We start from the raw sequence: 57,671 nt of genomic DNA, 5'->3' as shown, positions 1-57,671 counted from the left end.
GTGTCGGGTTTCAATACGCCCAGCAGCGGCGAGGTGCGGGTTGGCTCTAAGCGCATCACCCAACCAGGGCCAGACCGCATGGTAGTATTCCAGAATTACGCTTTGTTGCCTTGGCGGACTGCGTTTGAAAACATATACCTGGCGGTTAACGCAGTTTATCCTAATAAGCCGGAAGCTGAAAAAAGGGCGATTGTAAGAGATCATCTAGCGATGGTGGGACTCACAGAAGCTGCTGACAAAAAGCCGCCCCAACTATCCGGCGGGATGAAACAGCGGGTAAGTATTGCCCGTGCTTTGGCGATTCGTCCCCAAGTCTTAATTCTAGATGAGCCTTTTGGAGCGTTGGATGCAATTACCAAGGAAGAATTACAGGAAGAACTGCTGAAAATTTGGAACGACAACCGGGCGACGGTGTTGATGATCACTCACGATATTGATGAGGCTCTATTTCTAGCAGATCGATTGGTGATGATGACGAATGGGCCTCATGCTAAAATTGGCGAAGTGCTGGAAATTCCTTTTCCGCGTCCGCGCGATCGCGCTCGCATTATGGAAGATCCGCAATACTATAAGCTGCGGAATCACGCTCTGGATTTTCTCTACAACCGCTTCGCTCACGACGACGAATAAAGCAAAAGGCAAAAGGAAAAATAGCGCCTTTTTTTCCTTTTGCCTTTTAGCGCGTTAATTATAAAAAATACTAACGCTTTTAAAACAATCTCAATGGTGTGTCTATAAAAAGAGACTAGCAAAATGCGGATAGGTAAAAAGCTAACAAAACAACTCAGAGCAGCTTCCAAAGATGAAAACTTTCTGCACGGGCTGGAAAATATAGAAGGCATAGTTTCCAAGGTTCTTTCAGTTGCTATGATCTTAGTTATCCTAGTGTCAATTTGGAATCTAGGACTTTCTTTGGTACAAATGCTGATTGGTCAACCAGATGAGCCTTTTACTAAAACATTGTTCAAAATATTCGGATTATTTTTGAACGTTTTAATTGCTCTTGAAATTTTAGAGAATATCACTGCATATCTAAAAAAGCACGTTATTCAAGTTGAGTTAGTTATTGTTACTTCTATAATTGCCGTTGCTCGAAAAATTATTATTCTAGATTTGGAAAAAACATCAGGGGTTGACATAATTGGGTTGGGAATTGCCCTATTATCTCTTTCAATTAGTTATTGGATTATTCGTTACATGAACGCCAAATAGCATACGGAATAAGGCAGATTGGGGACTCGTGACTGGGGACTGGGAAGAGGAAACAGTTGCATTCGGGAGCATCCCAATGCTTGTAAAAACGCCGGATGACTAACGCCATACGCCTCAACCTATACAGGTTGAGGATTTTTCGCTTTAAGTGAACTTTATTTCCTAGCCCCCAGTCCCCAGTCCCTAGCCCCAGCCCCCACCATAAATCCCTACTTAGTGGGATCTGTTACCTTGACTACTATGTTAAAACTGAAAATAATGTACCTGGCACTGCTGCGAGATTTCTTGGATACCGGCTACAGACAAGGCTAACCGCCGTATCTAAAATTTGAAATTGCTACTGGCATCTGCTTGAGTGCTTTGATGTTTGTTTGGACTGAATGGGATAAAACTATTTATCGGCTGGTACAAGACAACCGCAGTAGGCACCCAACACCCAATACCTAACACCCAATGCGCCTGAGATTTTCTCAAGATATTAAGTCTCTGCTTGAGAGGTTAGCCAATCAGCCGCTAACCCTAGCAGACATTCTGGCAGAAACCTCTGAACGAGGGTTTAGCCTGGTTATCGGCTTACTCACTCTGCCGTTTCTGTTTCCAATGCCGCCTGGATTTACCGTAGTTTTAGGTAGCGGTAGCTTACTGTTAGCGCTACAAATGGCTTTTGGATGGCGTTCTCCTTGGCTACCGAAACGAATTCGTCAGTTCAAATTTCCTCGCTGGTTTATTCTGCAACTGTTGAAAAACCTGCAACGAGTCACAGGTATGCTAGAAAAATTGACTCGTCCCCGTTTTCGTCGGGTGGCAGAGAATCCCCAAGCGTGGCGATTGAATGGATTGTGTATTGCTTGGCTGACGGTGTTGTTGATGTCACCCATCCCGTTGACTAATCCGATTCCCGCAGTTGGCATTTTGTTGTTTGTCGTTGCCACTTTGGAAGCTGATGGTTTTTTGATGTGCGTCAGCTATGGGTTAACTGGGGCGATTACTTTGTTCTTTGTATTCATTGCAGGCACGTTTTGGCAAGCGTTTAGTCTGTTTATGCAACAATTTCTTCAGCAGTAGAAAATCAAAATAAATAAATATTGCTTTGTTAAAATGTATTAAGCAATGCTGGCAACAATCGGCTTTAAATGCGCTTATTCATGCAGAATCCTCCCTACACTCCGCCTTGGCTGCTAAGAAATGGTCTATCGATGACTCTCTACACTGCTTTGCAGGCAGGTAAGGAATGGGAAAAGACTACTGTAGACCCGGAACCACCTTATCGAGAAACAGTTTTTACAGGTGCGGGTAACGTGCCAATTTTTGGCTGGGTGGCGATTCCAGAAAAGGCGCACAGTACAATTGTTGGCACTTATGGCATTACGGGCAGTTTGGATAACCAGTGGTTTCTAAGACTGCTGGGACGCAAAGCATTTGCCCAAGGTTATGCAGTGGTACTTTTTGACTGGAGGGCGCACGGCAAAACAGCAGAGTTGTCTCCTACCTTAACTTCTGATGGTTTGTACGAGGGGGAAGATTTTGTCCGGATTGCGGCGACGGCGAAGGGAATGGGTTGTCCGGCACCGTTTTGGTTTACGGGGTATTCTTTAGGGGGACAACTGGCACTGTGGGCGGTAAAAGCTGCACAGGAGTTAACGAAGGAAGGTCAGGATTTAGGGTTGCAGGAAGAGGAAATTGGGGGCGCGGCAGTTATTTGTCCGAGTTTGGATTCTAACCGTTCGCTGTCTTATTTAGTGAAAGATCCCTTGGGCAGATATTTAGAACAAGCGATCGCACGAGAATTGAAAAAACTGGCGATTCGGATGTATGATGCTCATCCTGGGGCAATAGACCCCGCAGCAATAGAACGGGCTAATAGTATTTGGGGTTTTGATAACGAACTGGTAATCGGACGCTTGGGCTTTCCCTCGGTGGAGGCCTATTATGACGCTAGCAGTGCATTACACATATTGCCTCACCTGCAAAAACCAACTTTGATTTTATATGCTGCCGATGATCCAATGTTCGATCCGTCAATTGTGGCAGATTTGAAGAAGGAAAGCGATCGCAATCCTAACATCCACTTACTGCTAACTCAATACGGTGGTCATGTCGGCTACATCAGCAGTCGAGAATGTCAGCATCAAGCAAAAGATCCTGATCCTTGGTGGGCGTGGAATCGAATTTTAGAGTTTTTTAAGCTACGGTAAGTTACCAAACCGGGTAGCAAAGTTGGAATTTCGTGTTGGAGACAAAGCACGCGCCTTAAGAATTGCTGCTGTCAAAAAGGCATAGGATAGCACTCCCACGACTGCTAACAGCAAACCGCTGACAGATCCTGTAGCGTTCCAGAGGGCATGGAGTCCAGATGCGGTGAAATAGCCTACTACTAAAATTGTCCAACGCTTACTAGGTTTGAGCGCACTTAATCCAATGAAATACCCAAAATAGCCACTATAAGCCATGTGTCCTGCCACTGAGCCTAAAATACGGGGAATTAGAAGTTGCAATCCTACCAATTCTCCCGCCCCTTCCCCAGCTTGCAGCGTGATGTTTTGAATAATATTGGGAACGTACTGTCCCAGGGTTTCCAACAGGGTGAAGCCGACTGCGGAAGCCGTTCCTAGCAGAATACCATCCAGGGGTTCCCAAACTCCGATGCGATCGCGCCACTTCTTAGAAGGAAGCCTGCGTCCAATTAAATACAATGCCAGCACTGGCAACGCCTTCAGCAATTCTTCCATCAACCCTGCGCCGAAAAACATTCGCACAAGTAGACTGGGAAATTCGCTAAAGCTTACCTGTTCGGCACCTCTAAGTATTGTATCCACGTCCCCAGGCAGGATAACGCGAAAAACATAGATAAATCCTAGTAACAGCGGACTGACGAGAATTAAGGCGGTAGTTGAAGCTGAAAACAGTAGCACCCACCACGGCTTATGTTTGCCGCAAAGTTGGTAGACAAAATAATAAGCCGCCCCAGCCAGATAAGATGCCAGCACCAGATTAAATACTATTGGTGTCCCTACGGCGGCGAACAGCAAGATTACAAATGCGACTGTGAGAATGCCTGGTACCAAGTAAGCTTTTTTAGTTAAATCTCTTCCTGTGGAAAGGATGGGAAATAACTGGGTAAAAGTTACCCCCTCTGGCTGAGGTGGCGGTGGCGTTACTGACACAATTACTGCCTTGGTCTGAAGTTGCGGCGGCGGCGTTACTGGTGGCGAGGACAGTTGAGTTTTGACAGAGGCAACTTGGTACTCAAACATGAATTCGGCACCGTTTTGCCCTAACATAATGCGATCGCCTGACAGCAATTTTTGCCATCCCTGCAAGCGTGTCCCATTTACATAAGTGCCATTGGCACTATTCATGTCGCATATTTCCCAGCCTACTGATGCGCCTCCCGACTGCGAGAGAGGACGAATAGTGGCGTGCCGACGGGATACAATACCGTGCTGGGTCGAATCTAAGACAATTTGACAACTTGGTTCGCGCCCTATCGTTACTTCCCGATTTCCAGGTAGCGCGTAAGGCGGCAAAGGCGTAGTAGTGGCACCGCTGGACAGTAGCCGGAGAAACCCATTTGCGTAACTCTGACCAGTCATTTTTTAGAGATTGGGAGAAAGCGTTAGCGATTAGCTTAGCAATTACCGCTGATTATCGAGTAGGGTTCTGGCAAAAATTACAAGGCGACTAAAGTTGCGGCTAACGATAAAAACGATAAAAAGGTGTGGAGACGCTGGATACAACATCTCCACACCTTTATCATGAATTTTGGTTTGCATCTCGAACGGCGGCATAGAATAGAAATCCCACTAAGGGAATGCTGGCAGCCAGAATAATTCCCGTAGTCAGACTACCCAGCCGGGGGTCTCCAGAAGCAAGTTCAAAGACGGAACCAACAGCTGCTATCCCTGCTACGCACGAACCAAGCAAAAATACACCACTTTTCGGAGTCATCATGACGGAATACTACCATCCCTTGGGTGCGGGATTGACAGCTTGAGCCGAGAAGCCGTGCTTTTTCAACTCTTCATTCAACACCAAAGCATTGTCTACGCGGTCAACAAATAGCACCCCATTCAGGTGATCCATCTCGTGCTGAATGGCGCGGGAAAGCAGCCCAGTTGCTTTCATACTACGCGGACGGCCCTGTTCGTCTTTGTAAGTGACTTCAACCATTTCCGGGCGCTTCACGTCGATATAAACGCCAGGAATAGAAAGACAGCCTTCTTGAAACATACACAAGTCGCGCCCGAATTTCTTGATAGTCGGGTTAATCAACACTAAAGGCTGATTAGCGGCGTTATCTGGTTCGGTGTCAATGACAATCAGCTGTTTGTGCACTGCTACTTGGGGGGCTGCCAAACCGATGCCATCTGCGCTGTACATGGTTTGCAGCATTTCCCGCACGAGTTGCCGAATTTCGTTGTCTACCTTGGCAATACGTTTGGCAGGGTGACGCAGGACGCGATCGCCCATATAGTGAATCTCTAAAGGCGGTTTTTCTAACTTTTTCTTTTCGACGGCAACTTCACTCGTCATGGTCATAGTATTGTGACTCGCAAGACAGCTAAATTTTAAACATTGCGGTTTTCTTATATCTTAACAGTTCTCAGTTGTTCGCTCCCTTGCTACTTAACTCCTTTACTTTCCTCCCCCAACACGTACTTTCATCAACAACGCGCCGAACGCGGTAGCATAAATTTTTCCCCCTCTGCTGCAAATTTACCCCTCACCATCAGCACCGTCTCATCAAATAGGTGGGGAAATGCCCTGATATCTCCCGCATCCAAAAGTTCAGGACTAAAGTATATCGTCACCTCTTCAATGGTTTGAGGTATTCTGTCAATAATTTCTTTCAACGAGCATATCTGCGTTGCCACTATATCAAAAAGGTGGAGTTTGGTATCTTCTATCTCCATGCAAGCGATTAAATCCAAATCTTCTGCATAGTATAAAGGGCGACTTCCTTCGTTGAAGCAAAATACGGCTTTTTCTTTCACAACTCCAACAATATTAGAAACAGGTGTCCGCGTTTCCAACAGTCTGTGTAGCAATTTTAAATCTTTGGCATCATCAAAATTCAGTATTCTAAAACCATCCCTGCTACTCTGGGAATCCCATCTGATTTTAAACACGTATTCTTCTAGTTTGCGAAAGCCAAAAGGCGTATAAAAATCCGGGTTTGGGGTTGTCAATACCAGCGTTTGATAGCGTTTATCGCAATATTGGAGTACCTCTTCAATTACTTCGCGGTAGTAGCCACGCCTACGAAATTCCGACCGCGTGCATACTCCATGTACTCCCCCCACCGTCACCGCTTGTCCCATAATCTGCATAGGAATTTCTAACACTCCTACATGGGTAACAGCTATGTCATCGTGAAAGCGAATAAACGGAGTTGAAGCATCTTCCCACGATGCGCCTAATTTTCTGCCGCATTCTGTTAATTCCCCCAGTCCAGGAAACACGACTTCAACCAAGTCAAACAACTTATTACTTAAATTAGAGTCAGCAGAGAATGACCGTTTAAAGCGATACTGATTCATAACTTCACCATAATTATTGCCACCGCTTCAGATACCCGACTTCTTAAAGAAGTTGGGTATCTCGCCTTTACGAATCATTTAGCAATGCGATACATACTACAAATACTACAACATATTAGAGGTAATGGGGAGCGGTTCGGGAGAGTAGAATCTAATGCAGCTCTAAAATCTACTCTTCAAAGAATCGAACGCCCGTGCTATAAACTCTCTGATGATGGCTGTGGTTGAGGAGGAAATTTGTGTTTAAATTCCTGAGTAAATTAGATTACCTACTGCGCGAAACCTTGCGGGGCTTGCGTCGGGGCGGTTGGATGAACTGGGCGGCGGTTAGTACAGTCACCGTGTTGCTGTTTCTATTTGGTATGAGTCTCCAAGCATCCTGGCAAATGGAACGCCTGCTAACTCAATTTGGCAGCCAACTGGAAGTATCTGTATATTTAGATCCTGGGGCGCGAGTGGAAATGGTCGCCCCGGCTGTGAAAAAAATACCAGAAGTGGTTGAGATAAAAACGATTTCCAAAGAGCAAGCTTGGAAATCTCTAGTTAAAGAACTCTTAATTTCCGATATCGACGGTGCTACCCAGCAGCTAGAGGGAAATCCCCTCGTGGATGAGCTAAAAGTCAAGGTGCATAACTCTGAGATAGTGCCAGTTTTAGCCCAAAAGTTGGTAAAAATCCCAGGTGTGGATGGGGTACAGTATATGGATGAAGCTTTGCAACGATTAGCTCAGCTGAATAAAGGTCTGAGCTACGTTAGCCTTACCATCACCACCCTACTTACTTTGACGGCAGTTGCAGTAATTACAACAACAATTCGTCTGATTGTGATGGCACGACGACGGGAAATTGAGATAATGCAGCTGGTGGGAGCAACTACGGTATGGATTTACCTGCCGTTTATTTTACAGGGAATTACCTTTGGTTTGGTTGGGGCTGCGATCGCTTGGCTTCTCATCAGCACCGTTGGACGTACTTTGAATAACTTGCTTACTTCTCAACCGAATTTTATCCAATTTCTGGTCAACGGTTTGCAACTTAGTCCAATACAAATTTTTATGTTACCTGTGATTCTCCTGTGTCTCGGCGGTTCGGTAGGCTTAATCGGGAGTTTGTTTGCTGTCCGTCGCTTTGCTGTACGATAATCAATCCAAAATCTAAAATCAAATTATGCGATCGCAATGGGAATCTCTACTACAAAATTTAGGGGAATGGCAAGGCTCATTTACCCGACTTTCGCCCCAAGGAGAGTTACTGGAAGACACTCCTACAGTTGTCTCCCTAGAAGGTTTAAACAATAACCAAACCATTCGCCAAATTATCCGCCGCTTGCCACCCGGTCAACAGGCAGAAGAGAAAGTTTTAGAATATAGTTCTCTAGGAAAAAGCGTTTTATTTTTTGAGAATGGGGCATTTTCTCAAGGCTCGATTCAACAAGCTCCTTTCTCGGAATTTGGAGCAGAATTAGGCTTGATTGATGGCACCAGAAGGATGCGTTTGGTGCAGCTATTTAACCGTGAAGGTAAGTTAGATAGAATTACCTTAATTAGGGAAAAATTAGCCGCGACAGACTCCCCAGAACGCCCACCCTTAACTGTTAATGATTTGGTGGGAGAATGGCAGGGAGAAGCGGTAACAATTTATCCAGACAATCAAAATTCTGATACTTATTCTAGCACGCTGAAGGTAGAACAAAAAGAAAGCGATCGCTTGTTTCAGCAGTTGACTTTTGGCGACAGAACCATTACTTCAACCGCTAAAATTAACGGTTCCATTCTTCACTTTGACCAAAATAACCAGCCAATTCAAGTATTATTATTACCAGATGGTGCCTCTTCCAACTGTCCCCTACAAGTGAAAGTTGGTGAAGCCTTTTTTCTAGAAGCAGGATGGTTATTGCAACGCGATTTGCGCCAGCGGATGATTCGCAGCTATAACAATAAAGGAGAATGGGTTAGCCTCACCTTAGTTACAGAACGTAAAAGGTGACATGATAAGTTTAAAAACTCACCTTTCCATCACTTGAAACCGTCTGTTCAAACACGAACCCGCCAGCTTCTACCCGCATTTTACCTTGTTTCCAGCCTAGAGAAATAGGGTTATTTTCTTCAGTTACTTTGTATAAATCATAATTTTTAAACCAGTCATACTTGACACCATTGCGAACAATAGTTGGCAGCTCATTTTGAGAATTATGAGTTATTTTAAGATTATTGCCATTAACTCCTTTTAGCTGTACTGTACCAGATACTATCTGGCTCACGTCCAACTTACTTTTTTTCTTCACAGATTCTTTAAAACTAGCATAACTGCTTGTAATTTTATCTCCCACCTCCAGCGTAAATCCAGCATATTGATGAGCTTTGGGTGTTGCTTTCAGCATTACTTCATCGCGGTATAGTTCCTCAAGCTTTTTTCCTTTAATAGCAATTTTTGTATAATTATTTAGGTTTATGGGATGAACAGCCAGCCAAGTCTTTTCAAACTTAAAGAACCAAATTCCATCTTCAATTTCTGATACAGCAGTTTTAGGGATCTGAAAATAAAAGGGTTGGTTTGAGGCTGCCCGTAGCCAAATCAAAAGATTGCGGTATTGTCCTATTTGATCGCCTTTATTTTTTCCAGGCTTTAGCCTGTCGCCACCAGTATTGGCTACAAAATAATCCATCCCACGCTGAGAATTTTCAGCCATCAATTTGAAAGTTCCAACATCACCATCACTAAACTCTGCAACAACACTACCCAGTTGATAACTATTCCCGAAAAATGTTGTTTCCCAATAACCAGGTTTATCTTCACCTCCAGGTTTCCAATTTTCATAAACTGGCTTGGTACTAAGTAATTCAATCGGCTTTTTAAACTGTTTTCTGGCTAATGCTACAACTGCCAATGGAGGACGGTAACTGCTAGTAACTACGTGAATTGAATCGCGTTCAGGTTTAGGATTAGGTAGCGAATTATCCCCAAAATATAGCCATAGTAAACGTGCGGCAGATGAACCATAAACTACATTACTATTACCATAATCTCGTTTAGATGGCCCCCCGAAACCACCGTGGTAATACTTCAATGCCCCCGCAGCACAAAGCCAATCTAAAGCTGCTTTACCTAACATTTCCACTTCTGGATCTTTAGCGAAATCGTAAAGATTAAGATACGCAGCTAGGGTATGACCGTGATAATTTTCCGAATCCCACTCGCCCATACCAATATGATAAAGCGCCCAAACATACCGCTGAATTCTCTTTTTATATAGCTGTCGCACATCTTCATTTCCAGTTTCCTCCGCCATTAGATAAACGGATATCTCTCGCATCGCCCTGAGATTATCTGTATTGCGTCCATCCACCCAGCTACCGCGCACTTCTGGCCCCCAACCGTCACCGCCACGGCCTTTCCCATAAATCGGGTGAGGACGACCATTGGGATCTTGCTGTGTCCACTTTTTTGCACCTAAAAACATTCGTTGTTTGTAGGTAGGATCTAGGAATTTACCGAAGAAAAAGTATTTGCGAATTTGTCCTTTGAGAGTGAAAGAATAGTAATAGTCAATCCCTTCGGTGTGGGCGTTATCTTTGGCTTGGTTATCTTCATTTTCAAGAAATGCGATCGCTTTCTCCCGATTTCCATCCAAAAAGTCAAACATGGCATTAGGATAAGACGCTTTTTCATTCTCTCCATAGGTGTTGCCATATTTTTTGCCTGCGTAATACTTAATAACTTCTTTAGCTCGTTGCTGAAATTCTTTTTCAAGTTCAGGTGTCCACTGGTTTTTAAATGCCTTTGCAGGGGGCGGCTCCGCCTGAAGTAAGTTTAAAGTATCTGGACTAGGTGTATTGGCGCTGGATACGGGAATAGTGCGATCGCGACAAGCCAATACCAGTAGAGCCAGTAAGGATACTGTCGCTGCGTAGCGAAAAATTGTAAACCGTTTCATCAGCAACAAAGGCTATTTAGCTGTAATGATTTTGGCATAATTTATCTTTGTGTTGCTGAATATACTCTTATCTTTGATAAGATTTAGCAGTCATAAACGCCCACTGCATTACTGCTGGACGAAACTCGCTAACAGCAATTTGACGGTCTTCTTCATTGAGGAAGCCAATAGCTGCATATGCTTCCGGCTCGCGCTTTGTACTACTTATTAACGTGATATCATGAGTTTCTTTAAAGCGGGACAGAATAGTTTCTGAAATTGTTGGGTTTAAAAAGTCATGTAATTCAACTAACACGTCGCTGTATCTAAGATTAGGTGCCAGATCCGGTTGTAGTAAATCAACTTCACCGCCTTCACAATCCATAAATACTAGCGATTTTTTATCTATTGCCTCATTCAATGCTTTTATATCGCATTCTCCAGCAAAAAATATATGGTCAAAAACACCATTAGCTCGTGCCATTTCCTTAGACATTCGCCGAGCAATGGGGTTAATCTCGAAAGCATAAATCTTGGCGGTAGGTATCTTTAAAGCAAATCCAACTGCATAGTAACCTTCGCCACTACCAACATTGATAATGTTGTCGTAGTTTGTTTGAATTACAGAACCTAAAATATCATGCAATTCTTCTTCGTAACAACCTATAAGCGTTGGTACTAATGCTGCGCCTCCCTTGCGCCCTACATGAACCATGCCAGCAAAAGGGCCACTTTGAACAACCAAACCGTATTTTTGAATGATTAGATTGTTAATCCGTTGAATGTTTTCGGGAAGTTTAAGCTTTTGATATCCGTGATAAATGTTGTAGACTTCCGGTAAAGTTCGCCGCACCAACAAACTAATATAGTTGCGAATTTTCATAGAATTTAATTTTAAATTAAGCAATTTGGGTATTCGCTTAATATAGCTCCAATTCGGGAGATGCGATCGCATTCTGGGGAAAATGTGCGCGATCGCACGCTTGGGGGAGATACACCAAGGTAGCGCCATCGCTTAATTGAAGCTAGAACAAGCTAATCTTTAATGGCAATTACTCGAATTCGTCTGTAATCTGCAAACCAAGTCCCATTTTTATACAGTGTTGGACGCAACTGCTTTTCGATATCAGCAATAATGCTCATTTGTTGATCAGCAGGAAATGCAGTCAAAATGTTATTTGCAAACATTTTTATCCAATTTTGCATCCCTTGTTCTCCATCATCTAATGGTGTTGGACGGTCAAACAGGGTGGCGAAAGTTAACTCTAAACTATGTTCTTCTAGTAAAGCACCATATTCCCCAATACTGGGAAAATACCAAGGATTGAGAGCTTCCTCGACAGGATAACCAGCAGCTTGAAGGGCATTATAGAGGGCTGTAACGATTGCTTTAACATTTCCCTTCCCGCCAAATTCAGCCACAAAACGCCCTTTTGATTTTAACGCTCGATAGATACCAGACACAACTTTTTCAGGCTCTTTTATCCAATGAAGTGCCGCATTTGAAAAGACAGCATCAAACTGGTCGGTAAATTGTAGATTAGTTGCATCTATTACCTCAAACTGTAAACTAGGATAGTTTTTTCGTGCCTGCTCAATCATCGTGGCTGCACTATCAATGCCAACTACCTTAGCGCCAAAAGTTGTAATTTTTTCGGATAAATGGCCTGTTCCACAGCCGATATCGAGAATACATTCCCCATATTTGGGAGACAGTATTTCTACCACATCTGATCCTAACTGCGAGACAAAAGAATGTTTACGATCGTAGAGTTCTGCATTCCACCGGTTCTGAAATGTAGTTTGTGAATCTTGCCTACTCATATTGAGACTAGCTGCTGTGCTTATATAGAAATAAATACTCTACCATGCTCTATTCAGCTTGCGATCGCACTCTCGCAAATGTGGATGCGATCGCACTCTCGGAAAGATGGATATGATCGCATTTTGGGAAAGATAAATGCGATCGCGCTTTGGTAAAGATAAACTCGATCACGTTTTAGTGAAGATGAATGCGATCGTGCTTTGGGGAAGATAGACGCGATCGCATAGTTTCGGAAAATAGGTGCGATCACTTTTCTCTTACCATCAAATTTTTCTGATGTAAGCAAAGTTGATAATTCTCAATCATCCTTAGATAGCCATGCTCCTACAAGAGTTCCTAGTATACCAGCAGTTGAAAGACCTAATATTATTGGAGCATTGATAAGTCCAGCTATGACTACTCCAATTCCCATCACTGATGCAGTGTTTTGAAAAACTGCCTCAACAAATATGTCATGCGATCGCTTACAAGGCGATTATTATTGGATACAAAAGAGCAGGGAAAGGCAACTTTTTTTAGTTTAAATCCAGTGTTGAAACAATATATTAAAAATTACCAGACATTTCTAAATATTCTGTAACTGTGAGCGTACCCATTCCCTAAACTCGCGCATTCTGGCATTCTCACCTTTCTGCGCTTCTGGCTGCATAAATCGGGCGAATTCTTTTACTGGAAACGAGCCAAATGCTAGACTTGTTTCAGAGTCCACATAACCTGCATCGGTTAAAATATTAACAGTAAGTTTTCCATTCTGCCACCGCCAAACTTCCGGCACTTTGAGTTCTATATAAACATTCATTTTATCGATAGATGAATGGCTTTGATCGATTTCAATCGCCAAGTCAGGTGGTGGATCAACTGTAAGGTCAATTTTTAACTTTTCACGTACTAACGCTTCATTTTGAATGTAAAAACATTCATCGGCTTCTTTGCCAACAGCCTTGGGTTTTGAACGCCAAGTTGTAGATTTCACACCCATAATTTCCAGCCCCAGTTCCTCAGATAATACCACCACTAGCCGTCCGAGAGTCCAGCTATACCTTTCATGTTCTGGTAGGGGTGTCATCAGTTCTAAGGTTCCCTTGTAGTAAGTCATGCGTGGTGTTGGCTGTTCTGCAAACACTTGCAAAAGCTGTTCGTACATTTCCCAACTGATGCCATATAGAACAATATGGGAACTGCTAACTGGCGGCGTGGCGGCACTTAGGGTCTGAGTCATAATGGAATCTAGGCATTCCTCTGCCCAAGGATTTAAGCTAGTGCGATCGCGATTTTAACGTTATCGCACAAAGCTATTGGCTATCAACTATTCTATCCCCTCAATCCGATCCTCGACCTCCTGATACAATTCGCCGCATTCTGGAAAAATAGACGCGATCGCATTTTCTGGAAGATAGATGCGATCGCATTTTGGAAAAGATGAATGCGATCGCACTCTCCCAAATTTGGATGCGATCGCACTCTCCCAAATTTGGATGTGATCGCATTTTGGAAAAGAGGATGCGATCGCTATTTTGGCAGATGCGATCGCACTCTGTGTATATTGGAATCAGGACGCGAGAGTTACAGAAGAAAGTCTATGTCTACTTATAACGAGGTACGCCATCAGGTAGAAAACCTCAGTGCTGAAGAACAACTACGGCTGTTAGAAGAATTGGCAGCACTAATTCATCAGCGAGCAATATCAGAGCATCAGACTAGCAGCCAAAAATCGCCAGGGAAAAACTTTGACCGATGGTTTGGATTTTTACCTGAGCGCATTGATTCTCTAGAATTCCAGTTGCAACTCAGATCAGAATGGGATGAGTAGTAAATATCTACTGGATACTAACATTATCATTGGCTTCTTTAAAGGCGAGTTAGCTGTAAAATATATCTTTGACGAAATTGAAAGGAGCGATGCTACAGGATTTTACTGTCCCATTACTTGGGTAGAGTTACTCTGTTACCCTACATTGAGCGACACTGAAGCGTTAGAAATGCGAGAATTTTTGCGGAGTCTCAGATGTGTATCGCTAACTGAATCAGTTTTAGATGGTGCTGCTCAAATCCGTCGTGATTATCGTACTAAATTAGGAGATGCTTTAATAGCAACTTGCGCCTTGGTTGAGGGTTGTACGTTAGTAACTCGCAATGTTAAAGATTTTCAGCGCATCAATGGATTGATTGTGTTGAATCCATTTGATAGTTAGCGATCGCTATGTTAGTAGAAGCGATCGCACTCTCCCAAATGTGGATGCGATCGCATTTTGGAAAAGATGAATGCGATCGCGCTTTGGAAAAGATGAATGTGATCGCGCGTTGGTAGAGATAAAAGCGATCTGATTCTGGAAAAGATAGAAGCGATCGCGATCGCAGGCTTGGAAAGATGGATGCGATCACATTTTCCGGAAGGTAGATGTGATCGCACTTCGGGAAAGATGAATGCGATCACATTTTCCGGAAGATAGATGCGATCGCACATCAGGAAAAATAGACGCGATCGCGCTTTGGGGAAGATGAGGGCGATCGCATTTTGGGGAGAATAGAAGTGATCGCACTGTGGAGAAGTGGAAGTGATCGCACATCGGGAAAAATAGACACGATCGCGCTATGGAGAAGATGAATGCGATCGCGTTTTGGGTGAATGAGAATACGCTCAACTTTCCTGTAAATAAACCCATGTACCTGTGGGTTTATGTTGATTTGTATGCTCTAAGTTTTCCAACTTAATTCTGCGGTTTTCACTGAGGATGCCAAACGCTACTTTTGATAGGATCAACTATACAATCCCTTATCTAAGAAAGGTAGGGGTAATATTTCTGTCGGCATCTGACTCAAACCTCAATTAGTTTCAATAAAATCGTATGGCGCAGTATCCAGATATAGATTACAGACATGTCTTGTCTGAACTCTCAGTTAATCGCAAAGACCCATGTGAAGTCATCCGCGAGTTGATATCTAACTCTTATGATGCTCAATCATCCCGAATTGAGATTTATCCACTATTGAAAGATAAAGGATTTATCTACTTTGACAATGGTACTGGTTTAAGCGAAGAAACTGAAATCAATGGGATAACTCCCTATAAAGCTTTTTTCTCTATAGGCAAATCTACGAAAATACAAGGTAATTCTATTGGTTATAAATGCCAAGGATCAAAATTGTGTTTTGCTTCCAAAAAAATTACTTTGATTACACGCTGTAGCAATGAAGGATACTGGCGCTCAATATCTATTGATAATCCAAAAGATAACTTGAGTCAACAATATGATATCCAATCGCAGGCTGATAATAGTCCTTGGCAAACCCTGAGAAATTTATTTTCTAGACCTAATGCACAAACAATAACTATTCTTGAACATTTAAGTGGTCGGTTTTTTCAGAACGGATTTTCTAGTGGAGCAATGATAATTGTTCAAGGCCTTGAAGTAGAAAAATTTTCAGACTATTACGACTCGGGCGATGATGGTATAAAAGAATGGTCATATTTAAAGCATTACATACGCTTTAACACAAGGCATGGAGACATGAGGTGTCTTCGGCCTAATGAAACTGGATTTTCAGATGCTAAATTTCAGAGCCTTAAACAGTCTCCTGGGTATAACGATCAGTGTGAATTATACCTGTGGACAAAGGGAAGCTTGAAGAAAATTGAGGCAGGATATCCCTACCTGGAGAAGCCGGACGAGCTAGATAAATTACAGCTCAAAAGTCCAGCTCAATTATCAAGGCTCAACGATGGTAGATTTTCTGCTCGCGGAGCCATGACTTTTCAGTTTGAAGGAATAAATTACTGTTTGGCTCTGGCAATTGATGGAAATCGTAGGGCGCATGAGAAGTATCAAGAGCTAGGTAGAAAAGGTGATAAAAAGTCTGGGATTAGGTTAATCGATCAAAGAGGTACATTTATCTGCTCAGAGGGTGTAAAGATTTGTAATTACAATGAGATATTTGAGCATTCTAAGCTAGAGGATTACGCAGTGCTTGGCACCTCCAATGCTGAATCTCACTATATTTTGATGATTAATGGCAGCTTTGATGTTGTGACAAACCGAAATTCCTTAACTGAGGCTGCATTAAGAATTCTACAAGATGACTCGTTTATCGAGAAGATAAAACAGTTTTTTGATGCAGCGATGAATCAAGTTAACGTTTTTCGTGAACTGATCGAAAGGCTTAATAAGGATAATCAGGATGCCAAATTAGAGGCTTATACTAAGAAGCTGAATGTACTCAAGGAAGGAATTCAAGATAGACCCCGATTTAAGGTAGCGGATATAGAACAACTACAGGGAAAGTGGCTTGTAGAGCCTGGTATTGGAGAAGAGTCTTGGGTTGGAGCCTTGTACACAATGTTTGCTCATCTTGTCACTGCTGACTCAGAGTACGCTCCTCTTTGGCTATGTCCACGAACCTTTTCTAGCATGGGAATTGATAGCATTGCTGTCAGTATTGGGGAAAACAGCCTAGCAACGAAAGTTCACAAAGCTCTTGAGTACAAGTACAATCTCTCACCAAGTGATGAGTTTAATCATCCATTGATATTGACTGACCAGATTGTATGTTGGGAAATGCCTACTCCAAAAGAAAACGCTCAGATTGAGGACTCATACAACTATTATGGGTACATATCTTTACCTGAAGAACTTAATGGCATTGGCTACGAAATTATAAAGATCCAGAGCAGAACTGGAGAGTTTCATGGTGGCAATATTAAGGTTATCAGCCTCAAAAATCTCCTCAATAAGACATTTAGTTGCCAATGGGAAACTCCACCGCCGAAAGTAACTGATTTTAAGAAAGGAAAAGGCGCTAAAAAGTCAAAATAAAAAGTAGAGACGTTCCGCCGGAACGTCTCTACTACACTACTGATGTTTCAGTTACCGACTATTCTATTCCTTCAATCCGGTCTTCGACCTCCTGATACAATTCGCGCAGCATTTGTAAATTGCTTTCGCTGGTTTCCCAGTAACCGCGACCATTTACTTCGAGTAAGGTGGCGACAACTTTGCGGAAAGAGTGAGGATTGAGGTTCATTAGCCGCTTCCGCATCTCTTCGTCTTGGATAAACGTGGTATTTGTATCCTCGTAAATCCAGTTATCGACTGCACCAGCGGTTGCAGACCAACCCATCGTATTTACCAAGCGCTTTGAGAGTTCGCGGACACCTTCGTAACCGTGACTTAGCATACCTTCGTACCACTTAGGATTTAGTAGTTTGGTACGGGCATCTAAGCGGACGGTTTCTGATAGAGTGCGAACTTGGGCGTTGGCGGTGGTGGTGTCGGCAATGTAGGATGCTGGCGTTTTGCCATCGCCGCGCAGACTGGCGACAACCTTGGTGGGGTCAGAGTCAAAGTAGTGGGAAACATCCGTGAGGCTAATCTCGGAAGAGTCGAGGTTTTGGAACGTCACTTCAGCGGTTTTGAGGGCGGTTTCAAAAATCTGACGCGACTGTTCCATTGTGCCTGGACTATCAGAAGTGAAAGCGAAAGATTTGCGGCTGAGGTACATATCCTGTAACTCAGATTCGCTTTCCCAAGTGCTGTTTTCTACTGCCAGGTTGATATTAGAAGAATAGGAACCGGAGGCATTAGAAAAAACGCGAGTCGCCGCTTGGCGCAGGTTGATGCCCATTTCCTCCGCCTGTTGTAAGGCGTGTTTGCGGACAAAGTTCATCGATAGGGGTTCATCGGCTTCTGCTGCCATTTTCACAGCTTGGTCGAGTAAATTCATCTGGTTGATGAACAAGTCGCGGAAGACACCAGAACAGTTGATGACCACATCAACGCGGGGACGACCGAGTTCAGCCAGAGGAATCAGTTCCAGTTTATTGACTCGTCCCAAAGCATCGGGCACGGGTTTTACTCCGACCATCCACATAATTTGGGCGAGAGATTCCCCATAGGTTTTGATGTTGTCGGTTCCCCAGAGGACGCAGGCGATGGTTTCGGGATAGGCACCAGTTTCCGCCCGTTGCCGTTCTAGCAGTCGGTCTACAACAACTTTGGCGGATTTGACGGCGGCTGCGGTGGGGATAGATTGAGGGTCGAGGGCGTGGATGTTTTTGCCTGTAGGCAGTACGTCCGGGTTACGGATGGGATCGCCACCTGGCCCGGGGATGATGTATTCGCCTTCTAAACCTTTGAGTAAGGCACCCAGTTCGTTATCGGCACAAACTTGCTGGAGGCAGAATTCCAGATATTCAAACAAAGGCTTGATTTGTGCTTCGTCAATTTTGGGATATCCTGCTGCGTGCAATGTTTCAATCCAAGGCTGCTTTCTGCCCATGTTGAAGAAATTCAGCTTAGAAACCAGGGAAACGCGACCATCAGCGTCAGTTTGTTCTTTGACGAGGGCGGAAACGGCGGCACGGGTGGCTAGGGTGATATCCTGCAATAGCTGGACATCTTCTAAGACACCTTGATCGTTGTTTTTGTAGATGTCGTCAATGTTGCGTCCGATGCTGTTGGCAATGATGCGGGGAAGACTCAAGATTTCTTCTTCGGCACGGTCGAGAGAGGCGATGTTGACCAGGGTAGCGATCGCTTCCTCTGCACTCGGCGGTTTCCCAACGACGTGCAAGCCACAGGGCAACAGCCGCGATTCAATCTCCATCAGCCTACGATACACCAAACCAATTAAGGTATCCCGTTCCTCGGCGGTCATGTCTTTAGCATCTTTCTCGGGCAAGGAGATATCCTTATCCAGATTCACCAAACGGCACTTGTCTACGATGGTGTTGACAATTTGCACGCCTCGCCCTGTATCTTTGAGAGTTTGGTAGGAGGCGATTAACTCGCTTAATTCCTTCAAACCCTTGTACAATCCCGCATTTTCTGCTGGTGGTGTCAGATAACTAATCGTTTCGGCATAGCTGCGACGCTTGGCAATTGTCGCCTCGCTGGGATTATTCGCCGCATAGTAGTAAAGATTGGGAATAGAACCAATCAGGTTATCTGGGTAACAGTCGCCAGACATTCCCATCTGCTTACCGGGCATGAATTCCAACGATCCGTGAGTGCCGAAGTGTAGCACTGCGTCAGCTTCCCAAATACGTTCCAGATAGGTGTAGTAGGCGGCAAAACCGTGATGGGGGCTGGCAGAACGGGAGAACAGCAACCGCATCGGATCGCCTTCATAGCCAAAAGTAGGCTGAACGCCGATAAAGACATTGCCGAAGTGTTTGCCGTAAATTAGTAAATTCTGCCCGTCGCTGTTGAGATGTCCGGGAGGTGCGCCCCAGTTCTCTTCTAGGCGTTGCGAGTAGGGTGTGAGTTCTTCATACTCCGGTACTGACATCCGATAGGCAATGTTAAGCTCAGGACTGGCGTACTGTGCTTGAGCATCATGGATGACTTCTTGCATCAACGCCATTGCTGAATCTGGCAATTCTGGCAAGTCGTAGCCGTTCTGCTTGAGGGCTTTCATCACCTCGTAAATTGAACCAAATACATCTAGGTAAGCAGCAGTACCGACATTGCCTTTATCAGGTGGGAAGCTGAAAACGGTGATAGCAATTTTCTTACCAAGTTTTGGCTTGCGGCGCAGGTTAGCCCATTTTAAAGCGCGTTGAGCGATCGCTTCAATTCGGTCTTGGAGTGCGATCGCTTTCCCGGTTGCTCCATCCCTTCCCGATAATATAATCGGTTCAATCGCTCCATCCAGTTCCGGAATCGCAATCTGCAACGCCACTTGAATTGGATGCAGCCCCAAGTCGCTATCTTCCCATTCTTCCGTAGTTTGGAAGACTAAGGGCAAAGCCACCATGTAGGGACGATTCAGTTTTTTTAGCGCATCAATGGCTTTCGGATGATCTTGTCTGGCGGGGCCACCCACGAGAGCAAATCCGGTAAGAGATATCACCGTATCTACTATCGCCTGGGGTGTCTTGGCAGATGGATCGTAGAAATAAGCCTCAATCGGCTTGGCAAAATCTAACCCTCCAGCAAAAACGGGAATTACCCGTGCGCCCATCGCTTCTAGTTCCTGCACCATTGCCACATAATGGGCATCATCGCCTGTGACCAAGTGAGTGCGTTGCAGCACTAAGCCAACACAGGGTGCCAAAGGATCTTTGATATCGTTGGATATATCTCTACGGCTGTTGTGCCAGTTAAGATACTCCTTAACATCCTCAAACATTTGTGGTGCGAGGGGATGCCAGATGCCCATGTCAGGATAGGTTACTGGTTCCTGAAACTTCAGCTTTTGCTCACCTTTGTAAACGTATTTATCCGCCAGCATCAGCAGGAAGTTCTCCAGGTTTTCCTGAGAACCGCCTAGCCAATATTGGAAGCTAAGCATGAAGTTTCGGGCATCCTGCGCTTTGTCCATTGGCAGGTATTTCAGGACTTTGGGCAGGGTTTGCAGTAGCTTCAGCATCCCGTCTTGGAAGCCGCTGCCGGATTTTTCCTTGCGCTTTCGCATGAATTGCGCGATCGCACTTTTCGATTGTCCCAACTGCGCCATCGAGAAGCTGCCCATCTTGTTCAGGCGCATCACTTGGGGCATTGAGGGAAATACTACGGCAACATCAAGGTTGTCTCGGTGCGGTTCCACCGCCGCTACAACTTTATCGGCTAAGTCTTCTATAAAGATCAACGAAGCGATAAAGATATTCGCCGCAGCGACATCTTGCTTAAAACCCTCGTAGTTCTCAGGATCTCGCAGTTCTTCCAGCAGATATCCGCTGATTTCAACCGCTAAGTCGGGGTGGTTCTTGTTAATTGAGCGAACCGCTCCTGAGATGGCACTCTGGTACTGTGGCTCTAGCACGACATAGACCACCTTGAGTAGCGATCGCCCCCTCAGGTTGTCCGGGGAAATGTGGCGAATGGTGGACTTGACGTGAGTGAACATTCGCTTAGGCTCCAATGATACAGTGTTCTCTTCTTCAGGAATGCTCGATCTTTTAGCTCTAGGGTAGGATAGGCAATACTCTCCTCCCAGTCGCAAAATCGTTAATTGCTAAAAGTAGGCACATCAGCATTTTTAGCAGAAGATGCTTACACTGTGGGGCTTTTGGCTCTCTATTGACACAATTTGATAAAAAAAAAGCCAACTTTATTTACATTAATTCATATAAATGCGAGTATATGCTCCATTATGGTAAAATAGATCTACATATACCTAAAGTAATTCCGGCTTTCTAGGGGGAAAATCGCTCTAATTCGGTGTTTTTACCCTGGAAAGAATAGCTTTATAAATATCAAGCTGAAGAATTTAAAAAAAAGATAAATAGCGCTTAAGTATTTTGATAGTTTAATGTTTTGCTTAGGATGTAAATATAAATATAAAAAAAATATACTTCATCGAATTTATAGATATTTTATTGTCTTATTTTATTAATCTCAAAAAAGAACTAATTATAGTTTAAAATTGAAGATATAATTAAAGGCTTGGCTTTGATATTTAACTCATCAGCAGGAAAGCAATCGGTGCAACCCGTTGATATTTTGATTCTCTCAAATGGGCCTGGGGAGTTGGCAACCTGGGTGCGTCCAGTTGTGCGACGTTTAAGAGAAAATTTGGGAGATGACCGAGAAAAGGTGCGGATTTCTGTTGTGTTATCGCCTTGTACTCATGCTACCGGAAAAGAAGCAGCGATCGCACTCTCCTATCCAGAAGTAGACCGCGTACAGGGAGCAGATCATTTTTTAAAGTTTTTGCTTTGGGGAAAGACTGCCGAAAATTGGGAATGGCGCGATCGCGGTGTAGTAGTCTTTTTAGGAGGCGATCAATTTTTTGCCGTAGCGATTGGCAAGCGCTTAAATTATCGTACCGTTGTTTATGCGGAATGGGAAGCTCGTTGGCAGGGGTGGATTGACAAATTTGGTGCGATGAAACCAGAGATTATCGCCAAAGTACCTGAAAAATATGCCGATAAATTTACCGTTGTTGGGGATTTAATGGCAGACGTATCTCAAGAAGGTAAACAAGAGTCTTATACTGCCTCATTTTTACTCAGTCCGGAACTTATCGGATTACTTCCGGGATCGAAAGCGGCTAAACTAGCTCAAGGTGTGCCTTTGTGTTTAGCGATCGCAGAAAACATCCACAAACAACGTCCCCAAACTCAGTTTGTAATTCCTGTTGCTCCTACTTTAGATTTGTCAACTTTATCTAGATTTGCTGACAAACAGCAAAATCCAGTAATTGAACTGGTGAAAGGTTCTTCAGCGAAGCTTATCGTACCGGAACCGCCAGAGTTGCCGTATTTCAAGACAGAGGCTGGATTGAGGGTGCAATTGTGGACGCGATCGCCTGCTTACGAATTATTATCCCAATGTTCGCTATGTTTTACCACCGTGGGAGCCAACACTGGTGAACTAGGTGCCTTAGCAGTACCAATGATCGTCTTACTGCCAACTCAACAACTTGATGCTATGCGAAGCTGGGATGGTTTGCCTGGGTTACTCGCCAACTTGCCAGTATTAGGTTCCAGCTTTGCCAAAGCGATCAACTGGATAATAATGAAACAAGTAATGAAACAGGGGCGTTTATATGCTTGGCCTAATCTCTGGGCGAAATCGCAGGTAGTGCCAGAATTGGTAGGCAGACTGCAAGCAACAGAGGTGGCAGCACTCGCTTTAGATTATCTTAACCATCCGGAAAAATTACAACAAATGCGCGATCGCCTCCAAAGTCTTCGCGGTCAACCTGGGGCTGCGGAAAAACTAGCAACTTTAGTTTGTCAAGAGTTAGGAGTTATAGGTTAATAACGGCTCCCTATTTTAAGAAGATTTCCCATCTCTTCGACCTAGTTCATAAACCCCACAACTCATACAAGCTAGTATTCCCATACTAATTGCCCAGCTGCGTCCTAAACCAATTTCCACACCGTAATTGCAGGCAGCACCAACAATTAAAAAAGGTACAATGCTGAAAATGGAAGCATAAAAAGCGTTTTGTGATTCTCTACCCTTACGAGTTCTTTCAAATTCCTCATTAGAAGTGTATAGCGATCGCTCAGCAAAGTTAAACCAGCGATTCAGTTGTTCTGCAACCCATTCACTGGCTGGAGAGAAACCTAGATATAAAGCTAACGACCATAAAGAGGCACCAGCGATCGCAGTCGCATCGAGAGCGAATCTAAAAGGTAAAATTTCAGTCAGCATGAGTTTTAAAGCATTATATTTTTCACTTTTAGGAATTTTAACAAAATTAAAGAATCTCGCGAAATAGCCAATACCCCTCTACTGGGAGGCTTGACAGAGCTGCAATCTAGAGTAGAATACACCACGATATTTGATTTTTTTTGGCAAAATACACCGTTGTGTGTAACTTATTTAAGCAGTCGAGGAGTGAATTAATGCAGCAAGCGCCAACGCCACCAAATCTCCAAAACCGCTTTCTGCGTCCCATATTTCTTCTACTTTTTCTAGGGCTGAGTTTAATCGGGTTAATGCCAGCAGTAGAACTTCAGGAGGAGAAAGTTGAGGCGAGGGAAATTAGAACAAATTCAGTATTAACTCGCAGTAGTTGGCAAGGTGCATCTTTCCCTGTCGAAAATTTTAAAGGCTATACTTCTGGCTTTGGCTACCGCCGTTCTCCCACTGACGCTTCTGGTTGGGAATTTCATCGCGGTTTAGACATTGCTGGGCCAGAAGGCAGCTACATCCGCAATTGGTGGGCAGGTTACGTGGTGGAAGTCTCAGACCATACCGCCTGCGGCACCTTAATTAAGATCCAATCTGGGCAATGGCAGCACGTCTACTGTCACCTGAAAGGGAGCGTAGGAACTGCCAATGGCAATCGTTATGTAATAGATCGTGGCGGCGGCATAATAATTTGGCAAGGTCAACAGCTCCCCGCAGGGGCACGGATTGGTCGTATAGGTATGACTGGGCGTACCACTGGCCCCCACCTGCATTGGGGCTTAAAATACGCTAATAACTATGTAGATCCTGCCCAGGTTCTCCGCGCCATGTACTCCCAACAACCAGGCACCACTCAGCAATTTGCTCAGGGTTTCTCTGGGCCATCCACAGAACAGCCGTCTTGGGGTAGCTCTCAGGGGCGACGCACCATAGATTAGTGAAGTGGCTCGTCGATGCCGTACTACAGTTTTGGCGTGTCCTTAACCCTCTCCTCTAAGGAGAGGGTTAAGGAAGAATTTTTTCACGGGAGAGAGGCTTTAAAATTAACCCCCTTCCCTTTCCTTCAAGGGAAGGGGGTTAGGTGTGTATTAGACTCAACGGCGAAAGAAAAATAGATTAAAAGAGAACCTTTTTCTTTTTTTTTCTTTTTTCTACACGCTCTCTTTTAAAGGAGCGGAGGGAAGCACTAGCTCTTGCTTACGCTTTTGGATGTATTCATCAACGATCTGACGGAAGCGATCGCCTTCAATGGTTTCGTGGTCTAAGAGCAGATCAACGAGCATATCTATCAAGGAGCGGTTTTCCAGAATTATCCGACAAGCTTCTTTGTAGCAATGGTCAACAATTGAACGGACATGACCATCAATCCGAGCTGCAATCTCCTCAGAATACTCGCTGCGGTTCCCCCAATCTCGACCTAAAAATACTTCTCCATTCGGACTTTCTAGCGCCACAGGGCCAAGCTCGGACATTCCAAACCGTGTCACCATCTGTCGCGCTCGTTCCGTCACCTTCTCCAGGTCGTTACCCGCTCCAGTAGTTACTTCATCGTTGCCAAAGATGATTTCCTCTGCTGCTCTCCCGCCTAAGGTAGCAGTAATGCTGGAGAGAATTTGAGATTTGGAATCCAAACCTATCTCCTCGGCAGGAGTAAACCAAGTTAGCCCCAAAGCTTGGCCGCGAGGCAGTATGGTAACTTTCTCTAAAGGGTTGTGGTGGGGACTCAGGGTGCCGACGATCGCGTGACCAACTTCGTGATAAGCAATCAGACGCTTCTTCCTGCCATCTACCAAGGGTGTTCGTTCCATGCCAGCTACCACCCGGTCTATGGCATCGTTGATTTCTAGTTCTGAAACGGCTTCTTTCCGGCGACGAGCCGTTAAAATGGCGGCTTCGTTGAGCAGGTTGGCTAAGTCAGCACCTGTGAAACCTGGGGTACGACGAGCGATCGCTTCTAAGGATACTTCCGGAGCGATTTTTTTGTTGCGGGCGTGTACATCCAAAATTTCCCGTCGTCCTTTCAGATCCGGGTAGTCTACTATTACTTGGCGGTCAAAGCGTCCCGGACGCAGTAATGCCGAATCTAATACATCCGGGCGGTTGGTGGCAGCAATAATAATAATCCCAGTGTTGCCTTCAAAGCCGTCCATTTCGGTCAGCAACTGGTTAAGGGTTTGTTCCCTCTCGTCGTTACCGCCGCCGATACCTGTGCCGCGTTGCCGTCCTACAGCGTCAATTTCATCGATGAAAATCAGACAAGGGGCGTTTTCTTTGGCTTTTTTAAACAAGTCGCGGACGCGGGATGCACCAACCCCGACAAACATTTCCACAAACTCAGATCCAGAGATGCTGAAAAATGGGACTCCAGCTTCGCCGGCGATCGCTTTTGCCAATAAAGTCTTACCCGTTCCCGGAGGGCCTACTAACAGCACTCCTTTGGGAATTCTCGCACCTATTGCTGTAAACCGTTCCGGTTGCTTCAGGAAAGTGACAACTTCTTCTAGTTCTTCTTTGGCTTCTTCAATCCCAGCTACATCGTCAAATTTGATTCCTGTTTTCGCCTCCATCTGGAATCTAGCTCTGGATTTGCCGAAATTCATCGCTTGACCAGAGGAATTGCTAGAACGACGGAAAACGAACATTAAAACTGCCATTAAGAACAATAGCAAAAGTAAATTTGCCGCCACCCCCAAAACAGCCGCGTTATCCCCAGACGGTTGTACATCCAAGTCAATGTTTTTATCGCGGAGTCTTTCAATCAACTCTGGATTTTGCTCGAACAGCATCACCTCTTGACGCGGAGCTGTGGAGCTTTGCCCCTTTAATGTCACCCTAGCAATCTTGGTTGCTGGGTCAATTTCTACTTTGGTGACTTGGTTGGCATCAATTTTCTGCAACAGGTCGCCATAACTGAGGGTGTTCTGCTCTACCTTGGCAAGGGCTGGGGAACCCAACAACATCCCCTGAAAAATCATCAAACCTGCGGCAAGTTGCCAGAAGCGTTTCGGCTTCTTAGCACGATTCTCCTTAGAATTTTTTGGTTGTCCTTGCCCTGTCCATGCTCTCATTGAGGAATTGTTTTTCATACAAATGCCCTTTGCCTGCTGCTTTGACTGAACCTCTCACTTGCTGGATTTCCTGAGAAATATACCTGATTCAGCAGTTGAGTTAACCTTTCTACAATCTAGTTTAACTTTCTCTATTACAGCCGTGAGTGCTAACCGATCCGCTTTGTTTGACCGCCTCATTGACAAAGTTCGTTTGAATCAGCTATCTTAAATGTAGTCATTACGACTTCGATTTATTTAGCTTGATCTTAGCGGTCGATATGCAGATGGAATTTGATACAGCATATGCTGGAGTTTAGTTAAATATTTTTGCTGTTATTCAAATCAGTTTTTAACCCTAGTAGAGGCGAATATGGTCAAAATAGTTGGAATTGGCGGGAGTTTAAGACCTGCATCCCAGAGCCAGCAGGCTTTGAATTTAGCCGCTGAGCGGGTGCAAGCTTTGGGAGCTTCAGTAGAAATTCTCGATTTGCGACAGATGCAGTTGCCGTTCTGCAATGGGGAAAAAGAATATCCCGGCTTTCCGGATGTTGAGCGTTTGCAAAAGGCGGTAGCCGAGGCCGATGGCATAATTTTGGCGACCCCTGAGTATCATGGCAGTCTCAGCGGTGTGATGAAAAATGCCTTGGACTTGATGAGCTTCGACCAGATGAGCGACAAAGTTGTTGGTTTAATTAGTGTATTGGGCGGGCAAGTCAACAGCAACGCTCTCAACGATCTGCGGCTGATTATGCGTTGGGTTCATGCTTGGGTAATTCCAGAGCAAATTGCGATTGGACAAGCTTGGAAAGCCTTCAGCCCAGATGGCAAGTTGCTGGATGAGAAACTATCCCAGAGATTCGATGAGTTTGCTCAGAGTTTAGTAGAAAACACCCAAAAACTCCGAAACGTTGCCTAGCCGAAGAACCTAACCCCTAGGCTCTCTCCGTTTTTCGGAGAGTAGGGTGGTTTCATTTGTTAAAAGAAAATTCTGTAACGTTGATTTTGATTGGCGGTAGGGGCATGGCAATGCCATGCCCCTACAAAATGTCGCAATTTTCGATATTTTCTAAGGGTTGTATGAAACTACCCTGCTCTCCGTTTATCGGAGAGGGAAGCTAGAGCCATAGGCTCTAGCGGGGTGAGGTTCTTTTGTGAATGTAATCAACCAAACTACATAACTTTCAAAGCCTTGCAAGTGAAGCAGAGCTTAAGCTAAATCATTCCCAGGCTCAGCCTGGGAATGAGAGGATGGCTTAGTGGTGGTGATGGTCGTGATTATGACCGTGCTGATGGTCGTGATCGTGACCGTGCTGATGACCGCTATGGGTATGCGCTTGCACTGCTGCCATCTGGGGATTTACGGAAAGTGCTTGCTCTGAGAGTAAAGCCTCAATTTGAGGATTTGCCCAATCTGCCGCCATCTTTAAGAATTCAGGATTGTCGTTAACGCACTCCATTTGCACGTAGGTAACGTGCGGATGACGACGACGCAACCAGTGCAGGATGTGGTCTACATCTAACAGGGTTTCGTGATTTTCTGTAGCAAAACCTATCGGCATAAAGACAAGCGATGTTGCCCCTAGCTGAATTAGGTTAAGAGCCGCTTGCTTGGCATCAGGCTGAGTCCATTCAATCAGGGGCGTGTCGTGGTTGAGCCAGCCCACTGAAATCAGCGGATATTTGTTGATCAGTTTGTCCCGTACTTTGTCGTACAGGGCTTGACTTTCGACAATACCTGATGTGAAGCCTTTGGCTTTGTGGGGGCAACCGTGGTTCATCAACACTATCCCTGTTTGCGAGGGCAGATGCGCTACTGCCAAGTCGCGAACAATTTTCTCTTCTACGAGATTGGCTAGCAAATCGATGTAGGCGGTTTCGTTGTAGAAGGAGGGGATGTAACGCTGTCCTTTTACCCAGTGTTCGCTGCCATCAGCGAGATTGACTAGGGCGTTGTTGACTTGTTCGACGGCGATGCCACTGGTGAAGATGGAATCTACCACTAATAGGGGGTAGATCAGGATTTTGTCAAATCCTTGAGCTTTAATTTCTGTGAGGACTTGTTCGGGTAGGAAGGGGGCGCAGAAGTTAAAGGCTTTGAAAACTTGGACGCGATCGCCCCATTTTTCCTGTAAATTTTTCTCTATCCCCGCCCGCTGTTTTTCAAAAATGGCGTTGTGGGGGGAAATAAAATTACCGTGCTGATGATCCCACTCGTGCAAGTCAAATATTGCCAAGATTTTGGCAATTGGTGGATACATCCAGGTGGGAACCGGGGCAAATTTGGCGGTGAGTAGATTTAAAGCTTGCTCGTTGTAGTTGGCGAAATCTTCGTAACTCTCAACTTCTCCGTAACCCATTAGCAAGACGGCTACTTTGTCTGTACCTTGTTGAGCGTTCGGTGTTTGTTGCAGTTTTTCAGGGGTGGCAACCAAGTCGCATTCCTCCAAAGGAATATTTTCTTTCTTTAGAGTGGACTTTGGCAAAGCGCATTGTTTTACAGCTTCATTGCCCTCGAAGTGCCACTCATAATCTAGCTTAACATCCCCTAGGGGGGGATTGGCTTAAATAATTCAGTAATTAAATAATATTCCAGCAAGTTTTACTGGGGCGATTCATCGTTGGGAAGATTTATGCTTTATGAGGCAACAAGAACGCGATCGCGTCCTTGATGTTTAGCGTGATATAAAGCCGCATCAGCTGCTCGAATCACTGCCGAACCTGTCAAGCCATGTGTGGGGAAAATTGCTACCCCTATTGATAGGGTAATAGAACCAAGGCTCTGACGGCGATTTTGTAAATTTAGGTGCTTAACTCCTTCCCGGATAGCTTCAGCTCGTTCTCTGGTAGCCTCTAAAGATGCTTCTGGCAGAATCAGCGTTAGCTCCTCACCGCCGTAACGACAGGCAATATCTGAACCACGGGTATGACTTCTCAGAAATACGCCAAGTTCTCTTAGCACAGTATCACCTGCTTCGTGACCAAAGGTGTCGTTAAAACGCTTAAAGTGGTCAACGTCGATCATAATTATTCCCAGTGATTGCTGTTTGCGCTCAGCGCGGTTAATCTCCCGTTCCAGAGATTCCTCCAAGTAACGGCGATTAAATAAACCAGTAAGAGTGTCACGGATACTCTGCTGCTTGAGAGCTTCGTGCAGTTTTAAGTTTGCCAACGCCAAACCAATGTGTTCAGCAACTGTTGTGGCTAGCTGTTGTTTGGCTTGGGTGAATTGTCCCAAAGCTTGAGAACTTAAATACAGTACGCCCAAGGCTTCCCCCTGTGCCATCATGGGGACGCACAGAGATGCAGGGGGGATTGGGGATTGGGAGTAATTCTCCTCGGTGTTGGTGCGCCTGGCTCGATCTATCCCAATCCCCAATCTGTGCTTGCAGTGCAAACCACGATGATCGCATTCAAACAAATGTGATCGCCCGCGTCGTAGCGCCCAACATTCATTAGGCGTGAATAAAAGCTGGCTAGTAAACGTTGAATCTCCCCAGGTAGCAACAGCCTCGACTATTTGTTTTGAGGAATTAATCACAAATACCCCACCTGAGAAATTGGGAAATAAGGGTTGGACTAATCCAGCGATCGCGCTATAAGCTTCTTCAATACTTAAGCAAGTTTGTAGAATATCGCTCATTTCCCCAAGCAAGGCGATTTCTCGGTTGCGAGATTCTAATTCCTTTACCCAGCTACGTAACTCAGTGTTAGCTTCCTGCAACGCTTCTTCTGACGCTTTGCGTTCAGTGATGTCGCGCAGAATTACAGTAGATATTTTTTCGCTGCCTAATTCCAGTTGGGAAATTGAAGCCTCCGCAGGGAACTCTGTACCATTTTTGCGATAACCGATAATCTCGCGGCGATCGCCGATTTTCCTTGCTACACTCTCAGATTGGAAAAATTGCGCCAGGTCTTGAGGATGAGCATCTGCAAAACGTTCTGGCAACAGCAAGCTAAGCGGTTTTCCCAAAACTTCATTAGCAGTGTAGCCAAAAATCTTTTCCGCACCTTGATTGAATAATGTAATTTGCTGGCTTTGATTTACTGAGATAATCGCATCTTCAGCAATATCCAAAATTCCTGCCAGACGAACACCGGAAGTTATTAGCGCGTCTTCGCTTCGCTTAGTAGCTGTAATGTTACTGTTGATTTCCAGAATTTTTATCGGAGTGCCGTGCAAATCCCGTTGAATTGCCCAACGGCTAGTAACAACAATAGTTGTACCATCTCGTTTGGTCTGGATAAGTTCACCTTCCCAGCATCCTTCTCGTAATAGCTTGGTTTGGATTTCAGGCAAGCCTTTGGGAAATTGCGTTTGCAGTAATTTATGGCTTTCCTTTCCTAAAGCTTCTTGTTTCGTCCAACCATACATTTTTTCTGCGCCACGATTCCAAAAGGTGACATTAAAGTTCAAATCTAATGTCAGGATGGCATCGTGAGCTAGATCAAGCAGTTGTGCCTGATCTTGTAACATTTTTTGTGTGCGTTGGCGCTCGAAGAGTTCGAGTTGCAACTTTTCGTTGGCTTGACTCAACTCCTCGTTACGCTCTATGGCTTTGAACTCTAGCTCGTCTTTGGCTTTTTGCAGATTCGATTCTGTCTGCTTTCGTTGGGTAATATCCATGACTGTGCCAACCATCCGTACCGCCTGGAAGCCGCTAGAGTCGTAGAAAAATTGTCCTTTGGCTTCTATCCAGTGGATGCTGCGATCGCGCCAGATGACACGAAATTCCTGTTCATACTCTGCTTTGGCTTTCACGCATCTGTTTAGGGCTTGGGTGATGCTTTCGCGGTCTTCAGGATGAACCCATTCATTGAAGGCTTCATAGGTGCCATTAAAGGTTCCTGGTTCCAGCCCGAATAGCAGTGCATAATTATCAGACCAAGTAATTTTGTCGGTGAGGATATTCCAGTCCCAAATCCCTATGCGGGCTGCTTCTAGGGCTAATCTCAGATGCTCTTCGCTCTGTTGCAGTAGGACTTCTGCTTTAGCGCGATCGCTTAATTCTAAATGCAGCAGCTGGTTACTCGCAACGAGTTGGTTTTCTTGTTCTGTGACCTTTTGCAGCAGTTGGCTTAAAGATTGCCAGAGCAAGCCAATTTCATCATTTCCTTGGCGTACTGGTATTTGGACTGTTTTATCGCCCAGGCGGATGCGGTGTAAAGCGGATGCGATCGCTAAAATTGGATCGACAATCTTTCCAGCCATGATGCAGCCAAATATCGCCAACACGAGGCCAAACACCATGTCCCCGATCAATATCTGTTGTTGCAACTGACGCGCTGGCGCAAACGCAACATCAGTTTTCTGTCGCACCAGTACCACCCAACCCAAGCCAGGATAGTTCAAGTAGCCCTGAGAGCGAGCAAAACCAGTTATATAAGTTTTACCATCTGCCCAAGTTTCAATTAAATAGCGGTCACTATAACGTTCTACGTCAAAGCTTTTGGGTTTCATCTGTAGCCCTTGTAACTTTGGCGAACGGAACAACACGGTGCCATTTTGACTCAAAATCAGTATTTCTACCTGGGAACGGCTTTGTAGCGCCGAAAGCCAATCGCCAACTTCTTTAGCCCATTCCCAACTTAGATGAGCGCACAATACACCTTTGAAATTACCTTCAAAATCGGTTACGGGTGCGACTACATCTACCACGCTCAGGGATTCGGCACTAAAAGGTAGCAACTTCGGTAGTAGCACTGTTTTATGCAAATCTGCTACATCAGGTAATTTCTGTCCTTTGAGAAACCAAGGTTGTTGAGAGATGTTTTTGCCTTCCAGCAATTTTCCCGTACTAACTTGGACAATTCCTAAGGTGTCAGCAAGACCAATCCAGGCATAGTTAGGATTGGTGCTTTGCAGCTTTTCTAGGAAACTTCGCATCTCCTCTGATGGCGTGGCATAATCGCGCAGTGTGTGGAGTGTGGCGATATTCTGAATATCCCGGTAGCGCTCGAACATCCCCCGATCCAGCTTATCTGTAATCTGGTGCGCTAACTCGACTAAGGCATTACCTGCCTCAGCTTCTATTTTAGCGGTGGTAAGTTGGCTGACGGTGACACTTTGCAACATCGACAGTATTAGGGTAATACCACCAACTGCCAAACCCAAGCGGAGCCTGAGGCTGTATCGAGGATCGACAGCGATGCTAAGACGATCGGAAAACTTGGAGCGATCGCCTTTCTTTGGTGAAAACCCAGTTACTGCTAAGAGCCATTTGCGTACCACTGCGCTCATTTCAGCCCCGCTACTTCATAATTACTTAATAGTATCTTCTTGAAATCTTTAATATTAGAGTTCCCACCTAGCCAGCAGCGCGATCGCAGCGTTAGCATTACTTAATAAATCGAAGCAACGCCACGATTTATTACAGTTTATATAGCTACAAAACCCTGTATTAGACTAGACATTGAAAAACCAGCGTGAGAAGGAAAAAAGTGAAGAATTATTTTTTTCCTTTTGCTTTTTAATGCGTATCTAGCGATATACGAAGTAATCGCCTAACAAAGTACCCAGAGCAACCTTGCTGCAAATAATCTAAAAGTTTTATTGTTTTTATGCCTTAGGGTAGATGCTTTACCTACAATCAATTATAAATTAAATTAATGAGCCTAATCATTTGTCCCGGAATCCACGATGCAGAACTGACTGAAGGCTTCTTAAAAGGGTTGCGATGGGAAGGTTCAAATCAAAATTTGTTGATTTTTCCGGCTCACGACTACCCAGCTTATTCAGCTATTGACATATTGCAGTTTTTATGGAAAAGTTCGGTAAATTCTCCGGTAGTATTTATCAGTTTTAGTGCTGGTGTTGTAGGTGCCATTGGTGCAGCTTGGATGTGGCAGTTATCGGGAAGAAGCGTAAAGGCTTTTATTGCTGTAGATGGCTGGGGTGTTCCTTTAAGTGGCAATTTTCCGATTCACCGAATCAGCCACGATTACTTTACTTACTGGAGTTCCGCTGTACTGGGAACCGGGCAAGATAGTTTCTATGCCGATCCGTCAGTAGAGCATTTAGAATTATGGCGATCGCCTGAAACTGCACAAGGTTGGCGAGTAAGTTCAGGTAGTAGTACCCAAACGCGAACCTACACAACAGCAGCTGAGTTTTTAACTTGCTTGTTGCAACGGTACGGCAATGAGTAGTAATTTACAAACGATTTGCTTTAGTGAAACCATGCGCTTTAGAGCAATACCGCTTCGCTACCACACTCTCTTAAAAGTAAGCCTTTAGAGATATGAATTTTGGCTCTGATAAAATCAACCTGGTATTAGATTAATCAGGAAAATATTATTTATGCCTTATCAACAAATTGAGGAATTGCCAGATTCCGTAAGAAATCACCTACCCAAACACGCCCAAGAGATTTTCTTGGCAGCATTTAATAATGCTAACGAAGAGTACAAAGAGGAAGAAACTGCCTTTAAAGTCTCTTGGAGTGCCGTAAAGCGAGACTATGAAAAAGGAGAAGATGGTAACTGGCACAAGAAGCCAGAATAGAAAGAGATGTGAAAGCGATCGCTACCACTAATTTAGTATAAAAATATTAGCTGTGTGGCATATTTAGATAAAGTTATACACCCAAGAGATTGGCTTTGACTAACAGCAGTCGCCTACTACCACAAACCGATCTGCCTCTTTCACCCAGGCTGACCTTGCCAACAATGTACGATCTACCTAGCGAAGATTCAGAGGAACCGGATTTGTCTGACGAATATCACGGATATCAGCCGCCACTATATAAGACAAACTTTCCAGCCTACTAACAGCGATCGCATCCCCATCTCCTGAAGCGCGATCGCTCTCTTTAATTTATATCTACTCACAACAAAATCCCCCAAATTTACCTCCTCTTTTTAAGGGAGTACATTTGGGGGATCAAAATAATCAAATTGCGATTAGCGGATTGGGGGACAGGGAACGGGTGGGAACCCTCCCGCCTCAATCACGAAGTCATCGAAATCCTCATCTTTTCCTGGTTGGGGTAGCCCTGCATCATCCCAAGCGATGCGAACACCAGTAATTTCTTGGTTCGTGCCATCATCCAAACGGCCATTAAACGCAGCTGCTAAGTTGGTGGTGGATCTGACACTGCGGCGAGTTTGACCTGTAGGGCTAACAGATTCCAGGTAGAAAGCATACCGAGTATTCGCCTTAAAAGTATATTCACTGAGTCGATTTTGTACAGCGCCCCCATCAACTGTCCCCAGAAAATCGATTGCCGTGCCAATATTGTTTTGACCGGGCGAGGAAGGCTGAGGCTGGCCGCTTCCGAAGGCGTCATAGGGTTTGACTTCCTGAAACAGCACTGTCTGTTCACCCGTATCTAAATTGACAACGCCAAGCGTTGATAGATAAGCTCCGTGGGACTCTTTGAATTCAAATTCAACCGTCGTATCTACCGGAAACTGGACAGCTTCATTGCCAAACATATCTTCAGCGTGAACGGGTGTTGCCACGCCCACAAACCCAACCGCGATCGCTCCCAGTAGCCACTTGAACCTGGCGGTTCTACCGTTTTTACGCTTCATCTGCCTCATCGTAATTATTGCTCCTGCTCACACTAGAATGACTCTGCAACTGACAACCGAACCTCTACCAAGTCCGCAAACCGGAGTTGGCTCTAGAAATGTCTTTTTGCTGCAAAGTAGTTCTCAAGTTTTCTACTTCTGCCCTTAACTGCTCTAGCCGCTGACACGCCTGGGGAACAGGGGGTGGTGTTTGAGGCTGTCGCGTAAACCGGCGGCTAGTGGGAGTTTGTTCTGTCAGAGCAGCTCCGCAGGCTTGAAAGGCTGCTTGTGACTCCTGGTTAAGCCGGGTAATATTTGCGGTTAGCTCCGGATCTAACTTGTCATCAGTATCAAAAACGGGCGCCGTGTTGTTCCAGATATTAGTTCCCGTGATGTCAGAATAACTACGGTCGGCTCTTGCAGGCGCAGCAATACCCAGCGCCACAATTGATAAGCCAACAACCCAACCTAGAGATTTTATGGTGTGCATTTGGCGTACTCCTTAAAACTTCAATGCTGTCCCAACACCTAATACAAACCGAGAGCCATCACCGGCACCTGCAATGTCGCGCAAGGCTGGAGTAATCACAAAAGGAAAGTTTTTGAAGGGAGCGATGGAAAGACCCAATGCTAAGTCCTGTCCAGTCCATTCCGCAATCAAACTAACAGGTCGAACAACTCGAACTGCTAAATTTCCAAACACGTTGATATTGTTTTGACCGGCATCAACCGCACCGTTGGAACGGAACTGTCCATCACCGACACCAACCGTAACAGCAACGCGACTGAAAGCATTATTGAGAGATTCTCGTGTTCGGAATACTTTGGTAACAACTCCATATTTAGATTGTTCAAAGTCGTTGCGACCAATATTTAGAAAGCCATTCCAGCCTAATGCTGCTGAGACATCTCCCCCAAATCGACGATGTAGCTTGCCATTAAAACCACCTTCGCCAAAGCTGTCATTTGTAGCTAAAGCGTAAGATAGTTCTACTCCCACGGCTTTATTGGCATTGCCTAAGCCGATGCCTATCCCCGCAGCCCCTACAGAACCGCTATCTTCTCGCACGCTAGGTTGATACGTGCCGCTGATAAAGGCGGTGTTTCTATCTGCACCATAGCCAACTGGGATATAGATACTTAAGGCTGGCGAAGATTCAAATTCCTGGATTGGTGCTGGCAACGCTAGCGGCGCAACAGGTTCCGGACTCGGACAGCGTTCTGTACCCTGTGTTGTCAATCCTTGAGCGACTTGATAAGTTGCAGATTCATTCCTTTGGGAGGCACAGGTATTGCCGGCTTTCGGTTTTGTTGCCATTAACTGGCTAGCTTGTACCGTTGACGAGTTAGCGATCGCCTCATCTGGACGGAGTGCCTCAGCCTTGGATGTAAATACACCTCCACTGGGTATCATTCGTTCATTTACAGCCGCTTCGTTAACAGTTTCCCCGTTTCGGAAGGAAGCTAAATCAGAAGCTGTCCTGGCGGATTCAGGCTGGTTAACATCAGAACCTGTTGATGAGTCTGTGAGGATGTTATTGGGGGGAAGCGCCGCAGCTTCAGAGATTTCTGCCAAATCGGTTTGGGGGGCAGCTGCCAATGCTGGAAGTTGCCTTGCAGCTAATTCTGGGGCATTTTGAGAAGGCAGCGGAAATTCCTGCCTGGGTGCCAATCCTGGCTTTTGTTGCACTTCTGGGATAGCGATCGCTGTCATACTCCTGGGAGTGACCACCGAGGTGACAACACTCCCCTCATTGGTCACGGCTTCCTGGTGAGAACCAGAACCTTCATAACTCGGACTTTCACTTGCTTGGGCTATCATCCCTCCAGCTACAAGAGCAGCTAAAGTACAAACAGCAACACTAGGAAAACGCATAAATTAAGCCCTACTAAACTCACACCGCTCTGATCGAGAAGTCGGTCTTCCCACATAGTTGAATAGATACCTATACAGAGTTGGGCGCGTTTATCCGCAGCAATAAGGATGCAAATTTTGCCTGGATCTAAGTAAAAATCTTCGCTTCAAATTCCGATCTTCTATCCACAAACCGAAGCGTTACCTCTTTTCAGCGATGCTTCACCGATATAAACTAGCCATGTCGCTATCCGTATTTACGACATGATAGTTTTCCTCGCCCTACTAGCTTTCTACGTCGCCTGGAACTTGGGAGCAAACGACGTTGCTAACTCGATGGGAACGTCGGTAGGGTCAAAAGCTGTCACGCTGCGGCAAGCATTGATAATTGCTGGTATCTTAGAATTTACAGGTGCGGTGTTGTTCGGTCGTGCGGTATCCGAAACACTGGCGACGGGAGTTGTAAAGCCGGAAGTGTTCGCTGATGCACCCCAGATTTTACTAATCGGGATGGTTTCGGTGCTAATAACCTGTGGTTTGTGGCTGCAATTTGCCACAAGTAAAGGCTTGCCAGTAGCGTCATCTCATGCTGTAGTAGGCGCGATCGCAGGCTTTAGTTGGGTAGCCGTTGGTGTTGGTGCTATAGACTGGTCATCAATCGGGTTAATTTCCTTCGCTTGGGTAATAACGCCTGTGGTGAGTGGCGCGATCGCCGCCTTGTTCTACAGCGTGGTAAAACGTTGGATACTCGATCAACCCGATCCCTTATTTCGCTTGCGCGAGTGGATTCCCTGGTTGAGTGCGACGCTGTTAGGCATCTTTGGCACAATCGTTCTACCGCCAGTAAGTAAACCTATAGACACTCTACTTACAGACAGATTCGGGATAAATCTTCCCACTCACGATATTCCCCTCTTAATAGGCGCGATCGCTACCTTTTCCCTCACCTGGTACAGTTGGCAACAATTAGATAGTGGCGGCTGGAAAGAAGAAAAGTCTAAATTCCCCGATCCTCTGGAACAACAAATGGCGCGGTTTCAGCTACTGAGTGCTTGCTTTGTCGCCTTTGCTCACGGTTCCAATGATGTCGGGAATGCGATCGCTCCCTTAGCTGCGATCGCCTACATCAATCGTACAGGTTCCGTTCCCGTAAATGGCTTCAGCGTTCCCCTATGGATTTTGGTACTCGGCGGCGCTGGTATCGTTGCAGGTCTTGCGGTTTGGGGTAAAAAAGTTATAGCTACCATTGGCGAAGGAATCATTCCCCTACAGCCCAGTAGCGGCTTCTGCGCCGAACTCGCCACCGCCACCACCATCTTAGTTGCCTCCCGCTTCGGCTTACCCGTCTCCACCTCCCACGCCCTTGTTGGCGCTGTAGTTGGCATTGGCGCGATTCAAAGCTGGAAGTCCATCCGCTTCCAAACCCTGCAATCTATAGCTCTCGCTTGGCTGATTACCCTTCCCATTAGTGCTGCTCTAGGAGCAATAATCTTTTTGGGGTTGCGTTTGGTAGCGACTTGAGTGTTGCGTCTCTTAAAGCTGAATTTTGAACTAAACTGCTCGCATCCTATACTAATAGCAAACAAATAACGCACCTAACCCATAGGCAAAATCCGACTTTTGAGAGAAATTTACAATACTTTTAAGAGTATTTTGACAAAATAATGGGAATAATAAATAAAACTATAAGCAGACAAAGTTACAAACAAGCTTCCTTATAGCCAACAGCATCGAGGTTATACGCTAATGGTGCAACTGGACAACGATCAACCTGAAAAGTATGGCAAAGGGGATTCCACAGCCGCCGAAAACCTCCTGAGAGCAATGATTCAGGAACTTGAAAATTTACAGCAAAACCTCATCGTCCAGTTGAATCAAGACGTTGAGCGGCTACAAGCTGAAAAATCCCGCTTAATCGCTGAGATTGACAATTTGCAAACTCAGCGTCAGCAATTGCCATCTTCATTACAAGACCCTCCATCCCAGGAACAAGGCGCACAGCAGCAATATTTGGTCAGTCAACTCACCCAAGCGCTGGCAGAGCATCTACAAGAGATATTGATGCAGCGGCTGTCTCAGCAAAGCGGTAGCTCCTATCGACCTCTGAGCGGCTCTGCTGGTGACAATTTGTCGCCTTCGCCGAACGAATACAACGAGAGTGCTAATCGCATACTTGCATCCTTGGATACAACGCTGAGGACGACCTTTAAAACGCTGCAACAAGACATCAGCAGCTATCAAAGTTCCTTCTCCCAGCAACTCTCCCGGATGCACAGCTTGGAGCAACAAGGAGAGGCGATTTTAGAGGCTCTTGTCAATCGTCTGAACGACCAACTCAAACTACAAGCGAGTGCGCTGCCATTAATCCAGCCATCAGACCGAGAGAATGTAACCGAACCTGAACGCGATCGCCAACGCCTGCCAGAAGCTAGTCCTATCCCATTACAGATTCCAGGTGCCCCATTACCACTTTCTCGCCAAACTAAACCAACTTCCCAAAACCAACTCGGTTTACTGCTGGTATTAATTTCTACCGTGGCGTTGTCCATTCATAACGTTGTTGTTCAGGTCGTCGGTAGAGAAAGCAACATTTTTGGCGCGTTCCTCTTCGGAGGATTCATCAAGCTGAATTTGGGCAACTCGCTGTTAATTTTGTGGCTCCGCATGATAGTAGTGTTGCCACTGATGGCAATATTCGCCACAGGACTCTATCCCAACGTTTGGAGGGATATCAGGAAGTTTTTATTCGACCCAAACCGTCGAGGACTGTTGACGGTTGTAGGGAGTGGCTTCTTCCTGTTTTTGTCGCAGGTGCTAATTTATATCGCCATCTCGCAAATTGGGCCTGGGGTTGCGGTGACAATTCTGTTTATGTATCCTCTTGTCACCGTCCCGCTAGCATGGCTGTTTTTTGGCGATCGCCCGACTCTCCTCCGCGTCGGAGTGATGATTGCTATTTCTGTGGGTGTTATCCTCGCTGCATTTCCTAAAATCTTCCCGGCGGGTGGTACTGGAGTGCCGGGTATTTCCCCTGTGGGAGTTGGCACAGCCGCAGTCTCAGGTATAGCCTTTGCTTTATACCTGATTTTCATGCAACTCGGCTTTAAAAGACTTCATCCCGTACCCGTCAGCTTAATTCAGTTCTCAACCATCTTTGTCCTCTCTAGCCTCAGCCTAATGTTGCCGTTACCGGGAAATTTCGCTGTCCAGCTTATTCCAGATCGGCGATTTGGTTTGATAATCGGTGGCGTGGTATTGGGTATCTTGACTCTCGTGGGCTACCTGTTGAACAACTTTGGAGTGCGCTTCTTGGGTGCAGCAAGAGCCTCAATCGTCGCTTCTAGCGGCCCAGTGCTGACGGCTGTTTTGGCATTTGTAATTATTCCCAGCGCTCAGAATGCGTTGCAGCCAATATCAATTACGGGAATATTACTGGTTACATTAGGAGTATTTGCCCTAAGTTTTGAACGGCTACTGGTTCAGAATAAACCGCAGCAACCTGCGAAATAAATACAAAAATTCCAATTAGTAGGGTGGGCAATGCTCACCCTTTTTTATTAAGAGGATAGGCAGCGATCGCATATTTCTCTACATAAATTGGCAAGCGATCGCTGATTACATAAATAGGAAAATTATTAAAAGTACAATCAAATATTCCATACAAAGAGGTGTACAAAAAGTGAAAATTTTTGTACACCTTTTATAGGATAGATTGTAAAACGGAGAGGGTGGGATTCGAACCCACGTTAAGTTGCCCTAAACAGCATTTCCAGTGCTGCGCCTTCAACCACTCGGCCACCTCTCCAGGGGATTTATTATTTTTGAGTTTAGCAGCTTTAAGCTGCGATTTTTAATAATACACTATTTTTATGACAAATTACCACACGATTCGGATACATCATCGCCAGAAGGGTACTTATCACGAGCTGCAAGTGCCGGAAGACCGCTATATTCTGAGCTTCGTGGAGCAGCAGGGCGTGGAGTTACCTTTTTCTTGTCGCAATGGAGCTTGTACTGCCTGCGCCGTGCGCGTGCTTTCTGGGGAAATCCATCAGCCAGAGGCTATGGGGCTTTCTCCGGAACTGCGCGACAAGGGTTATGCTCTTTTGTGTGTAAGTTATCCTAGATCCGACCTGGAGGTGGAAACGCAGGATGAGGATGAAGTCTACGAACTCCAGTTTGGGCGCTATTTTGCCAAGGGCAAAGTCCGCGTCGGCTTACCTCTGGATGAAGAATAGAATCACGCAAAAGCTAAAAGAAAAAAAACTTTTCTTTTGCGTTTTACCTTTTCTTGCTTGCCTTATGTTAGCGGGTTGTCAACCGAAAGAAACCCCGACAGGAGTAACCGTTAAGGTGGAGCGGGTTATCAGCGGGCAAACCCTGGAAGTAGTGGACACTAGCAAGCCATCAGCGTTGATTGAGAGGGTACGGTTGCTGGGAATTGAGGCACCGGATATGAAACAACAGCCTTGGGGAACGGCGGCGCGAGAAAAGCTCAAGCAGCTGATTGGTGGGCAAATCGTTTTGTTAGAGTCGGAGGGATCAACCAAAGATCAGTTTGAGCGCACCTTGGCTTATGTATGGAAAGATGGGATGTTGGTGAATGAGCAGCTGGTGGTAGAAGGGTATGTGTATGTACCGCGAAGTATTAACAACAAGTATGAGCAAAGGCTAACCAATGCCCAAGAATTCGCCCGACTTATGGGAAAAGGCATTTGGAACCCGGAAAAACCCATGCGCTTGACCCCAACTGAGTTTCGTCGGCAAAATCGGTAATGGCTAATGGCTAATTGTTCAACAGCCATTGGCCATTAGCTATTACCCATTAGCCATTAGCCAAAAAACCAAACAAATGAGCAACCATACCCCCGACCAATTGCAAATTTTCTTAGATATTGCTACTGAGGCGGCGCTAGCTGGTGGTGCCGTATTGCAAGCCTACTGGGGCAATTTAGAAGCAGTTCAAGAAAAAGGACGACCAGGCGACTTGGTGACAGAAGCCGATAAAGCTGCTGAAACGGCAATTTTGGCGGTGATTACTCGCCATTTTCCCGAACATCAAATCTTGGCAGAGGAATCTGGTCAACTGGGAGATACAACCAGTGAATATCTCTGGGCAATTGACCCGCTCGATGGTACAACAAATTATGCTCATCAGTATCCTTTTTTCTCTTCTTCCGTGGGATTACTAATTGACGGAATTCCCCAAGTTGGTGTTATTTACGATCCGTTTCATAATGAGTTGTTTCGCGCTGCTAAAGGGTTAGGATCAACTTGCAATCGTCGCCCTATTCGAGTTTCCAAGACCGACCAGTTAAGCAAGAGCCTGCTTGTCAGTGGCTTTGCCTATGACCGACGGGAGACTATTGATAATAATTACGCTGAGTTTTGTCACTTGACTCATCTTACTCAGGGCGTAAGGCGTAGCGGTTCTGCATCCATCGATCTCGCTCATGTTGCCTGTGGACGGGTGGATGGTTACTGGGAGAGGGGTCTACAACCTTGGGATATAGCAGCGGGGATAGTAATTGTGGAGGAATCTGGTGGTAAATTGACCGCCTACGATGGTAGCCCGTTAGTTATTAGTTCTGGTCGAATTTTGGCAACAAATAGTTATATTCATTCCTCACTCAGTCAAGAACTTTCGCAAGTTACTCCCTTAAGTGGATGGGAAAGTGCGGGAAATCAACTAACTCGGTAAGCAAAGTCACACATGGTTTAATAAAGGGAAGTAAACTAGAAGAATTATTTGGCTTTGATGGTGGGATAGCGGGCTATGTCATTTCGCATCGAACGTGGACTTTTTAAGTTAGATTTTATCGACCACCACGCAGTTTTAGGGGTGCCAGTGGATGCGGGGGTCAATGACATCCGCAAACGATATCTCAAAATTGCTCGTAGCTTACATCCAGATAGTTGCAAAGCGGAAAAAGCAGCCGAAAAACAGTATGCAAGCCAACTGTTGTCAAAGTTGGTAAATCCTGCCTATGAACAACTTTCTGCTGAGCGCAGTCGGGCAGAATATGTTGTGATGCTAGGGCGTATGGGTAAGCGCTTGGCTGGGGAATCGGCTAATATCCAACCCCAAAGTGAAATTGCCCAGAAATTAGCTGCTGCTGGTGGGGATTTAGACCACAGCTACAAAACTGCACTGCAAAACTTGGCACAAAAGCAGTATGAATCGCTGGGTCAAGTCAAGGAAGCGATCGCGCAAATCAGCGAACTCAATATGGTCTATCTGAGGCGCAAAGAAAGCAAAGGTGAGGGTGTTAAAGCCGGGATGCAGCCAGCGAAAGCAGCAGTAAACCCAACGCCCACGACGAACACCGCAACGACTTCCACCCCTGGAAATGCTGGTGCTGCATCTGGGAAAGCAACCGGGACTGCAACTGGAACTACAATGGTAGATCCATTTTGCCGTCGCGCTGAAGAGCTGATCAGTAAAAACCAGTTTGCTAAGGCAGAGATAGAATTGCGGGAAGCTCTAAAAATGGAGCCAAATAATAGCCGCTGTCACAGCTTATTAGGGATGGTTTATTTAAAGCAAAATCCCCCAAAGGTGACAATGGCTAAAGTGCATGTCACCCAAGCTTTGAAATTAAACCCCCAAGACCCGATGGCGCAAGAGGTCAAGCAAACACTAGAGAAGCTGACGCAAAAAACTGCGGGTAGCAAGACAACGACACCACCCAAGCCATCAGCGGGTAAACCAGCTCCAGGCAAGCCAGAGGATAAATCAGGCGGCTTTTTTGGTATGTTTGGTAAGAAAAAGTAAATTAGAGACTGAGAATTGGGAATTGGGGATTAGGGATTAGGGATTGGGAAGCCTTGAATATTCTTCGCCTAGTAAAGAGTCCCCAGTCCCCAGTCCCCAGTTCCCAGTCCCCAGTCCCTATTCCCGAATTTAACAATGGTTTATCAACCCCCATCAGGCGCGAGAGATTTACTGCCCCTCGATGTCGCACAAAAACGCTGGATTGAACATCGGTTGCAGCAGGTGTATCATCGGTGGGGCTATCACCGGATTATTACCTCAACTCTGGAACGGCTGGATACGTTGATGGCAGGTGGAGCTATTCAACGCTCGACGGTAATCCAGATACAGGATGCTGAGGAAGGAACTCTGGGACTGCGCCCAGAGTTGACGGCTTCTATTGCTCGTGCATCTGTGACGCGCATGGCTGGTGTCGCCTATCCGCAACGTCTTTACTACAACGCTAACGTGTTTCGGCGATCGCTTGGAGGAAATTACGGACGCAGAGAGGAGTTTTACCAGGCGGGAGTAGAACTGTTGGGGTCTGGGGGCGTGTTAGCAGATGCAGAAGTGCTGCTGTTGCTGCGCGACTGCATGAATTGTCTGGGTTTGAGTCAGTGGCGCGTGGTGTTGGGAGAAGCAGGTTTGACGCGATCGCTTCTTTCCCCATTTCCCGCCGAGCTGCAAGATAAAGTAAGACGCGCGATCGCTCATCTCGACCGCATCACCCTGGAAACTCTGCCTCTGTCGCCAGAATTGCGCCAAAGAGCTTTATTTCTCTTTGAACTGCGCGGACACCCAGCTGAAGTGCTACAACGAGTTTCAACCCTTGATTTAGCTGCATCTGAGCGAAATATAGTTAATAATCTCAAATCGCTCGTTGAACTGCTTGCTGACTCAAACTTTCCCCTAACTCTGGATCTCAGCTTGATCCAAACCTTTGATTATTACACGGGCATTGTGTTTGAAATCACCAGCGACACAGACGCGCCAGCACGAATTTTGGGACAAGGCGGGCGTTACGACGAATTGCTAGGACTATATCATCCTCTGGGAAAAACTTTTCCCAGTATTGGGTTTGCGCTCAATATTGAAGATTTATACCAAGTTTTGCTTTCCCGCCCCGGAATGCCCCGCCAAACGCCTGCAAATGATTGGTTGGTCGTCCCTGAGACACCAAAAGCATACATGGCAGCTTTCGCCTATGCCCAAACTCTCAGAGATTCTACTCATCTGGTGCGGGTGGAGATGGAATTAGGAGAGCGAAGCAAGGAAGATTTGCGAGAATATGCCCGCAGCCGTCGCATAAGTCACATTGCGTGGGTAAAAGCTCAGGGTGCTGCTGAAATTGAAGCAGTAAGGTAGATTTTAAACGCTCTAGTACGCAAAGGTTAGCTCAGAGGTGGCGCTGTCGCGCCGCTTCGCTAACGTAGAAAGTTTTCTCTTTTGCTAACCTTTGCGTTTTAAAAAGCTATTTTGATTAAAGGACTTTGGTAGGCTATAGACAGCAGTCTGTCCATCCTAAGAAAGAGAACACCGTGCCGCATACTATTGTTACTAATATCTGTGAAGGCGTTGCTGATTGTGTCGATGCCTGTCCAGTCGCCTGTATTCACGAAGGCCCCAGTAAGAATACTAAGGGTACTGACTGGTATTGGATTGATTTTGCCACTTGCATTGACTGCGGTATTTGCCTACAGGTATGCCCAGTAGAAGGAGCAATTGTTCCAGAAGAACGCCCTGATTTGCAAAAAACACCGTAATATTGCTAATGGCTAATTGCTAATTATTTTAAAGCCATTAGCCACTAGCCATCCTGACCTTAGCCAATCTTCCAATGATTAATGAACCTTTATTAGAAGTTGAAAATGTCCACGCTGGATATGTCAAAGATTTAGATATCCTGCAAGGTATAAATTTCAAGATTTATCCCGGTGAATTGGTCGCCGTAATTGGCCCTAATGGTGCTGGAAAATCAACTCTGGCAAAAACTATCTTTGGGCTATTAACTCCCCATAAAGGGAAAATTACTTTTAATGGTGAGAATATTGCTGGCTTAAGGTCGGATCAAATTGTTCAGCGGGGGATGTGCTATGTACCTCAAATTTCTAATGTTTTCTCCTCGCTGACGGTGGAAGAAAATCTAGAGATGGGTGCGTTTATTCGTAAGGTCCCTTTGCCACCTCTGAAAGATAAAATATTTTCTATGTTTCCCGTACTAGCTAATCGTCGTCGTCAGCGTGCGGGAACTCTCTCTGGAGGAGAAAGGCAGATGTTGGCGATGGGAAAGGCTTTGATGTTAGATCCCAGTTTGTTGCTTTTGGATGAGCCTTCCGCCGCTTTGTCTCCCCTACTCGTAAACAATGTTTTTGAGCAGATTCAACTTATCAATCAAACGGGTAAAGCAATTGTGTTGGTAGAGCAGAATGCCCGAAAAGCTCTGGCGATGGCACATCGGGGTTATGTGTTGGATACTGGACGCGATCGCTTCTCTGGCCCCGGTACAGAATTATTAAATGACCCCAAGGTGGGAGAACTTTATCTAGGTGCGGGTAAAGCTCATTAAATTACGTCTATTCCACTCTGGGGCTATACAAACATAGTTCGCTTTGACGGATTTTTGGGCGATATTTTTTTTGTATTAAAGCCTATACAAATTTTGCTTTGCAAGGTATATTTATACAATGGAAATCCGTGCGCTCATATATACTAATTAGATTAGCAAATACACAACTTTGTTATCTAAGTCTAGCCAAATCTATTGCTTGTCACCTTTTTCGCAGGCAAAAGTCCTAAAAATCTTTTTTCCTAGTATAGATGCGACCATTTTTGACAGAATTACAACCACATTCTGAATAAGTCGCCACAGAGTCAAAAATTTTATTTTGGTTGTCTATCACTACATATTTCTAAAGGCGCGATCGCATTTCTAATCTGTATACTTAGGATTAGAAATGCGTAACTCCGCCTTTAGGTGTTAGGTTTCTATATTCTACTTATGGAGCTAAGCGGATTCGAACCGCTGACCCCCTCAATGCCATTGAGGTGCTCTACCAACTGAGCTATAACCCCGTGCGGTGCTTTATTATTATGCCTCAAATTTTGGTAAGTCGTCAAGTTGTTTCGGAAAGACTTTTAATAAAATGAGCAGGGGTGCTGAGCAATATTGTTGATATACCCCATGTAGCTATTCATCAAAAAATATACGACTAACATAGCAGCAGCCGACAACGCCACCAAAGTTCCAGCCAGCATCAGAGAAAATTCCTGTTGGTCGAAGGCTTCCTGCATCAGGTGCAGCGACCATGCCACTAACGCAACATCAAAAATTAAAATACCTATCAACATTTTTTAAGTTTCGTAACACTTCTTTTATTCTAATATATACAGATGAACAGATTGATGCTACAAATCGATCGCTTCCTCTCCCTGAAGACAGAGTTTGCACTGCTATTACATACGCACTGTTACTTGATTCTCTGCTAAATAAGTTTTAATTTCTGATACAGTGAGTTCTCCGTAGTGTAACAGGGAAGCAAGAAGAGCAGCTTCCGCTTTACCTTCGGTTACGGCATCGTAAATGTGGCTGCAATTTCCTGCTCCGCCAGAGGCAATAACTGGAATCTGCACTTGCTTGGCAATAGTGCGCGTCAAGTCCAAGTCATAGCCAGCCTTGGTTCCATCAGCATCCATACTGGTGACAAGTAGTTCACCTGCGCCGCGTTGCTCGACTTCCTTCGCCCAAGCGATCGCATCTATTCCAGTATTTTCTCGCCCACCGCGCACGTAAACATCCCAGCCGGGATTAACTGGGTCTTGCCGTCGTCGTGCATCAATTGCTACAACAATACACTGGTTGCCAAAGCGATCGCTTGCCCGGTTAATAAACTCTGGCTCTCGTACCGCCGCTGAATTTATGCTGACTTTATCTGCTCCCGCCCTTAACAATTGTTTAATAGTCTCTAAGGATTGAATTCCCCCACCTACCGTGAGGGGGATAAACACCTGCTCAGCAGTGCGGTATACGACATCAAAAATAATGTCCCGTTCTTCGTGAGAAGCCGTAATATCCAGAAACACCAACTCATCTGCACCCGCATCGTTATAAGCTTGTGCCAGTTCCACCGGATCGCCTGCATCTTGGAGGTTAACAAAATTAACACCTTTGACAACTCGCCCCGCTTTCACATCTAAGCAAGGCAGTATTCTTTTTGCCAGCATGACAATCCCCTACAGAATGTAATCATAATGAGAGCCTATCTAATGTAAACCTTTTGTGTCTTCCTGCTTAAGTGGTTTTTTTACAACAAATTTTTAATCATGGCGATAATTTCTTCTAAACAACAATCTCAAGAACCCGAAAAGCAACCTAAACGCTCTCGCGAGTCATCTGGTAGCTATAAATCCCCCAAAGCACCGCCAGAAGAGATTTTGCAGCCAACAGCGATGCTAGACGAAACCGAGAAGCAGGAAGAAGGGCTACGACCAGGGCGACTAGCAGATTATATCGGGCAAAAAGACCTCAAGGCAGTTCTAGAGATTGCCATCGAAGCGGCGAAAGGTAGAGGTGAGACGATGGATCACTTACTGCTGTATGGCCCCCCAGGTTTGGGGAAAACAACCATGTCGCTGATTTTGGCGACGGAGATGGGCAGCAGTTGTAAAATTACCTCAGCACCAGCTTTGGAGCGTCCCCGCGATATTGTGGGGATACTAATGAGTCTGAAGCCGGGGGATATTATATTTATTGACGAAATCCATCGATTGAGCCGGATGACAGAGGAATTGCTTTATCCGGCGATGGAGGACTTCCGGTTAGATATTACGATTGGTAAGGGTCAAACCGCTAAAACTCGCAGTTTACCGCTACCGCCATTTACTCTAGTGGGAGCAACGACGCGGGTGGGATCGCTGTCTTCGCCGTTGCGCGATCGCTTTGGGTTAATCCAACGGTTACGCTTTTATGAGTTGGATGAACTGATTTTAATTGTGCAGCGTACTGCCGAACTTCTGCAAGCTCCCGTTACGCCTGATGGTGCTGAAGAAATTGCTCGTCGCAGCCGTGGAACTCCCCGAATTGCCAATCGCCTTCTTAAACGGGTGCGAGATTTTGCTCAGGTAAAGAAGCTTGGAGAAATTACGCAGCCTGTTGCGGTAGAAGCTTTGGAAGTCTTCGGTGTAGATCCGATGGGTTTGGATTGGGCGGATCGTTTGATGCTGGGAGTAATGATAGAACAGTTTAATGGGGGGCCAGTGGGTTTGGAAGCGATCGCTGCCGCAACTGGCGAAGATTCCCAAACAATTGAAGATGTTTATGAGCCATATTTGTTGCAAATTGGTTATTTGCACCGAACACCTCGTGGTCGCGTTGCTACTCCAAATGCGCGCAAGCATTTAGGGTATGAGTAGTCCTTAGCAATGGACAATGATATTGAAGAGATTAGGGAGGCTCTGCCTCGCTTCAAGGAGATTTACAAGGGAAAATAATTTATGATGCGTCTGATTCTAGCTTTATTGAGTGTTCTGCTGATTTTTGTCTCCTCTGGGTGGGTGAATGTCCCGACAGCGATCGCGCAAGAACAATCTTCCACTTATACTGAGGCTCAGTTGCAGGAAGGAGATGAGCTGGCGGCTAAAGCTTTTACCGCTACGAATGCAGGCGACTTTGCTACGGCTGAAGGGTATTGGACACAACTGATTGAGCGATTTCCCGACAATCCGGCTATTTGGAGTAATCGGGGAAATTCTAAGATCAGTCAGAATAAATTGCAAGATGCGATCGCAGACTTTAATAAATCTATTGAAATCGCTCCGAATGCACCAGACCCGTTTCTAAATCGCGGTACTGCTTTGGAAGGGTTAGGACAGTGGGAAGATGCGATCGCTGATTACAATCGAGTCTTGGAAATTGATCCCAACGATGCAATGGCATACAATAATCGCGGAAATGCCAAAGCAGGACAGGAACACTGGGAAGAGGCGATCGCAGATTATCAAAAAGCCGCCGATTTAGCCCCAAATTTTGCTTTTGCCAGAGCTAATTATGCGATCGCTCTTTATCAAACAGGTCAGAAAGACGAAGCGATTCGCACTATGAAGAATATAGTCCGCAAGTATCCGCAATTTCCGGATATGCGTGCTGCTCTCACAGCTGCTCTCTGGGAACAGGGAAAGCGAGGTGAAGCGGAGAGTAACTGGGTGGCGACTGTCGGACTTGATTCTCGCTACAAAGATTTAAATTGGGTGAAGAATGTTCGCCGCTGGTCTCCGGCGATGGTAGCAGCTTTGGAGAAGTTCCTGAAACTGCAATAAAGAAACTCGGTTTCTAAAAGAAACCGAGTTTCCTACTTTCGGTATAGAGCTTCGGTATAGCCAAGCATCGCTTTTAATGCTATTTTAGCAGCGCGCTCGGTATTTATCTTAGCAGGTTTGAGGAGCAATTGGTTGTCAACAACCTGGTTCGAGAGATACTTTGCTCAATTCGTTCCAGGTTTTAGCACCCACAATTCCATCTGCAACTAAGCGATGGTCTTGTTGGAAGGCTTTTACAGCTGCATCTGTGCGAGAGCCAAATATGCCGTCTATCAAAAATTGGTCATAGTAGCCATTGCAAGTTAGAACCCGCTGTAGCATTCTAATAGCCAGCCCAGATTGACCAAGACGCAGAGTGGGTAGATCGATAGTGGTAGTTGCTTGATTGTTGATCGGTTGAGACTGTTGTGTGGATGGCATGGATTGTTGGTCGTTGAAACTTTTCTACACTACCAATCTACTTAGAGCGATCGCGTTTCCCCACCGCCCATCCTGGTGAAAACGCGATCGCCCATTTGGGTGATTCCTATCTGTAGAAACCTCGGAAACGTCTCTACAAAACCTAACCGATCCCTTCGATGACAGGATGGAAGTAGAAGGCAAATCCCAAAACAACATAAGCCGCTAATAGCAGCGTACCCTCTAGCCAATTCGAGCGACCATCGGAACTAATCGAATTGGCAATCAATACAGACACAGCCACAGCTACCAACTCAAAGGGATTAAAATCCAAATCCATCGGTTTACCTAGTATCCAACCTGCCAAAACCAAGACCGGAGCCACAAACAAGGCAATTTGCAAACTTGATCCCAGCGCCACAGAAACGGAAAGATCCATTTTGTTTTTCATCGCCACAGTGACTGCTGTCGCGTGTTCAGCAGCATTGCCAATAATAGGAACCAAGATCACCCCTGTAAACAGCGCCGTTAATCCTAGTTGGGAAGTAGCTTCTTCCAGAGTGGTTACAAGTAATTCTGACTCTACAGCCACTAGCAGCGTCGCTCCTAATAGCACCCCAACCCACAACGGCAGGTTAACTTTGTGTTCCGGGGATTCTTCGGCTAGATTTGCCTCGGCTAACTCAACTAAATCCTGCTCAGCCAAAGCCACATCGTAGAGATAGGCGTGGGTTTTCATGGAAAATAGCAGCGTCAACCCGTACACGGCAATTAACACTACAGCGACGGCGATCGAAAGTCGCTGGATGGTGGCTTCATCGATCCCAGTAGAGGTATAGTCCACCGCGGTTGGCAGCAGCAGCGCAATTACTGCCAAATTCATCGAGGAAGCATTCACCCGCGCCACAATCGGCTGAAATTCCTGCTCTTTGTAGCGTAAGCCTCCTAAGAGCATGGAAAAGCCCATAACTAACAACAAGTTCCCGATGATGGAGCCTGTGATACTGGCTTTGACAACATCCACCAGCCCCGCATTCAGAGCAACTAGGGCGATAATCAGTTCGGTAGCGTTGCCAAAAGTAGCGTTTAACAAACCTCCTAGTGAGGGACCTAGGACTACAGCAATTTCTTCTGTGGCTGTCCCCATCCAAGCGGCGAGGGGAATGATGCCTAAGCAGGCTGTGATGAAGATTAGCGCCGATCCCCACTCCAGAAAGTGACCTGCAATGGAGACGGGAATAAACAGCAAGAGGATAGATAAGATTGTGTTGAGAGACAGCATCTAAGGATTTTGGATTTTGGATTTTGGATTTTGGAGTGATTTTAGGGGAGATTAATTCTTCCCCAAACAGCGCGTGATTTTGGAGCGATTTTAGGGAAGCCGGAGAAACTTCGCCGCCAATGATTGGCAAGGTGCCATCTTACAGGCTTTGCTTAGTTCGGTAGGATCGACTTTTTATCAAAGTCTCGTGTCTAGGATACTCGGTTGTTAAGCGTTCTGGGTTTTTGGCGGCTGGGTCTGTAACGGAATATAACTTTAGATGCAGGATTCCTTAAGAAAAATCAATTTAATATTCAATTACATGAATTTACTGCTCAAGGAATAGCGTTGTTGCGGTTGAATCATGTAAGTTGCAAGTTACACCCAAAGCTTTTCCAATTCATTCGCTGATCCTCCCATGAGGGGAACGCAAGTTGCTCATCGGTACGAGCGATCGCTCTTTTCCGGTCGCTAATAACAGCTAAAGGGAGCTAAACGGAAAAAGCCAGCCCCTAATAGCTAAGGTTGTCTATCTTAGTGAGCCAATAATTGCTCAATAATCTTAAGTCTTTTACAAATTGGATGCGATCCCATGACTTCTGCTGCTGATATTCCAGCTTCAATGTATGCTGCCCAGGAGACAGTCGCCTCAGAAGCTACTGATCCCCTGAAAACTGCTAATGGCGTTTATGTAACTGTCCACGGTCATTTTTACCAACCGCCCCGCGAAAATCCTTATCTAGATGCTATTGAACGACAGCCGAGTGCGGCTCCTTTCCACGACTGGAACGAACGGATTCACCACGAATGCTATCGCCCGAATGCCTTTGCCAGAGTCTTGAATGACCGCGGCGAACTCGTGGAGATCGTGAATAACTATGAGTATTTAAGCTTTAATATTGGCCCAACGCTGATGTCGTGGCTGGAACGCTACGATGTGGAAGTTTATCAGCGGATTGTGGAAGCGGATCGCAAAAGTTGCGATCGCCTCAACGGTCACGGGAATGCGATCGCGCAAGTCTACAATCACATCATCATGCCCCTCGCCAACGAGCGAGACAAACAGACTCAAATCCGCTGGGGTAAGGAAGATTTCCGCTCTCGCTTCGGGCGTGATCCCGAAGGAATGTGGTTAGCGGAAACTGCTGTTGACTATGCAACCTTAGAAGCATTAGTCGCCGAGGGCATTAAGTTTATTGTTTTAGCACCTTCGCAAGCTGAACGTTGTCGCTTGATCCCCACCGACGAGCAACCAGTAACTCAATGGCTGGAAGTCGGCGGCTCTCAAATCGATCCCACTCGTCCTTACCGCTGTTACCTAAACGGGAATAGGGGACTGGCAATCGGGGACTGGGAACTGGGGGATCGTCTTCCCTCCCCAACCACTGATCCCCAATCTCTCCCCTACATCGATATCTTTTTCTACGATGGCCCGATATCGCGGGATATGGGATTTAACGATGTACTGGGTTGGGCGGGTACGTTTGCTGGGCGCATCGGTTCAGCGGTGCGCGGCGACCATCGCCAGTCGCAATTAATTTCTGTAGCTACAGATGGCGAAACTTTTGGACACCACAAAGGCGGTACGGAGAAAACCTTAGCTTTTGCCTTTACCCACGAACTTCCCCGGCGCGGCTGGACTGTCACCAACTATGCCCATTACCTAAGCTTGAATACCCCTAAATGGGAGGTGGAACTTAAGCCGGTGACGGCTTGGAGTTGCGCTCACGGGGTAAATCGCTGGCAGGATGACTGCGGTTGCGGCGGCGAAGGGGGTGTTTGGCACCAGAAATGGCGTCGTCCCCTGCGGACTGCTCTCGATTGGTTGCGGGATCAGCTGGCTAAAGTTTATGAGGAGCATGGAAAGCAGGTTTTCCGCGATCCCTGGCAAGCGCGGGATGAATATATCCAGGTAATACGTGATCGCTCACCTGCCAATGTCGAAAAATTCCTCACCCGCCACCGTTCGCGCAAACTTACCGCCGCTGAACAGGTAGACGCCCTGCGCCTGTTGGAAATGCAGCGCCACAGCCTGTTAATGTACACCAGTTGCGGTTGGTTTTTTGAAGAACTTTCTCGACCCGAAGGAACGCAGATTTTGCGCTACGCTTCGCGTGCGTTGGAACTAGCGGGAGATGTCTCTGGTATCCAGCTAGAAAAACCATTTATCAAGCGCCTCTCCCAAGCTGCTAGTAATGTTGAATTGTTCAAGCACGGTGCTGAAGTCTACCGCCAGCTAGTCGTAACTGCCCAGATTACTATGGAGCAAGTGGCGGCGCACTATGCCATCAGTTCTCTGTTTACGACTTATCCCGCACAACAGCGGATTTACTGCTACGATGCCCATCAGTTAGATTACCAATTGCAACGCATGGGATCGCTGACTCTGGCTGTGGGGCAGCTGCGGCTGGTTTCAGAGATTACCTGGGAAAGCACTCATTTAGTCTTTGCAGTTCTCCATCTGGGGGGTTGGGATTTCCACTGCTGCATTCAACCATTTGCAGGTCGTCGTACTTACAGCCATCTCAAAGATAAGCTGTTTGCATCGCTGCAAGAAGCTAGTGCGGCTCACGCTATCCTGGCGATGAGTCAACTGTTTAACGGTCACTCGTTCAACTTACAGAAGTTGTTTCCAGAGGAGCGTCACCGGATTATGCGGCTGTTAAGTCACAACACTCTGACTCGGCTGGATCAGTTATATACACAGGTTTACCGGGATAATTATGGTGTTCTGATGGCGTTCCATCGCGACGGGTTGCCTGTACCACAAGAGTTGCAGGTAGCGGCAGAAGTGGCGATTTCTAACCGCGCCGCGATCGCACTCCAGGCGCTGGAGCAAGAAAACGGCGATCCCCAACAAAGTTTGAGTTACCTGGCAGAACTAGAAGCGATCGCTACCGAAGCCAATCATCTGCGCTGTCGTCTGAATATACCAGATGCAAAGCCAACTCTAGAGCAGTTGATATTGCGATCGCTCTGGCACCTCTTGCACGACTCTAACCCAGCCACTCTGTCGGCAGATGTCCAACGTTTAGAGCGCACGATTGAAGTTGCCAATAAACTCAACTTGGGCTTATCTATGTTCCGGGCGCAGGAGCTATACTTCAAATGTCTGCACAATCAAATTGTGCCTCAGTTGTCATCAGAAACTAACTCAAATTCGTCGCACCTACATCAGTTGCTACGCTTGGGTCAAAAGTTAGCTGTTGATGTCAGCGCCTGGTTGTAAAAAGGTTTTCATGTAAAAGGTAGAGACGTTAAATTTAACGTCTCTACCTTTTAATTAGTGATTTTGTGGATAATTAAAAGCCCCTCTCCTTTTAGGAGAGGGGTTGGTCAGAGGTGTTCACCACCCCAGAACTAACTAAACACGATTAGATGCGATCGCGTCTGACGTTTGTATCATCTACCGGAAGACTTCCGGAATCTACATCTAACTCTTCACGACGCAGCTGTTCTTGAGCGGTAACAGTGTCGTGTTCGACTTCTTTGTGGATTCTGACTTCCTCACGCACAAAGGCTTCCTTGTGAATGTCAGGAGTCTCCTCGTAAATTTCCATGTGTGCGACTTCGCCTTGACGGAAAGTAGCCTCGCCAGGAGCAACTGCCCTTCCAGCGTCTGCTGGAGTTACGCGCTCAACAACTACTCGCTCTTTCTCAATGGGTACGGAAACTCTTGCAGTTTCGGTTTCAACGTGCTTACCAACCGCCACTTCTGCGGTCTTAACGCGCTTTTTATTTGCAACCAGCCGCTCTTCGTACAGTTTGAGAGTTTGATGATCCTGCTCATTCATATTGTACAAATGTGCATCTTGCTGATAGTTGTAGCTATCGCGATCGTAAGCAGCAGTGGTAGGCGTAGCAGGGATATTCCCTGTCATCGGAGCCGCATAGGGCATAGGAGCTATCGGTGGTGCACCCATTGCAGCCGAAGCATCCAAAGGAGTTGTGGTGTTTATCTGTGCCGTTGTTTCCACATTTGGCTCTACAGATGATCCGCGATAAACTCCTCTCACCTGCTCTTCATAATCGTAATCAACCTTCAGGTCATCGCCGAACTCAGGTAAAGCCTCTGCTTGCTCTTTCGTCAGTCCTACAGCATAGACACGGCGATCATCATAGTCGATGCGAGAACGGCCAACTGGTAGCAATACTTTCTTGCCAAAAACCCAGAAGCCTGTATCTACAACCAGATATCGAAAATTCCCTTCTTCATCCACCATGATGTTTTTGACACTGCCAATCTTGTCATCATCTATGGATGAATAAACATCAAACCCTTTGATGTCATCACCGCCAAAAGTGTCCTGATAGTTTGTATCAAAGTCTTCGAGCTTGTAAAGAACCATATTTTATTTTCTCCTTCTTTTATTCACTTACTATCTAGCTTAAAAGTATTTGCGATCGCTCCATCTGGCTAGGGACTGACTTAATTAATTTTTATATATTGTACTTACAGCGGATGTCGAAAGTTTAAGCCCTTCTCTTCCCTGCCAAGCTGTTATTTAGTATTAACGTTATATTAAATTCCAATACATTCAATACATAACCATCTTAACGAATAACAAATTTTGCTCTATCATCTCCCTTAAGATAGTTTTTTAGCCAACCACCCGATAGAGATAAGAAAATTGAAATTAGCCCGGCTCTTAAAAAACTAAAAAAATGAGCAATTTCTAATTATCTCCAATCTTCTAATCTGCCTATAGATATATATTTCTCCATCGCCAGGGGGGGAATTAAAATCATCCGACAGGTAGACATAATTATATAAAAAAAATATTTGGAGGTATCTGTAAATGTCTAACTTCTCTCGTTGGTCATCAGCAAGTATAGCTTTGCTAACTTTAGGAGTAGCTGTGGGTACAATTGTCCCCTTGGTAACTTCGGATCTACAAAAGGTAATTGCGGCTCCAGAATCAGCAACTAGCTTTCCTGACATTCAAAATCATTGAGCGAGACCCTTTATTAAAGCTCTAGCTGAAAAAACATTCTTACTGGATACCTTGATGGAACATATAGACCAAATAAAACACTCGCTCGCGATGAATTTGCTGCGATAATTCGTCAAGCTTTTAATCAAAACTAGGTGGCACAGATACCCAGTGGAAGTGTATATAAGGATGTTCCTGTAGGCTATTGGGCAGCTCCGGCAATTGAGGAAGCCTATCAAACTGGGTTTATGACTGGCTATCCTGGCGGTTTCTTTCGCCCAAAAGGAGAAGTTTCCAAGGTTCAGGCAATAGTTTCCTTAGCGGAGGTTCTAGATGGCCCTTCTAGCCCTCCCACCGCATCTACAGCTCCAGCAGTTCCCACTCAAGCAACCAGAAACCCCACACTCAGACATCGAACAACCAAGAAGCGTTTATTTATGCCCTTGGCGACGACTTCCGCCGTCCCATCGGTGGCAAATAAGCAAACTATCTCGGATAGCGGTGCTGTCCCCACGGTGGCAAATAGCCAGACTACCCCGGATAGCGGTACCGCATCAAGCGTAGCTACAGGCCAAGGTGTGTTTCTTAACCGTCCTGCATCAGTGATTATTAGCGAATATTATGCAGACGCAGAGCAGATTCCTTACTACGCTATTAATGGTGTAGCCGAAGCCACAAAAGCAAATATTGTGGTTAACTATCCCGATCCAAAGGTTATTAATCCTAATCAACCTGCTACCCGTGGGGAGATTGCTGCTCTTATTCATCAGACCTTGGTTCGTCAGGGAAAGATACAACCTCTTGCTGGCAATGTAGAAGCTTCTAAGAGGATGTCTGAGAAGCCAGGAAAGCTCTCAAAACGATAACCTGTCAATAGCAAATTATCAGACAGCATTTTGAGAGCCATGACATCATCGTATCCGAGTAACTTGACCCAAGAACAATGGGAACTGTTATCCAGCTTGATTCCCAAAGCTAAACCGGGAGGTCGTCCGCGCACCGTAGATATGCAAGCAGTGGT

General features: G+C 45.7%; 54 protein-coding genes, 2 tRNA genes and 1 pseudogene (1 of these 57 running past the window's edge). 30 read left to right on the top strand and 27 right to left on the bottom strand.

All coding sequences use genetic code 11. The features are described from left to right. From H6F66_RS22720 to H6F66_RS22705, 4 genes are all read left to right on the top strand, one after another. Nucleotides 1–630 carry the 3' portion of a nitrate ABC transporter ATP-binding protein gene (locus H6F66_RS22720; protein WP_190425842.1) on the top strand. It extends 231 nt beyond the left edge of the window, so only the last 630 of its 861 coding nucleotides appear in the window; its start codon lies off the left edge, out of view; its stop codon occupies nucleotides 628–630. A 123-nt stretch (nucleotides 631–753) separates the two neighbouring features. Further along, nucleotides 754–1,212, top strand: a complete 459-nt coding sequence (locus tag H6F66_RS22715) for a phosphate-starvation-inducible PsiE family protein (protein WP_190425840.1) — start codon at nucleotides 754–756, stop codon at nucleotides 1,210–1,212. Nucleotides 1,213–1,665: 453 nt separating this feature from the next. Then, nucleotides 1,666–2,277 (top strand): exopolysaccharide biosynthesis protein, encoded by a 612-nt coding sequence (locus H6F66_RS22710; protein WP_190425838.1) that lies wholly within the window; start codon nucleotides 1,666–1,668, stop codon nucleotides 2,275–2,277. Nucleotides 2,278–2,357: 80 nt separating this feature from the next. Beyond that, the gene (locus H6F66_RS22705) at nucleotides 2,358–3,407 is read left to right on the top strand and encodes an alpha/beta fold hydrolase (RefSeq protein ID WP_190425836.1); all 1,050 of its coding nucleotides are present in this window, start codon (nucleotides 2,358–2,360) and stop codon (nucleotides 3,405–3,407) included. Here H6F66_RS22705 and H6F66_RS22700 read toward each other — a convergent pair. From H6F66_RS22700 to H6F66_RS22685, 4 genes are all read right to left on the bottom strand, one after another. Next, nucleotides 3,399–4,805, bottom strand: coding sequence for a PrsW family glutamic-type intramembrane protease (locus H6F66_RS22700; RefSeq protein WP_190425833.1), 1,407 nt, complete (start codon nucleotides 4,803–4,805; stop codon nucleotides 3,399–3,401). The genes H6F66_RS22705 and H6F66_RS22700 overlap by 9 nt on opposite strands. Before the next feature lie 160 nt (nucleotides 4,806–4,965). Further along, complete coding sequence (locus H6F66_RS22695; RefSeq protein WP_190425861.1) at nucleotides 4,966–5,160, bottom strand: hypothetical protein; 195 nt, start codon at nucleotides 5,158–5,160, stop codon at nucleotides 4,966–4,968. A 12-nt stretch (nucleotides 5,161–5,172) separates the two neighbouring features. After that, nucleotides 5,173–5,745 (bottom strand): peptide deformylase, encoded by a 573-nt coding sequence (def, locus tag H6F66_RS22690; protein ID WP_190425858.1) that lies wholly within the window; start codon nucleotides 5,743–5,745, stop codon nucleotides 5,173–5,175. 131 nt (nucleotides 5,746–5,876) lie between these two features. After that, a complete protein-coding gene (locus tag H6F66_RS22685) occupies nucleotides 5,877–6,752 on the bottom strand; it encodes a GNAT family N-acetyltransferase (protein ID WP_190425831.1) in 876 nt (291 codons plus the stop codon). A 239-nt stretch (nucleotides 6,753–6,991) separates the two neighbouring features. On the opposite strand from H6F66_RS22685, the gene H6F66_RS22680 reads away from it, so the two are divergent. Then, on the top strand, nucleotides 6,992–7,894 hold the full coding sequence (locus H6F66_RS22680; RefSeq protein WP_190425828.1) for a permease-like cell division protein FtsX: 903 nt from the start codon (nucleotides 6,992–6,994) through the stop codon (nucleotides 7,892–7,894). A 25-nt stretch (nucleotides 7,895–7,919) separates the two neighbouring features. Further along, nucleotides 7,920–8,738: a DUF3598 family protein gene (locus H6F66_RS22675; RefSeq protein WP_190425825.1), complete on the top strand. Its 819-nt coding sequence runs from the start codon at nucleotides 7,920–7,922 to the stop codon at nucleotides 8,736–8,738. 10 nt (nucleotides 8,739–8,748) lie between these two features. Here H6F66_RS22675 and H6F66_RS22670 read toward each other — a convergent pair whose 3' ends face one another. The 6 genes from H6F66_RS22670 to H6F66_RS29085 all read right to left on the bottom strand — a co-directional run bounded on the left by H6F66_RS22670 (nucleotide 8,749) and on the right by H6F66_RS29085 (nucleotide 13,925). Beyond that, nucleotides 8,749–10,686: a hypothetical protein gene (locus H6F66_RS22670; RefSeq protein WP_190425822.1), complete on the bottom strand. Its 1,938-nt coding sequence runs from the start codon at nucleotides 10,684–10,686 to the stop codon at nucleotides 8,749–8,751. Nucleotides 10,687–10,753: 67 nt separating this feature from the next. Then, the gene (locus tag H6F66_RS22665) at nucleotides 10,754–11,677 is read right to left on the bottom strand and encodes a hypothetical protein (protein WP_190425819.1); all 924 of its coding nucleotides are present in this window, start codon (nucleotides 11,675–11,677) and stop codon (nucleotides 10,754–10,756) included. Between the two features lie 23 nt (nucleotides 11,678–11,700). Continuing rightward, nucleotides 11,701–12,489, bottom strand: coding sequence for a class I SAM-dependent methyltransferase (locus H6F66_RS22660; RefSeq protein WP_190425816.1), 789 nt, complete (start codon nucleotides 12,487–12,489; stop codon nucleotides 11,701–11,703). 53 nt (nucleotides 12,490–12,542) lie between these two features. Continuing rightward, nucleotides 12,543–12,776 (bottom strand): hypothetical protein, encoded by a 234-nt coding sequence (locus H6F66_RS22655; RefSeq protein ID WP_190425813.1) that lies wholly within the window; start codon nucleotides 12,774–12,776, stop codon nucleotides 12,543–12,545. A gap of 279 nt (nucleotides 12,777–13,055) precedes the next feature. Beyond that, nucleotides 13,056–13,709: a Uma2 family endonuclease gene (locus H6F66_RS22650; protein ID WP_190425811.1), complete on the bottom strand. Its 654-nt coding sequence runs from the start codon at nucleotides 13,707–13,709 to the stop codon at nucleotides 13,056–13,058. A gap of 87 nt (nucleotides 13,710–13,796) precedes the next feature. Next, nucleotides 13,797–13,925, bottom strand: a complete 129-nt coding sequence (locus tag H6F66_RS29085) for a hypothetical protein (RefSeq protein ID WP_277873802.1) — start codon at nucleotides 13,923–13,925, stop codon at nucleotides 13,797–13,799. On the opposite strand from H6F66_RS29085, the gene H6F66_RS27850 reads away from it, so the two are divergent. Both H6F66_RS27850 and H6F66_RS22640 read left to right on the top strand, forming a co-directional pair. Beyond that, nucleotides 13,914–14,300 carry a hypothetical protein gene (locus H6F66_RS27850; RefSeq protein ID WP_199294848.1) on the top strand — a complete coding sequence of 129 codons (387 nt, stop codon included), beginning with the start codon at nucleotides 13,914–13,916 and terminating at the stop codon, nucleotides 14,298–14,300. The genes H6F66_RS29085 and H6F66_RS27850 overlap by 12 nt on opposite strands. Next, a complete protein-coding gene (locus H6F66_RS22640; RefSeq protein WP_190425807.1) occupies nucleotides 14,293–14,682 on the top strand; it encodes a type II toxin-antitoxin system VapC family toxin in 390 nt (129 codons plus the stop codon). Before H6F66_RS27850 ends, H6F66_RS22640 begins: the two co-directional genes overlap by 8 nt. Here the strand turns inward: H6F66_RS22640 and H6F66_RS22635 are convergent. Together H6F66_RS22635 and H6F66_RS22630 are read right to left on the bottom strand one after the other, a co-directional pair. Next, nucleotides 14,645–14,872: a hypothetical protein gene (locus tag H6F66_RS22635; protein ID WP_190425804.1), complete on the bottom strand. Its 228-nt coding sequence runs from the start codon at nucleotides 14,870–14,872 to the stop codon at nucleotides 14,645–14,647. The two genes, H6F66_RS22640 and H6F66_RS22635, sit on opposite strands and share 38 nt — an antisense overlap. After that, the gene (locus H6F66_RS22630) at nucleotides 14,869–15,153 is read right to left on the bottom strand and encodes a hypothetical protein (protein WP_190425801.1); all 285 of its coding nucleotides are present in this window, start codon (nucleotides 15,151–15,153) and stop codon (nucleotides 14,869–14,871) included. Before H6F66_RS22630 ends, H6F66_RS22635 begins: the two co-directional genes overlap by 4 nt. 219 nt (nucleotides 15,154–15,372) lie before the next feature. Here H6F66_RS22630 and H6F66_RS22625 point away from each other — a divergent pair, with 219 nt between their 5' ends. Continuing rightward, on the top strand, nucleotides 15,373–17,301 hold the full coding sequence (locus H6F66_RS22625) for an ATP-binding protein (RefSeq protein WP_199313345.1): 1,929 nt from the start codon (nucleotides 15,373–15,375) through the stop codon (nucleotides 17,299–17,301). Between the two features lie 58 nt (nucleotides 17,302–17,359). Here H6F66_RS22625 and H6F66_RS22620 read toward each other — a convergent pair whose 3' ends face one another. Further along, entirely contained in the window at nucleotides 17,360–21,334 is a 3,975-nt protein-coding gene (locus H6F66_RS22620) for a magnesium chelatase subunit H (RefSeq protein WP_190425795.1), read from the bottom strand. Nucleotides 21,335–21,873: 539 nt separating this feature from the next. On the opposite strand from H6F66_RS22620, the gene H6F66_RS22615 reads away from it, so the two are divergent. Beyond that, on the top strand, nucleotides 21,874–23,193 hold the full coding sequence (locus H6F66_RS22615; protein ID WP_242019000.1) for a lipid-A-disaccharide synthase: 1,320 nt from the start codon (nucleotides 21,874–21,876) through the stop codon (nucleotides 23,191–23,193). A gap of 15 nt (nucleotides 23,194–23,208) precedes the next feature. Here the strand turns inward: H6F66_RS22615 and H6F66_RS22610 are convergent, their stop codons facing one another. Next, nucleotides 23,209–23,592 (bottom strand): hypothetical protein, encoded by a 384-nt coding sequence (locus tag H6F66_RS22610; RefSeq protein ID WP_190425789.1) that lies wholly within the window; start codon nucleotides 23,590–23,592, stop codon nucleotides 23,209–23,211. Nucleotides 23,593–23,786: 194 nt separating this feature from the next. On the opposite strand from H6F66_RS22610, the gene H6F66_RS22605 reads away from it, so the two are divergent. Next, nucleotides 23,787–24,512: a M23 family metallopeptidase gene (locus H6F66_RS22605; protein ID WP_190425787.1), complete on the top strand. Its 726-nt coding sequence runs from the start codon at nucleotides 23,787–23,789 to the stop codon at nucleotides 24,510–24,512. A 213-nt stretch (nucleotides 24,513–24,725) separates the two neighbouring features. Here the strand turns inward: H6F66_RS22605 and ftsH are convergent, their stop codons facing one another. Next, nucleotides 24,726–26,660, bottom strand: coding sequence for an ATP-dependent zinc metalloprotease FtsH (gene ftsH / locus H6F66_RS22600; RefSeq protein WP_190425784.1), 1,935 nt, complete (start codon nucleotides 26,658–26,660; stop codon nucleotides 24,726–24,728). Between the two features lie 334 nt (nucleotides 26,661–26,994). Between ftsH and H6F66_RS22595 the strand changes: the two genes are divergently transcribed. Further along, nucleotides 26,995–27,540: an NADPH-dependent FMN reductase gene (locus H6F66_RS22595; protein ID WP_190425782.1), complete on the top strand. Its 546-nt coding sequence runs from the start codon at nucleotides 26,995–26,997 to the stop codon at nucleotides 27,538–27,540. A gap of 337 nt (nucleotides 27,541–27,877) precedes the next feature. On the opposite strand, the gene H6F66_RS22590 is transcribed toward H6F66_RS22595, so the two are convergent. Together H6F66_RS22590 and H6F66_RS22585 are read right to left on the bottom strand one after the other, a co-directional pair. Continuing rightward, nucleotides 27,878–29,056 carry a ferrochelatase gene (locus H6F66_RS22590; protein WP_190425852.1) on the bottom strand — a complete coding sequence of 393 codons (1,179 nt, stop codon included), beginning with the start codon at nucleotides 29,054–29,056 and terminating at the stop codon, nucleotides 27,878–27,880. A gap of 203 nt (nucleotides 29,057–29,259) precedes the next feature. Beyond that, nucleotides 29,260–32,862, bottom strand: coding sequence for a diguanylate cyclase (locus H6F66_RS22585; protein WP_190425780.1), 3,603 nt, complete (start codon nucleotides 32,860–32,862; stop codon nucleotides 29,260–29,262). A 368-nt stretch (nucleotides 32,863–33,230) separates the two neighbouring features. Between H6F66_RS22585 and H6F66_RS22580 the strand changes: the two genes are divergently transcribed. Both H6F66_RS22580 and H6F66_RS22575 read left to right on the top strand, forming a co-directional pair. Continuing rightward, a complete protein-coding gene (locus tag H6F66_RS22580) occupies nucleotides 33,231–33,770 on the top strand; it encodes a hypothetical protein (protein ID WP_190425778.1) in 540 nt (179 codons plus the stop codon). A gap of 151 nt (nucleotides 33,771–33,921) precedes the next feature. Next, entirely contained in the window at nucleotides 33,922–34,125 is a 204-nt protein-coding gene (locus H6F66_RS22575; RefSeq protein WP_190425775.1) for a ChaB family protein, read from the top strand. Nucleotides 34,126–34,523: 398 nt separating this feature from the next. Here H6F66_RS22575 and H6F66_RS22570 read toward each other — a convergent pair whose 3' ends face one another. The 3 genes from H6F66_RS22570 to H6F66_RS22560 all read right to left on the bottom strand — a co-directional run bounded on the left by H6F66_RS22570 (nucleotide 34,524) and on the right by H6F66_RS22560 (nucleotide 37,011). Beyond that, nucleotides 34,524–35,156, bottom strand: a complete 633-nt coding sequence (locus H6F66_RS22570; protein ID WP_206755804.1) for a hypothetical protein — start codon at nucleotides 35,154–35,156, stop codon at nucleotides 34,524–34,526. A 64-nt stretch (nucleotides 35,157–35,220) separates the two neighbouring features. Further along, nucleotides 35,221–35,625, bottom strand: coding sequence for a hypothetical protein (locus tag H6F66_RS22565; protein WP_190425769.1), 405 nt, complete (start codon nucleotides 35,623–35,625; stop codon nucleotides 35,221–35,223). Nucleotides 35,626–35,637: 12 nt separating this feature from the next. Beyond that, nucleotides 35,638–37,011: a hypothetical protein gene (locus H6F66_RS22560; protein WP_190425764.1), complete on the bottom strand. Its 1,374-nt coding sequence runs from the start codon at nucleotides 37,009–37,011 to the stop codon at nucleotides 35,638–35,640. A 243-nt stretch (nucleotides 37,012–37,254) separates the two neighbouring features. Between H6F66_RS22560 and H6F66_RS22555 the strand changes: the two genes are divergently transcribed. Both H6F66_RS22555 and H6F66_RS22550 read left to right on the top strand, forming a co-directional pair. Continuing rightward, nucleotides 37,255–38,511 carry an inorganic phosphate transporter gene (locus tag H6F66_RS22555; RefSeq protein WP_190425762.1) on the top strand — a complete coding sequence of 419 codons (1,257 nt, stop codon included), beginning with the start codon at nucleotides 37,255–37,257 and terminating at the stop codon, nucleotides 38,509–38,511. Between the two features lie 225 nt (nucleotides 38,512–38,736). Further along, nucleotides 38,737–40,500 (top strand): EamA family transporter, encoded by a 1,764-nt coding sequence (locus H6F66_RS22550; protein ID WP_190425760.1) that lies wholly within the window; start codon nucleotides 38,737–38,739, stop codon nucleotides 40,498–40,500. 210 nt (nucleotides 40,501–40,710) lie between these two features. Here the strand turns inward: H6F66_RS22550 and H6F66_RS22545 are convergent. Then, nucleotides 40,711–40,795 (bottom strand) — tRNA-Ser (locus H6F66_RS22545). A 64-nt stretch (nucleotides 40,796–40,859) separates the two neighbouring features. Here H6F66_RS22545 and H6F66_RS22540 point away from each other — a divergent pair. The 7 genes from H6F66_RS22540 (at nucleotide 40,860) to H6F66_RS22510 (ending at nucleotide 46,310) form a co-directional block, all read left to right on the top strand. Continuing rightward, on the top strand, nucleotides 40,860–41,228 hold the full coding sequence (locus H6F66_RS22540) for a 2Fe-2S iron-sulfur cluster-binding protein (RefSeq protein WP_190425758.1): 369 nt from the start codon (nucleotides 40,860–40,862) through the stop codon (nucleotides 41,226–41,228). A gap of 64 nt (nucleotides 41,229–41,292) precedes the next feature. Next, nucleotides 41,293–41,766, top strand: coding sequence for a thermonuclease family protein (locus tag H6F66_RS22535; RefSeq protein ID WP_242019002.1), 474 nt, complete (start codon nucleotides 41,293–41,295; stop codon nucleotides 41,764–41,766). Nucleotides 41,767–41,842: 76 nt separating this feature from the next. Further along, a complete protein-coding gene (locus H6F66_RS22530) occupies nucleotides 41,843–42,691 on the top strand; it encodes an inositol monophosphatase family protein (RefSeq protein WP_190425754.1) in 849 nt (282 codons plus the stop codon). Nucleotides 42,692–42,766: 75 nt separating this feature from the next. Next, on the top strand, nucleotides 42,767–43,765 hold the full coding sequence (locus tag H6F66_RS22525) for a J domain-containing protein (protein ID WP_190425752.1): 999 nt from the start codon (nucleotides 42,767–42,769) through the stop codon (nucleotides 43,763–43,765). A gap of 135 nt (nucleotides 43,766–43,900) precedes the next feature. Then, nucleotides 43,901–45,109, top strand: coding sequence for an ATP phosphoribosyltransferase regulatory subunit (locus H6F66_RS22520; protein WP_190425750.1), 1,209 nt, complete (start codon nucleotides 43,901–43,903; stop codon nucleotides 45,107–45,109). A gap of 173 nt (nucleotides 45,110–45,282) precedes the next feature. Next, a complete protein-coding gene (locus H6F66_RS22515; RefSeq protein ID WP_190425747.1) occupies nucleotides 45,283–45,507 on the top strand; it encodes a 4Fe-4S dicluster domain-containing protein in 225 nt (74 codons plus the stop codon). 74 nt (nucleotides 45,508–45,581) lie between these two features. Beyond that, the gene (locus tag H6F66_RS22510; RefSeq protein WP_190425744.1) at nucleotides 45,582–46,310 is read left to right on the top strand and encodes an ABC transporter ATP-binding protein; all 729 of its coding nucleotides are present in this window, start codon (nucleotides 45,582–45,584) and stop codon (nucleotides 46,308–46,310) included. Nucleotides 46,311–46,743: 433 nt separating this feature from the next. On the opposite strand, the gene H6F66_RS22505 is transcribed toward H6F66_RS22510, so the two are convergent. From H6F66_RS22505 to hisF, 3 genes are all read right to left on the bottom strand, one after another. Then, a tRNA-Ala gene (locus H6F66_RS22505) sits at nucleotides 46,744–46,816 on the bottom strand. A 63-nt stretch (nucleotides 46,817–46,879) separates the two neighbouring features. Further along, nucleotides 46,880–47,092, bottom strand: coding sequence for a hypothetical protein (locus tag H6F66_RS22500; protein ID WP_190425742.1), 213 nt, complete (start codon nucleotides 47,090–47,092; stop codon nucleotides 46,880–46,882). A gap of 105 nt (nucleotides 47,093–47,197) precedes the next feature. After that, nucleotides 47,198–47,965, bottom strand: coding sequence for an imidazole glycerol phosphate synthase subunit HisF (gene hisF, locus H6F66_RS22495; protein ID WP_190425739.1), 768 nt, complete (start codon nucleotides 47,963–47,965; stop codon nucleotides 47,198–47,200). Nucleotides 47,966–48,064: 99 nt separating this feature from the next. Between hisF and ruvB the strand changes: the two genes are divergently transcribed. Both ruvB and H6F66_RS22485 read left to right on the top strand, forming a co-directional pair. Beyond that, on the top strand, nucleotides 48,065–49,153 hold the full coding sequence (ruvB, locus tag H6F66_RS22490; RefSeq protein ID WP_190425736.1) for a Holliday junction branch migration DNA helicase RuvB: 1,089 nt from the start codon (nucleotides 48,065–48,067) through the stop codon (nucleotides 49,151–49,153). Nucleotides 49,154–49,234: 81 nt separating this feature from the next. Further along, entirely contained in the window at nucleotides 49,235–50,056 is an 822-nt protein-coding gene (locus tag H6F66_RS22485; protein WP_190425733.1) for a tetratricopeptide repeat protein, read from the top strand. Nucleotides 50,057–50,191: 135 nt separating this feature from the next. On the opposite strand, the gene H6F66_RS22480 is transcribed toward H6F66_RS22485, so the two are convergent. Both H6F66_RS22480 and cax read right to left on the bottom strand, forming a co-directional pair. Further along, on the bottom strand, nucleotides 50,192–50,476 hold the full coding sequence (locus tag H6F66_RS22480) for a peptidoglycan-binding domain-containing protein (protein ID WP_190425730.1): 285 nt from the start codon (nucleotides 50,474–50,476) through the stop codon (nucleotides 50,192–50,194). A gap of 142 nt (nucleotides 50,477–50,618) precedes the next feature. Beyond that, complete coding sequence (gene cax / locus H6F66_RS22475; protein WP_190425727.1) at nucleotides 50,619–51,737, bottom strand: calcium/proton exchanger; 1,119 nt, start codon at nucleotides 51,735–51,737, stop codon at nucleotides 50,619–50,621. Nucleotides 51,738–52,308: 571 nt separating this feature from the next. On the opposite strand from cax, the gene H6F66_RS22470 reads away from it, so the two are divergent. Next, on the top strand, nucleotides 52,309–54,945 hold the full coding sequence (locus H6F66_RS22470) for a DUF3536 domain-containing protein (protein WP_190425725.1): 2,637 nt from the start codon (nucleotides 52,309–52,311) through the stop codon (nucleotides 54,943–54,945). 145 nt (nucleotides 54,946–55,090) lie between these two features. On the opposite strand, the gene H6F66_RS22465 is transcribed toward H6F66_RS22470, so the two are convergent. Then, nucleotides 55,091–56,065, bottom strand: coding sequence for a DUF2382 domain-containing protein (locus H6F66_RS22465; protein WP_190425722.1), 975 nt, complete (start codon nucleotides 56,063–56,065; stop codon nucleotides 55,091–55,093). Between the two features lie 450 nt (nucleotides 56,066–56,515). Between H6F66_RS22465 and H6F66_RS27845 the strand changes: the two genes are divergently transcribed. The 4 genes and pseudogenes from H6F66_RS27845 to H6F66_RS28580 form a co-directional block, all read left to right on the top strand. Continuing rightward, on the top strand, nucleotides 56,516–56,671 hold the full coding sequence (locus H6F66_RS27845) for a hypothetical protein (protein WP_199294852.1): 156 nt from the start codon (nucleotides 56,516–56,518) through the stop codon (nucleotides 56,669–56,671). A 35-nt stretch (nucleotides 56,672–56,706) separates the two neighbouring features. Beyond that, nucleotides 56,707–56,805: a hypothetical protein gene (locus tag H6F66_RS29515; RefSeq protein WP_347269420.1), complete on the top strand. Its 99-nt coding sequence runs from the start codon at nucleotides 56,707–56,709 to the stop codon at nucleotides 56,803–56,805. Then, nucleotides 56,806–57,516 (top strand): S-layer homology domain-containing protein, encoded by a 711-nt coding sequence (locus H6F66_RS22460; RefSeq protein WP_199294854.1) that lies wholly within the window; start codon nucleotides 56,806–56,808, stop codon nucleotides 57,514–57,516. It begins immediately after the preceding gene. A gap of 39 nt (nucleotides 57,517–57,555) precedes the next feature. After that, nucleotides 57,556–57,671, top strand: a pseudogene (locus H6F66_RS28580) (IS5/IS1182 family transposase); the annotation flags it as partial.

It is taken from the genome of Trichocoleus sp. FACHB-6, assembly GCF_014695815.1.
GTDB lineage: Bacteria > Cyanobacteriota > Cyanobacteriia > Cyanobacteriales > FACHB-T130 > Funiculus > Funiculus sociatus.
Note: the sequence above shows the minus strand (reverse complement) of the source record. Positions and strands in the feature narration are given on the sequence as shown.

Coding starts and splice junctions, on each gene's coding strand:
- H6F66_RS22705 (WP_190425836.1), top strand. CDS start 2,358: ATGCAGAATCCTCCCTACACTCCGCCTTGGCTGCTAAGAAATGGTCTA.
- H6F66_RS22540 (WP_190425758.1), top strand. CDS start 40,860: ATGACAAATTACCACACGATTCGGATACATCATCGCCAGAAGGGTACT.
- H6F66_RS22580 (WP_190425778.1), top strand. CDS start 33,231: ATGAGCCTAATCATTTGTCCCGGAATCCACGATGCAGAACTGACTGAA.
- H6F66_RS22660 (WP_190425816.1), bottom strand. CDS start 12,489: ATGAGTAGGCAAGATTCACAAACTACATTTCAGAACCGGTGGAATGCA.
- H6F66_RS22630 (WP_190425801.1), bottom strand. CDS start 15,153: ATGGGTTTATTTACAGGAAAGTTGAGCGTATTCTCATTCACCCAAAAC.
- cax (WP_190425727.1), bottom strand. CDS start 51,737: ATGCTGTCTCTCAACACAATCTTATCTATCCTCTTGCTGTTTATTCCC.
- H6F66_RS22670 (WP_190425822.1), bottom strand. CDS start 10,686: ATGAAACGGTTTACAATTTTTCGCTACGCAGCGACAGTATCCTTACTG.
- H6F66_RS22485 (WP_190425733.1), top strand. CDS start 49,235: ATGATGCGTCTGATTCTAGCTTTATTGAGTGTTCTGCTGATTTTTGTC.
- H6F66_RS22555 (WP_190425762.1), top strand. CDS start 37,255: ATGATAGTTTTCCTCGCCCTACTAGCTTTCTACGTCGCCTGGAACTTG.
- H6F66_RS22710 (WP_190425838.1), top strand. CDS start 1,666: ATGCGCCTGAGATTTTCTCAAGATATTAAGTCTCTGCTTGAGAGGTTA.
- H6F66_RS22525 (WP_190425752.1), top strand. CDS start 42,767: ATGTCATTTCGCATCGAACGTGGACTTTTTAAGTTAGATTTTATCGAC.
- H6F66_RS22695 (WP_190425861.1), bottom strand. CDS start 5,160: ATGACTCCGAAAAGTGGTGTATTTTTGCTTGGTTCGTGCGTAGCAGGG.
- H6F66_RS22665 (WP_190425819.1), bottom strand. CDS start 11,677: ATGGCGCTACCTTGGTGTATCTCCCCCAAGCGTGCGATCGCGCACATT.
- def (WP_190425858.1), bottom strand. CDS start 5,745: ATGACGAGTGAAGTTGCCGTCGAAAAGAAAAAGTTAGAAAAACCGCCT.
- H6F66_RS22530 (WP_190425754.1), top strand. CDS start 41,843: ATGAGCAACCATACCCCCGACCAATTGCAAATTTTCTTAGATATTGCT.
- H6F66_RS22640 (WP_190425807.1), top strand. CDS start 14,293: ATGAGTAGTAAATATCTACTGGATACTAACATTATCATTGGCTTCTTT.
- H6F66_RS22620 (WP_190425795.1), bottom strand. CDS start 21,334: ATGTTCACTCACGTCAAGTCCACCATTCGCCACATTTCCCCGGACAAC.
- H6F66_RS22520 (WP_190425750.1), top strand. CDS start 43,901: ATGGTTTATCAACCCCCATCAGGCGCGAGAGATTTACTGCCCCTCGAT.
- H6F66_RS22510 (WP_190425744.1), top strand. CDS start 45,582: ATGATTAATGAACCTTTATTAGAAGTTGAAAATGTCCACGCTGGATAT.
- H6F66_RS22560 (WP_190425764.1), bottom strand. CDS start 37,011: ATGCGTTTTCCTAGTGTTGCTGTTTGTACTTTAGCTGCTCTTGTAGCT.
- H6F66_RS22715 (WP_190425840.1), top strand. CDS start 754: ATGCGGATAGGTAAAAAGCTAACAAAACAACTCAGAGCAGCTTCCAAA.
- H6F66_RS22535 (WP_242019002.1), top strand. CDS start 41,293: ATGTTAGCGGGTTGTCAACCGAAAGAAACCCCGACAGGAGTAACCGTT.
- H6F66_RS22465 (WP_190425722.1), bottom strand. CDS start 56,065: ATGGTTCTTTACAAGCTCGAAGACTTTGATACAAACTATCAGGACACT.
- ftsH (WP_190425784.1), bottom strand. CDS start 26,660: ATGAAAAACAATTCCTCAATGAGAGCATGGACAGGGCAAGGACAACCA.
- H6F66_RS22610 (WP_190425789.1), bottom strand. CDS start 23,592: ATGCTGACTGAAATTTTACCTTTTAGATTCGCTCTCGATGCGACTGCG.
- H6F66_RS22575 (WP_190425775.1), top strand. CDS start 33,922: ATGCCTTATCAACAAATTGAGGAATTGCCAGATTCCGTAAGAAATCAC.
- hisF (WP_190425739.1), bottom strand. CDS start 47,965: ATGCTGGCAAAAAGAATACTGCCTTGCTTAGATGTGAAAGCGGGGCGA.
- H6F66_RS22675 (WP_190425825.1), top strand. CDS start 7,920: ATGCGATCGCAATGGGAATCTCTACTACAAAATTTAGGGGAATGGCAA.
- H6F66_RS27850 (WP_199294848.1), top strand. CDS start 13,914: ATGCGATCGCACTCTCCCAAATTTGGATGCGATCGCACTCTCCCAAAT.
- H6F66_RS22685 (WP_190425831.1), bottom strand. CDS start 6,752: ATGAATCAGTATCGCTTTAAACGGTCATTCTCTGCTGACTCTAATTTA.
- H6F66_RS22585 (WP_190425780.1), bottom strand. CDS start 32,862: ATGAGCGCAGTGGTACGCAAATGGCTCTTAGCAGTAACTGGGTTTTCA.
- H6F66_RS22470 (WP_190425725.1), top strand. CDS start 52,309: ATGACTTCTGCTGCTGATATTCCAGCTTCAATGTATGCTGCCCAGGAG.
- H6F66_RS22550 (WP_190425760.1), top strand. CDS start 38,737: ATGGTGCAACTGGACAACGATCAACCTGAAAAGTATGGCAAAGGGGAT.
- H6F66_RS22480 (WP_190425730.1), bottom strand. CDS start 50,476: ATGCCATCCACACAACAGTCTCAACCGATCAACAATCAAGCAACTACC.
- H6F66_RS22605 (WP_190425787.1), top strand. CDS start 23,787: ATGCAGCAAGCGCCAACGCCACCAAATCTCCAAAACCGCTTTCTGCGT.
- H6F66_RS22595 (WP_190425782.1), top strand. CDS start 26,995: ATGGTCAAAATAGTTGGAATTGGCGGGAGTTTAAGACCTGCATCCCAG.
- H6F66_RS22700 (WP_190425833.1), bottom strand. CDS start 4,805: ATGACTGGTCAGAGTTACGCAAATGGGTTTCTCCGGCTACTGTCCAGC.
- H6F66_RS22500 (WP_190425742.1), bottom strand. CDS start 47,092: ATGTTGATAGGTATTTTAATTTTTGATGTTGCGTTAGTGGCATGGTCG.
- H6F66_RS22565 (WP_190425769.1), bottom strand. CDS start 35,625: ATGCACACCATAAAATCTCTAGGTTGGGTTGTTGGCTTATCAATTGTG.
- H6F66_RS22650 (WP_190425811.1), bottom strand. CDS start 13,709: ATGACTCAGACCCTAAGTGCCGCCACGCCGCCAGTTAGCAGTTCCCAT.
- H6F66_RS22570 (WP_206755804.1), bottom strand. CDS start 35,156: ATGAAGCGTAAAAACGGTAGAACCGCCAGGTTCAAGTGGCTACTGGGA.
- ruvB (WP_190425736.1), top strand. CDS start 48,065: ATGGCGATAATTTCTTCTAAACAACAATCTCAAGAACCCGAAAAGCAA.
- H6F66_RS27845 (WP_199294852.1), top strand. CDS start 56,516: ATGTCTAACTTCTCTCGTTGGTCATCAGCAAGTATAGCTTTGCTAACT.